This is a genomic window from Roseinatronobacter sp. NSM (assembly GCF_052379845.1).
Lineage (GTDB): Bacteria > Pseudomonadota > Alphaproteobacteria > Rhodobacterales > Rhodobacteraceae > Roseinatronobacter.
Genome location: NZ_JBQTCF010000003.1, coordinates 57,406 through 112,227 on the forward strand (window position 1 = coordinate 57,406; position 54,822 = coordinate 112,227).

Genomic DNA, 54,822 nt, shown 5'->3' on the forward strand with positions numbered 1-54,822 from the left:
ACCTTGTTGTTGATCTGCTGCAAACCGCAGTTGACCCGCGCATCAAACGCACCTGAGAGGGAGTTTTCACATGACGGACACGAACATATCGCTTGGGACCGCAGATGCCGTGATTTCCGAACCGCAACAGGACCGGGTGCGCACCTATTGGCAACTGGTCCGGCTGCGCCTGCGCCATGACAAGGTAACGCTGTTTTTTGGCGCGATCATTCTGACCATCGTTTTACTGGCCGTTCTTGCCCCGGTCCTGCCACTGCGCGACCCGCTGGAAACCGGCATGATCAACCGGCTGAAACCTGTGGGCTATCAGGGGTTCATTCTGGGAACCGATGAATTGGGCCGTGATATGCTGTCGCGAATTATCTGGGGCGGGCGCAGTTCCTTGCTGATGGGGTTGTTGCCTGTAGCCCTTGCGCTGCTGATCGGGGGCGGGCTGGGGGTGATTGCCGGGTTCATGGGCGGCACCGTGAACATGATGATCATGCGCGTGATGGATGTGTTCTATGCCTTCCCGTCAATCCTGTTGGCAGTGGCCATTTCCGGTGCCATGGGCGGCGGCATGATGAATGGCCTGATTTCGCTGACCGTTGTGTTCATCCCCCCCTTATGTCGCGTGGCCGAAACCGCAACGACGCAAGTGCGCGGGCTGGATTTTGTGGAAGCCGCACGCGCGTCTGGTGCGGGGCCTGCGTCCATTATCGGAACCCATATTCTGGGCAATGTTCTGGCGCCGGTGTTTGTTTATGCATCTGGCATGGTGTCGGTGTCCATCCTCGTGGCTTCGGGGCTGTCATTCCTTGGGCTGGGGGTGGCCCCACCGACGCCGGATTGGGGGCTGATGCTGTCGACCTTGCGGCAGGCCATCTATGTAAACCCGGTTGTTTGCGCCATTCCGGGCATCGCCATTCTTATCACCTCGTTGTCGTTCAACATGGTCAGCGACGGTTTGCGTCAGGCAATGGACGTCAAGATGTGACCGGCCCGGCCCGCGCAGACCAGTTCCCCGTCACGCAGTGCAAGGAGTTGCAACAGTGAACAAGACAGACATCCCCCCCCTGACAGGACAACCCGCCCCGCCCGTAATTGACGTAGTGTCCAACAAGGACCCGCGCGACAAAGGCGGCCCCGCCCAACCGCTTTTTCTGGTGAAGGATCTTGTCAAGAATTTTCCGGTGCGCGGCGGTCTGCTGAACCGGACCACAGCGCAGGTGCAAGCGGTAAGCAACGTAAGCTTTCAGGTCCTGAAAGGCGAAACGCTTGGCGTTGTTGGTGAAAGTGGTTGCGGAAAATCGACGCTTGCGCGTTTGCTGATGCATCTTCTTGACCGCACATCGGGAGAGTTGATTTTCGACGGCGAGGCCGTGGGCGTCAATGGCGGAATGCCCATGCGCAAATTCCGCGAAGCAGCGCAAATGGTGTTTCAGGACAGCTATTCGTCACTGAACCCCCGCTTGCCCGTCGAAGATTCCGTCAGCTATGGCCCGAAAGTGCATGGCATGAATGGCAAGGCCGCGCGGGAATTGTCGCGCGACATTCTGCGCAAGGTCGGGCTGCGCCCCGAGATTTTTGGGCCGCGCTACCCGCATGAACTGTCCGGCGGTCAGAAGCAGCGCGTCAACATCGCCCGCGCGCTTGCCCTCTCGCCGCGTCTGGTCATTCTGGATGAAGCGGTGTCCGCGCTGGACAAGTCGGTAGAAGCGCAGGTTCTGAACCTGCTGCGGTTCCTGAAGCGGCATTTCAACCTGACATATGTCTTCATCAGCCATGACCTGAATGTGGTGCAGTATATTTCTGACCGGGTTCTGGTCATGTATCTGGGCGAGGTGGTCGAACTTGGCCCCGTGGATGAAATATACAACCGGCCGCGCCATCCCTATACGCGCGCGCTGCTGCGCTCGCGGCTGTCGATGGACCCTGACGACAGGATGGATGACGCCCCGATCGCGGGGGACCCGCCAAACCCCATCAACCCGCCATCGGGATGTCGGTTCAGAACCCGCTGCCCCTATGCCGAACCCATCTGCGCCAGCACCCCGCCCGCCATTTCAAAATGGACCGGCCCGGAAAGTCACACTGTCGCGTGTCACATGTATAACCCCGTCGAAGGCCACAGCCTGAGCAGCAGGCCGCCTGCACCAGACGCGGCACCCGGCACGGTCCTCAAGACCCATCCAACCCGCGTTCACGCCTGAAAAGAAGGAGGCACGACCATGCCAAACGACCAGGTCGCCACGTCAAGCGCCCCCGATACAGCCGTTCCCATTGTCGATGTGCAGGGGATGTCCGTCAAGTTCGTCTCCAGAGAAGCGACGGTTTATGCCGTCAATGGCGTGGATTTCCGCCTGATGCCCGGCGAAGTGCTGTGTGTGATCGGGGAATCCGGTTCCGGGAAATCGGTGTCCATGCGCGCGCTGATGCGCCTGTTGCCCGACAAGGCACAGATCGCGGGCAAGGTGCAGGTGTCGGGCCGCGATGTGCTGTCCATGACGCAATCTGAACTGACCGCGATGCGCGGGCGCGATGTCTCGATGATTTTTCAGGAACCCATGACCGCGCTTGACCCGGTTTATACGATCGGGGACCAGATATCTGAAACCATCCTGCGCCATGAACCTGTCGGGCGCGACGTGGCCATGAAACGGGCATTGGATTTGCTGGAATTCGTGCGTGTGCCGTCCGCGGCGCGGCGTCTGAAATCCTATCCGTTCGAATTGTCCGGCGGGCTGCGACAACGCGCGATGATTGCGATGGCCTTGTCGTGCAGCCCCAAGCTGCTGCTGGCGGATGAGCCGACGACCGCGCTGGATGCCACAGTACAGATTCAGGTGCTGATCTTGCTGCGCAAACTGCAAAAGGAAATGGGAATGGGCATGATCTTTGTCACCCATGACCTGTCTGTGGCCGCGCAGGTCGCGGACAAGGTTGCGGTCATGTATGCGGGCCAGATTGTCGAGATGGGGCATGTCCGCGATGTGTTGCGCAACCCCCAACACCCCTACACACAGGGAATGCTGGCCTCAACCGTGCATGGGCAGGACCGCAACAAGGACATTCCCGCCATTCCCGGCAGCCCGCCCGATATGCGCTTGCGCGTGGCCGGCTGCAGTTTCGCGCCGCGCTGTCCGCATGTGTCCGAAAGCTGTCATACATCCGAACCGCCACAGGTGGTTCTGGGAACGGACCGCTACGCCCGATGCATTTTGCCCGACCCGTCGCGCGGGCCGAATATTTTGCCACAAAAGGTCAGCGCCTGACCATGAAAGGGTTTCGACATGCATAAAACACATATTCCCCAACACATCATAGACCGCGTGATTGACCGGCGCGGCAGCGCCCATCCCTTCAGCGATCTGGACCCGGCGCGCACGGCATTGGTTGTCATCGACCTGCAAAACGGGTTCATGGTGCCCGGTGTGGCCCATGCCCTTTGCGAAACCGCCGTGCAGATTGTGCCAAATGTCAACCGTCTGGCGCGGGCCGTCAGGGCAGCGGGTGGCAAGGTGTTCTGGGTGCAGAACACCCATGACGACAGCTGCCTTACCGAATGGTCCGTTCTTCATGACTATACAGTGCGTGAAAAGCAGTTGCACCGGGTCAGGTCCATGTCCGAAGGCAGCGAAGGGCACGCACTTTATCCAACGCTTGATGTGCAACCCGGCGATGAAACCGTGCAGAAAACAAGGTTTTCTGCATTCATCAGCGGGTCATCCGATCTGCCGCAGCGGTTGAAAGCGGCCGATTGCGACACAGTGCTGATTGTGGGGACAGTCACCAATGTGTGTTGCGACAGTTCCGCGCGCGACGCCATGATGCTGAATTTCAAGACAATCATGGTCAGCGATGCGAATGCGGCCCTGACCGATGACGAACATAACGCGGCCCTGACGGCGTTTTACGCAACATTCGGCGACGTGATGGACACCGATCACCTGATCGCCTGCCTGTCACGCAATACCCAGCCGGACCAGCGCAAGGCCAGCTGACTTGCCCGCCCGAATGCCCGGAACGGCTGTGGTGGCCCGCAGCTGAAAACAGAAAGGTATAAGACAGATGACTTCCAACATATCCGACAGCCCCGCGCGGCAACCGGCTTTGCGCGCAGAATTGGCGCGCGTGCAGGGTGTTTTTGTGTCCGCCGCCGATGAAGAGCGTATCGCGCGCATCACAGATGGTATTTCGGCCGCGCTGCTGAAAAGCCCGTTGCCAAGCCTGTTTGACACCGAACCGGCGCATTTTGACCGCGCGCTGATATCGGGCGCTGCGGCGGGCGCCACCAGAACGCGGGGCGCATCATCATGAAAGACCACGCAAAACTGGGGTCAGATCCCGCGGATTGGTCCATTGTGGACACGGTGGATGCGGTCTGCGCGGGCCATGCATCCGCGCAGGAGGTGACGCAGGCGGTTCTGGACCGGATCGCGCGGCGTCAGCCGGTGCTGAACTGCTTTATCCGCATTGATGCCGAACGCGCCTTGGAAACTGCGGCGGGTCTGGATTGCGCGCGGGCCACGGGGGCGGTGCCGGGGCCGCTGCACGGGGCCGTGCTTGCCCATAAGGACATGTATTACCGCGCCGGGTTGGTCAGCACCTGCGGCTCGGAAATCCGGCGCGATTTTGTTGCGCAGACCACAGCGACGGTATTGCAAAAGCTGGACATTGCGGGCGCGGTGGATGTGGGAACGCTGAACATGTCCGAATTCGCATCGGGACCGACCGGGCATAACCTGCACTATGGGGATTGTCATAACCCGTGGAACCCTGACCATATCACGGGCGGGTCTTCAACCGGGTCGGGGTCGGCGGTTGGCGGCAGGCTTGTCGCGGGATCGCTGGGGTCTGATACTGGCGGTTCGGTGCGGTTGCCTGCAGGAATTTGCGGGGCATATGGCATAAAGCCGACACAGGGCCGTGTGTCGCGCCACGGCGTCATGGGCCTTTCGTTTTCGCTTGATAATGTTGGCCCTATTGCACGCACTGCGCGCGATTGCGCACGTTTGCTGTCGGTCATTTCCGGGCCGGACCCGTTGGATACAACAGCCCTGCCGGTTCCTGTGGATGATTACGAAGCTGATCTTGATGCCGGGGTCGCAGGGCTGCGTATCGCGGTGCCGAAGACCTATTATTTTGACGATATGTCGCCCGAAATCTCGAATTTTCTGGACAGCGCACTGGCGGTTTTCACATCGCTGGGGGCCAAAATCGTGCATGTTGATCTGCCACATCACGACATTATCGGCGCCTTGGGAAATGCTGTCGGCAGTTCGGAGCAATGCACGCTGCATGATTTCTGGCACCAGACCTGTCCTGAAAAATACGCGCCACTTATCCGCGCGCGTATGCAGGCGGGGTTTGGGGTCACCGCAGTGGAGTATCTGAAAGCCTTGCACCTGCGCAGCAGCATTGCGCGCGCAGTGTCGGACGCGGCATTTGGCGATGCGGATGTGATGTTCCTGCCTGTCTTGCGGTTTCCCGTTCCAACATTGGCGGAAACCAATGTTGGTGACGGCGCGGGGCTGCACGAAATCCTTGGCAGCATCAACCACTGCACACGCCCGATCAACTACCTTGGGTTCCCGGCGCTAACGGTGCCTTGTGGCTTTAGCGCATCTGGCCTGCCTGTCGCGTTCCAACTGGCCGGCCCCGCATTTTCCGAGCGGCTTTTGTTCCGCTTTGCCGGTGCGTTTGAAGCGGCACATGGCCTGCCCGACCGCGTTCCTGATCTGCCCTGACCCCAATTTCCCCTTAACCGGCTAATCTAAAAGGAAAATCTGACATGAAACCCAAGGTCGCCGTCATCGGGACGGGGGGAACCATTGCCTCTATTGGCACCGGCCCGTTTGATATTGTGGATTATGGTGCCAATCAAAAGATGCTTCAGATCGAGGGCATTCTGGAATTGTTCCCGCAGGTGCATGACTGCGCTGATGTTATTGCAGTGCCCTACAAGGCAATCCCAAGCCCTGATGTGGGGTTTGCGGATTGGAAGGCGCTTGTTCTGAAGATGGATGAACTTGCGGCCACGCACCCCGATCTTGCGGGGTTTGTGATCACGCACGGCACTGCATCGATGGAAGAAACGGCCTATATGCTGTCGCTGGTGGCCAAAACCCCCTTGCCAATTGTCGTCACCGGCGCGCAAAGACCGGCGTCGGCCTTATCCACCGATGCAGGCATGAATCTGGCCAACGCCATTCGCACCGCGGCCAGCCCCGAGGCCCGCGGCAAGGGGGTGTTGCTGCTGCTGAATGATGAAATCCATGCCGCGCGGGACGTGGCCAAAACATCGACATTCCGCATGCAAACCTTTCGTTCCCCCGATTTCGGTGTGCTTGGCCATGCTGACGGGGACCGGGTGGTGTTTTACCGCAACCCGGTGCGTTGCACATATCCGGATACGGAATTTGACATTCGCAGCCTTGATGAATTGCCGCGTGTGGACATTGTGTATTCCTATGCAGGCTGTGACGGAACCGCGTCGCGCGCTTTCATTGCGGCAGGGGCGCAGGGCATCATCTCGGCAGGGTTTGCGCCCGGCTTTCCCGGAACTGCCGAACACGAGGTGCTGACACAGGCGGTAAAAGAAAAGGGTGTCGTGGTCATGCAATCAACCCGCGCAGGCAGTGGCCGGGTGTTTCGCGGCAAGCGGATGTGCGACAGCGGAGTCCTGTCTGCCGATAACCTGACGCCCCCCAAAGCGCGTATTCTTCTGGCGCTTGCGCTGACCATCACCAAGGACCCGTCGCAGATAGAGCGGATTTTCCTGAAATATTGAAAGAATCTGTCCAATGGCCGTGCGTGAAGGTATTTTCCCGACCCAAGAAAACCGCGATCCCCGCAAGGGACTGCTGTTGATGCTGGTGGGGATAGGGCTGTTTTCAATCCTGAACGGGGTTGTAAAGGCCCAGATGGAAGTGTTTCCGCCCAATCAGGTTATCTTGTTTCGCAATGCGTTTGCGCTGGTCCCGCTGTGGTTCATGCTTTTGCCGCTGGGCGGGCTTGCTGCGCTGCGCAGCGCGCGGATCAAGGAACATGTGGTGTTGTCTGTGCTGTTTACCGGGACGCTGCTGTGCATTTTCTTTGCCTATTCCATCATGCCGTTGGTTGATGTGACGGCAATTTCCTTCACGCAGCCGCTGCTTGTCAGCGTGTTTGCCTTCGCGCTTGGGTTGGAAAAAACGACGCGCCTGCAATGGCTTGCGGTTGGTATCGGGTTGGGGGGCGTGCTGGTTATGGTCCAGCCTACGGGCGGCGGTCCGGTGATTGGGGGGCTGATCGCCTTGGTCGGCAGTGCGATGGGGGCTGCGTCCATGCTGATACAGCGGCGCCTGTCGACAAGTGACAGCACGCAATCCATCGCATTCTATACGCTGGGTATTTCTGCGCTGCTTATGGTGCCGTTGATGTTCTATTCCTATGTCACGCCAACCCCGTGGCAATTGGCGGGGCTTATTGGTATGGGGGTGGCGTCCGGGCTTTGCCAATATGTGATTGTTCGCGCCTTCTACCACGCAACTGCGTCTGAAATAGCCCCGATGACCTATACAAAAATAATCTGGGCGGTCATCATCGGGTATCTGTGGTTTTCAGAGGTTCCGACATTGCCAGTCATGCTTGGGTCGATTGCGGTGATGGGGGCCACCTATCTGGCATTCCGCAGTGCTGCAGCGGCACGGATGACAATATGATCCCTGTCCTTCGCCAGAAAGACCGCGCACGGGTGCTGCAGGCTAACCCAGGATTGCCGCAGTGGCGCTTATGGGGGAAATTTGCGGCCACGCTGGCCTTGGCAGTTGCGGGGGCCGTTCTGTTTGACTGGCTGTCGCTGCCCTTGCCGTGGATGCTGGGGTCAATGACATTCGTTACGCTGGGGGCGGTGTTGCGCTTGCGGCTGTTTGCCCCTGCAGGAATACGCCCCCCCATGACCGCTGTGATTGGGGTGTTGCTGGGGGCGTCATTCTCGCCTTCGGTGCTGGACAATTTGCTTGTCTGGATGCCCACGCTTGTTGGATTAACGGTGTTTTCGGCGCTGTCGGGGCTGTGCTGCGCGATCTACCTGCACAAAGTGGCCGGGTTCGACCGGGTGACGGCGTTTTTCGGGGGCATGCCGGGCGGGCTGGTGGAAATGATTGAACTGGGCGCGGAACGTGGCGCGGATGAACGCGCCGTGGCATTGATGCATTCGGCGCGTATATTGCTGGTTGTGTTTTCCCTGCCCTTTATCCTGCAATGGACCGAAGGCGTCCCAATCAATGGCTATGACGAAGGCAGCGCGGGCATATTGGATGCACCGCTGTCAACCTTCGCGTTGTTGCTGCTTTGCGCGGTGGTCGGCACGCGCATGGGCCGCGTGTTGCGCCTGCCTGCAAAAGACCTGATGGGGCCGATGCTGGTTTCGGCCGTTTTGCATGTCAGTGGTCTGACTGACTTTTCGCCACCTGATGAAATTGTGAAATTCGCGCAGCTTATAATTGGCACGGTCCTTGGCGTTCGGTTCGTGGGGGTTGCCCCGCGCCTGATCGGGCGGATGATGGCCATTGCCATGGGGATGACGGTCATTCTTATTGCGCTTGTCTTTGCAACGGCAGCGGTGGTGGCAACGCTTGCGGATATACCGCTTGCCACGCTGGTTCTGGCCTATGCGCCCGGCGGCCTTGCCGAGATGAGCCTTGTTGCGCTGGCGCTGAACGCGGATGTTGCTTTTGTGGCCACACATCACCTTGCGCGTATCTTGCTGGTCATGCTGGGGGCCGCGCCCATTTATGCGCTTCTGGCGCGCCTGACCCTGCCGCGCGGACATCCTCAGACGGATCAGGATCGCACCGCTTCACCCGCTCAACGGTCCGTTGATGAATGAACACTTGGTTCAATTGTGTCCATTCGGGGTGGATGAACCAAAAATGTATGCTAAAGAAGTCGCGGGATGGAGGCAGAAGATAGGGCAGGATTACATGGCCACACGCGGTCTGGAAGTGACGCGTTCAATTCGGGAAGGTATTGCCAGCGGTGATTACAGCCCCGGCAGCCGCATGAACGAAAGTGAACTGGCCGCGCGGTTGGGGGTGTCCCGAACCCCTGTGCGCGGCGCGCTTTCTGTGCTGGCTGTAGAAGGGTTGTTGGAATACACCCCCAATAGCGGCTACCGGGTGCGCAGCTTCGGGTCCGGCGATATCCAGAATGTCTACGCTGTGCGCGCCAATCTCGAAGGACTGGTGGCGCGTCAGGCGGCTATGAACGGCCTGTCCGATCATGCCCGCGGCACGGCACATCGCATCATCGATGAAACCGCGGCGCTTGTCAGTATGCAATCCTGGAGCGACGCGGTGCGCGCCTCTTGGGAAAAGCTGAACCATGAATTTCACGAAGTGTTGCGGGATGCGGCGCAGAATGAATATCTGGTGCAGATGATCCGGCGCACGGATGAAATACCGTTTTTCGGCCTGATCCGGTTTCAATGGTATGATGCGCAATACATGCGCGGCGCGCATGAAGAACATATTGAAATTCTGGATGCCATCATCAACCGGCAGGCGGGCCGCGCCGAAGCGCTTGAAACCGAGCATGTCTACCGCTCTGGTCGCCGCTTGGCGCGCCAGTGGCAAATGATTGAGGAACGCAAGAAACCCCAATCCGGTGCAACCGCCATAGGTATGTGACCTGTCTGCCCCAAGGTCGCGGGTTTCCAGACCCGCAGAAACAACAGCTTGCGCGCGCGCGGGGCGCAGGACAGCGGACTGCATGCGCGCGATGTGTTGCCGTCCTGCCAGTGGCCAGGGGGGGCTACGCCAAGACCAGCGCAGCATGTCGCTGCGCCGAAACACCCCGTCACACCAGCCGGATACCCAGCATGGAGCCATGGATCACCCTGTCAATCGCCGCTGCCGCGTTTCAGACGCTGCGCTTCATGCTGCAAAAACACCTGAGCATGGGGGCGCTTAGCGCGGGCGGGGCAACGCTTGCGCGGTTTTTCTATTCCGCGCCATTTATCGTTGTGCTTGCGTTTGGGTATCTGAATGGCAGCGGGGCAGGGGTGCCGGGGCATGCGCCGATGTTCTGGATATATGCTGTCATCGGGGGGCTTGCGCAGATACTGGCGACATGGTGCGTGGTGGCGCTGTTTGCGGCGCGTAATTTCGCGGTCGGGATTACCTTCAAGAAGACCGAAGTGGTGCAAACGGCGATTGTGGGGTTTGTCATTCTGGGGGACCGTATAACCCTGCTTGGAACAGGGGCCATCGTGCTGGGGTTTGTGGGGGTGCTGCTGCTGTCAGACACGCCCGGTCTGGGCGGGGCTTGGTGGCGGCGGCTTGGCAGTCGGGCAACATTGCTGGGGCTGGCGTCCGGGGCGTTCTTTGCTATTTCGGCCATCGGGTATCGCGGGGCGACACTGGAAATCGCCAGCGCTGATCCGGTGTTGCGCGCGGCGCTGGCGTTGTGCGTGGTCACCTTGTTGCAGGCGGTGGGCCTGTCTTTCTGGCTTATGTGGCGCGAACCCGGTCAGGTCGGGCGGGTTATTGCGGCACGGCGCACAGCGGTCTGGATGGGCCTGACCGGCATGGCCGGTAGCCTGTGCTGGTTCACGGCCTTCACATTGCAAAACGCAGCCCTTGTGTTCGCCGTTGGTCAGGTCGAGGTGATCTTTTCCTTGTTCGCCGCAGTGTTGTTCTTCGGCGAAAGGATCACACTGCGCGAAGGCATGGGGATCGCGCTGATAACCCTGTCTGTGGTCGCGGTCGTGGCGTTCCGTTGACGGGGCGCGGCCGTGTTTTGTGGTTTAACACCACAAGCACCAGGCCTGTGGGGGCGTCACATGTTGAGAGTATGTCGCGCAAAAGTGGGACCTGATTTTGCACAAAAAGACATGCGATACCATAAGGTTAAAGTGGGTCGCGTGACTGCGAATGACCGCGACACGCGCTAGGCCGCTTTGGTTGGCTGGCGCAGGTCAGTCAGCACTTGTGCGGCAATTTCGAATGATCGCACGCGCGCTGCGTGGTCGTGTATCATTCCGGTCACCATCAATTCATCGGGCAAGAAGGTGGTTATGATGCTGCGCAGTTGTTTTTGCACGTCATGGGCGGTGCCTGTGGCGGAACACGACAAGGCATGTGTGACTTGCGCCATGACCGGCGCGGGAATTTCCGTGTCCAGATCATGCGTCGGGCGGGGCAATTTTCCGGGTGCTCCGGTCCGAAGGCGCGCGAAGGCAAGCACCTGAGAGCTGCGCAGAAACCTTGCCTCGGCCAGTGTGTCGGCGGCGCAGACATTGGCGGTCATCATAACATAGGGGCGTTTCAACTGCGCTGACGGCTGAAAGCTGCTGCGATAGACCGACAGCGCCTGTTCCAGCATCGCGGGCGCAAAATGCGACGCAAAGGCATAGGGCAGTCCCAGATAAGCGGCCAGTTGCGCCCCATACAGGCTGGACCCCAGCACCCAGACAGGAACATGCGTGCCCGTTCCGGGGATGGCGCGCACGGCGTCGGATTCGGACCTGTCGCTGAAATAATGGATAAGTTCCTGCACATCTTCGGGGAAGCTGTCTTGCGCGGCCAAATGGCGGCGCAAGGCCCGCGCGGTGGCCATATCGGTGCCGGGCGCGCGCCCCAGCCCCAGATCAATCCGCCCCGGATGCAGCGTGGCAAGTGTGCCAAACTGTTCGGCAATAACAAGCGGCGCGTGGTTGGGCAGCATGATCCCGCCAGCGCCTACGCGTATGGTGTGTGTGGCCGCCGCGACATGGCCAATCACCACAGCCGTTGCAGCACTGGCAATGCCGGGCATGTTATGATGTTCGGCCAGCCAGTAGCGATGATACCCGAAGGCTTCGGCAGCGCGCGCCAGATCGGCCGTCGCGCCAAGGGCGTCTGCGGTGGTTTTCCCTTCCGGGATGGGGGACAGGTCAAGAAGTGAATAATGTTGCATCGCAGCCTCCGTTGCAGGGCAGGTAAGCATCCTGCAGCGGCGCGCCAAGGGCATAGGTGCAAATCCCGCGCGATGATTTGCCCCGCCATGGTCCCATGGGGCACCCCATCACGCCCGGGCCGATACGCTGATCGTCCCGCCTGCCACCATGCCGCGCGCAGCCAAGGGTTTGTATCCCCCGCCCCCCCCCAAGGATGCCGTCGCGTGTCAGTCAAACGCCAGCGGAACGCCCAGCGGCTGGATTGCCCCATCGCTGAAATCAGGCCATTGCGCGGTCAGGGCCTCAGTCGTCCAGCCCCCCGATTGCGTGGCAATCCGTAGTTCCGCAGGGTGGGTCCACAGGGACAGGCGGTCCCCGCCAATGCCGATGCACTGCCCCGTTATACCCCGCGCCCTGTCCGAGGCCAGAAAAACAACCAGCGGTGCAATATCCTGCGCTGTGCCAATCCCGTGTCTGGCGCGCAGGTTGTCGGGCAGCGGTTCGCCGCGCTCCAATGCCGCGACATGGGGGGCAAGGGCGGGAATGGTGGCGGTCATGCGGGTTAATGCTGTGGGGATAATGGCGTTGACTGTCACCTTGTCGCGCGCCAGTTCCAGCGCGTGACTGCGCATCATGCCGACAATGCCGGCCTTGGCCGCTGCATAGGCCCCTTGACCGAAATTGCCCGACTGCCCTGCCGGTGACGCGGCATAGATCAGACTGCCGCCCCCCCCCTGCGCGCGAAACTGCCGCACTGCGGCGCGCGCGCATTGGAATGTGCCGCGCAGATGGGTGGCAATGACCAGATCGAAAGCGTCATCTTCGGTCTTCCATAAAACACTGTCGCGCAGCACACCGGCATTGGCAAACAGCCCGTCCAGCCGCCCGAAATGGTCTGCCGCCGCGCTGACACAGGTTTCTGCCGCCCCGTCGGTGCCGATGGCGGCCATCACCGCGACCGCTTGCCCGCCGTCCGCGCGTATGCTGTGGGCAACCGCGTGGGCAGCGTCCTTGTCCATGTCATTGACCACAACCGCCGCACCCGCCTGCGCAAGTGCCAGTGCTGTGGCGCGGCCAATGCCTTGCCCTGCGCCAGTCACGACAACCACTTTGCCATCCAGCCTGCAGTTGTCGGATTTACCGCCCATGATACACCGCCTTGCGTTTTTCGATGAAGGCGCGCGGCCCTTCGCGCGCGTCATCCGTGGCCATGACAACATCCTTGGCGCGGTCTTCCAGATCGAAGCCGTCATTTAACGTCAGCCCGCTGGCGGCGGTGACAGTGCGCTTGATTTCCCGCACCGCAATGGGCGCGTTTTCGGCAATGCGCTGGGCAATTTCCATCGCTGCGGGCATCAGGTCGTCACTGGGGACAATCCGGCTGACAAGCCCCGCCTGCAGCGCGGTTTCGGCGTCGATGGCCGCGCCGGTCAGCAACATTTCCATGGCCAGCGCATAGGGGATCTGGCGCGGCAGGCGCACCAGCGCGCCCGCAAAGGGAATGACCCCGCGCGCCGCTTCGGGCAGGGCAAAACGCGCATGGGGAACGGCCAGCCGAATATCGGTGCCCAGCAACATTTCCATCCCCCCCGCCATGCAGGGGCCATTGATGGCGGCAATCACGGGTTTGTTCATCTCAAACCCGCGAAAGGCAATGCGCGCATCCAGCCCGTCTTCATTCAGCAAACGGTGGTCCCAGTCGGTTTGGGGCGCGCGCGCGCCCGACAGCAGCGGCAAGGACAGCGCCAGATCACCACCCGAGCAAAACGCCTGTTCCCCGGCCCCTGTCAGAATAAGGCAGCGGATGGCGGGGTCTTCGGCGGCGTCGGCCAGCGTGTCGGCCAGACGGCAGATCAGTTCGGGGCTAAGGGCGTTGCGCGCTTCGGGGCGGTTCAGGGTCAGGACCAGCACCGCGCCATCGCGTCGTGTCAGCAAGGGGGAATGTGTCATCTGCGCACCGCCTGTATTGTGCCATCTGCAATGGCCGCCGCCGCCATGTCGCGCAGGGCGAATTTCTGGATTTTGCCATTTGCCGTCATGGGCATCTGGTCCACAAGGGAAATATATTTCGGCATCTTGTGGCGGGCCATGCGGCTTTTGCAAAACGCCTGCAGGTCGGTTTGCGTGGCCGTGCTGCCCTGTATGCCCACGACAAAGGCGAAGATCTCCTCGCCCAGTTCGGGGTCGGGGACACCCACGACCTGCGCCTGACTGACCATCGGGTGATCCAGCAGGCAGGTTTCTATTTCCACGGGATACACGTTTTCACCCCCGCGAATGATCATGTCCTTCAGCCGCCCGACAATGCGCAAATGGCCGCTGCCCTCCAGCACCGCCAGATCGCCGCTATGCAGCCAGCCGTCAGTGTCAATGGTTTCGGCGGTCTTGTCGGGCATGTCGAAATAGCCCGCCATGGTCAGATACCCGCGAATGCACAATTCGCCCGCTGTTCCGAAGGGCACAACTTCCCCTGTGTCGGGATCGAGGATGCGAATTTCCGTGTGCGGCAGGGGGGTTCCAGCCGTTTGCAGGCGCGTTTCAAGGGCGTCATCCGGCCATGTCTGGGTAATGACGGGGCTGCATTCGGTCATGCCCATGATGATCAGCGGCTCGCCGCCCGTCTGGTCGCGCATGCGGTGCATCAGGCTGGGGGGAATGCTGGTGCCGCCGGAAATGACGCGGCGCAGCGTGCGCAGGTCGGTGCGGGCGGCGTCAGGGTGTTCCAACATGCGCGTCATCATGGTGGGCACGGCGTTCAACAAGCTGGGGCGGTGGCGTTGCCACAGCGCCAGCATGCGCGCAGGGTCGAACGCATCCATTGTGACCAGACACCCGCCACAGGCCAGCATGGCCATCACATTGCACACGCACCCCGCCGTATGAAACAGCGGCATGGCCGACAGCATGACGTCATCATGGGTATATCCGCCGCGATCTGCCATCAGGCGGGCATTGTTCAGGGTGGAATAATGCGTCAGCATGGCGCCCTTGGGTTTGCCGGTGGTGCCGCTGGTATATTGAATTTGCGCCACATCGCGGGCCTGAACTGCGGCCTGACGGGTCTGGCGTGCGCTGTCGGGCACTGTGTCGCCCAAATTCAGCATATCCGCGAAGGGGCGCGCAAAACCGCCGCCGCCATGGCCAAGGCACACCAGATTGCGCAGCACCGGAAATTCCGCCTGCGCGGTGCGGTGCCCGTCTGTGACATTGGCCAGATCAGGCATCAGCGCCAGCAGATCTGCGCCAATATCCCCGCCGCGAAACTGCGGCGCGAAGATCAGCGCGCTGACACGGCCCTGCGCCAGCACATAGGCCAGCTCATCGCGCTTCAGCGCGGGGTTTACCGTCACCAGCACCGCGCCCACCTTCGCCAGCGCGTATTCCAGCATGACCCATTGCGCACAATTCGGGGCCATCAGCGCCACACGGTCCCCCGCCTGCACCCCCAGCGCCATCAGCCCGCGCGCGGCGCGGTCGGCATGGTCACGCAGCTGCGCATAGGTCCAATGGGTGGTCTGCGCCTGTGTCGCATCCTCCACGCACAGGGCCGGGCGTGGCCCGAACTGCGCCGCCTGCCGGTCCAGCATGTCGCCCAGCGTGATATCCAGCAGGGCAGGGCCGTCGGTCGTCGCGGGCCATATGGCGGGGTCGGGGGTCGGGATGGCGGGGGTCAGGGTCATTCTACGATGCTCCAGCTTGCGCCGAAAGAACGGCTGGACAAAAGATATATGTGATGTTATCGAATAGTTCGACATCAATCAATATGGTGCAGAACAATGCTGGCAAAATCTGTTTTGGTTCAACCTGATGGGGATGACGCGTCAGATGATGCGCTTGACCTGCAGCCGGAACTGGCCAGCAGCATCAACTTTCGTCTGCGCATGGCGCAAATTCTGGCCTACAAATCCTTTGAAGCCTGCACGCCTGACCATGGCGGCGCGGCGCGCTATCTGGGGCTTTTGTCCATTATCTGCGCAAATCCCGGCCAGCCGCAGCACCGCGTTGCGGAAGCTGTGGGTTTGCAGCGCTCCAGCCTTGTTCCCATTCTGGACCGGCTGGAAGCCAACGGAATTGTGGAACGCCGCCCGGTCGAAGGGGACCGGCGCAGCAATGCCGTATGGGCAACCAAACACGGCGAGGATGTGACCGCAGAACTGACCCGCAAGGCGCAGGCGGTGGAAGACCAGACCCTTGCAGGCTTCTCCGAGGATGAGGTGACGGCCCTTCTAAGTGCGCTGGACCGCGTTATTGCCAATCTGAAGCGGCTGTAACCCGTTCGGCCCGACATATGACCGGCGGGTATGCAACATGCCGCGCCGCTGACCAATTCATGCACCATCAGGGAGGATACAGCATGACTGCAAAATTATTGACAACAGGGGCTGCGCTTGGTCTGGCCATGGGCAGCGCCGTGACAGCGCAAGAAGTCACCCTGGCGCTGTCGCATTGGTTGCCGCCGGTGCATGAAGTGCACACTGACGGCATGACCGAATGGGCGGAATCGATCGCGGCCGCATCGGACGGGCGTATTCAGGTTGATCTGTATCCCGCCCAACAGCTTGGGTCTGCGCCGGACCATTACGACCTTGCGCGCGATGGCATTGTCGATATCGCTTTTGTCAATCCGGGCTATCAGGCGGGGCGTTTCCCGATTATTGCCGCGGGCGAGTTGCCGTTCCTTGTGTCCAATGGCACCACTGCCAACCGCGCCTTGCATGAATGGTATATGCAGCACGCCGCGCAGGAAATGCCGGATGTGCATGTCTGTCTGGTCAACCTGCATGATCCGGGCACGTTCCACGCCACACGCGGGCCCCTTGCAGAACCGGGGGATTATGCGGGCATGAATATTCGCCCCCCTCAGGGCACAATTGCGCGCATGATCAGCCTGATGGGCGCAAGCCCGGTGCAGGTGCCGGTCCCTGAAATGCGCGCGATCCTGTCATCAGGCGGCGCAGATGCGACTGTGTCGCCATGGCACAGCCTGTCGGTGTTCAACGTGGCCGATATTGTGACCCACCATCTGGACCTGCCGCTGTATTCGGTGACATTTGTTTACGCCATGAACCAGGGCGTCTATGACAGCCTGTCGCCCGAAAACCGCGACGTGATTGATGCGCATTGCACGCCGGAATGGTCCGAACGGATCAACGCGGCTTGGGCGGAACAGGAGTCGTCAGGCCGTGCGCGCCTTGTCGGTCAGGACGGGCATGTCTTCTACACCCCTGATGAGGGGCAGATGGCACAGTGGCAGGCATTGTCAGACCAGTTGCGCGAAGAATGGGCGCAAGCGGCGACGGCAGCCGGTCTTGCTGACCCACAGGCCGCGCTGGAGGATCTGACAGCACGCCTGCAGGCCGTGGGCGCGGCTTACGAATAAGCCATGATTGCGCGCGCCTGTGATACCGGCGCGCGCCAGCTTCTTTGCTGATAACACTGTTGGTGCCGGAATGATGCGTCTGCTTCATCTATACATGCGCGCTGTGGAACTTGTTGCGGCGGTCCTTCTGGGGGCTGTGACGTTGCTGGTCGTGGCGTCCACGCTGGGGCGGTATGTGTTCGCCCTGCCGGTGCCTGACAGTTTCGATTTTTCGCGCCTGCTGCTGGGGGCGTGTCTGGCATGGGGGTTTGCGGTGATCGGGTTGCGCGGCGGCCATGTGCAGGTGGACATTGTCGCCCAGACTGTCAGCCCCCGAATTCGTCAGGCGATTGATGCGCTGGCCTGGGCGTTTTTGCTGTGTTTTGCCATTCTTGTGGCGTGGAAAATGCTGGGGCGGGTGGACAGTGCGCGCCTGTCGGGGGAAACCACCTTTGACTTGCGCATCCCCATCTGGCCGTTTCTGGGCCTGATCTGGGCGGGAATCGCCGCCAGTGTGGTGACAATTTCCATCAAACTGGTGCGCATCATCACTGGCCATGAACAGGTGGACTCGTCCGAAGATATCGACTTCAAAGAGGTGACCCGTGGCCTACGCTGATATTATTGCCATCAGCGGGTTTGCCGCGCTGTTTGCCATGCTGTTGCTGCGCGTTCCTGTGGGCGTGGCGCTGGCATTGGTGGGCGTGGGCGGGTTTGCCGCCATTCGCGGCTGGACGCCCGCGTTGAACCTGCTGGCCACATCGCCCATTCGCGTGCTGACGGATTTTCACCTGAGCCTTGTGGTGTTTTTCATCCTGATGGGGGCACTTGCCACCAATTCCGGCCTAAGCCGCGAAGTGTTCCGCGCCGCCAGCGCGTGGTTTGGCCCGTTGCGCGGCGGCGTTGCCATGTCCACAGTGGTGGCCTGTGGTGGGTTTGCCGCCATATCGGGCAGTTCGGTGGCCACGGCAGCCACCATGACGCGCGTGGCCCTGCCCGAAATGCGCCGCTATGGCTACCGCGAGGATATGGCCACCGGTGTGATTGCGGCAGGCGGCACGCTGGGCATTATGATTCCGCCGTCGGTGGTGATGGTGATTTATGCGTTCATTACCGAAACTGATGTCAGCCAGTTGTTTATCGCGGGCATCATTCCCGGACTGATGGCGATTGTGCTGTATATGCTGACCATTCGCATTGCCTATGGGCGGGGCCTGCCGGATGGACAGCCCTTTGTGCTGCGCGAAGCGGTGGCGTCGCTTGCCGGGGTCTGGGCGGTCCTGCTGTTGTTTGCCGCCGTGATCGGGGCCATCTATCTGGGTGTCGCCACCCCCACCGAGGCATCGGCCCTGGGCGCCATCGCTACACTGGCCATCGGGGTTGCGCGCGGGCAGTTGAACACCGACAAGATTGTGCGGTCATTGGTGGAAACCCTGCGCATTTCAGTGTCCATTTTCACAGTGCTGATCGGGGCAGTGCTGTTTGGCTATTTTCTGGCCATCACACGATCGCCGCAAAAGCTGACAGCGTGGCTTGTCAGTCTGGACATGTCCGCGCATGGCACGCTGGCGCTGATCCTGATTGCGTTTGTCATCGCGGGGTGCATTCTGGACACGATGGCCATGATCCTTTTGTTGGTGCCCATCGTGTTTCCGGTGGTCATGCATCTGGGGTTTGATCCGATATGGTTTGGCGTCATCATTGTGATGGTTGCAGAGCTGGGCATGATTACCCCGCCCATGGGGATCAATGTTTTTGTCATCAATACGCTGGCCAAAGGGGTGCGGCTGACAACCATATTCCGCGGTGTATTCCCTTTTGTCGTGACTGACGTGATCCGGCTGATCCTGCTGATCCTGTTCCCGGCGCTGGTGCTGTTTTTGCCCAATACAATGTAGCGGGCGCCGCGGGGATTTATGGCGTGATCCGCCAGCCGGTGGCCGCCTGCAGTTCGTCCAGAAGATCGGTCTTGCGCAGTGGTTTTCCCAAAAACCCTTGATAGCCGCGCTCCATGTAATCGGCTTTGCGCCCGTCCATGACATTGGCGGTCAGGGCGATGACGGGCACCTGTGCCACCCGACCGGGCAGGTTGCGCAGCGCCTGCAGTGTTTCGGGGCCATTCAGAACCGGCATTTGCATGTCCAGAAAAACAAGGTCGACCGTTTCGCGGGACAGGATGTCCAGCCCCTCGCGGCCATTTTCGGCTTCCAGACAGGTCAGGCCCAGCGGGCGCAGCATGCCAAGAACCACACGCCGGTTGATGCGGCTGTCATCAATCACCAGAATGGTGCGATCCTTCAACAGGTCATGGACAGGCCCCGCTTCGGTCGGCCCCTGTTCGTCGGTGGTGGGGGGGGCGGCCTGCGCAGTGAAGGTCAGCACAAATCTGGACCCCTTGCCCGGGCAGGAGGTCAGCGTGATGTCGCCCCCCATCAATTGCGCCAGCTTGCGTGAAATGGCCAGCCCCAACCCCGTGCCGCCATAGGTGCGCGCGATGGTGGCGTCTGCCTGTTCAAAGGGTTTGAACAGGCGCTGTTGCACCTCGGGGGCGATGCCCAGCCCCGTATCCTCCACGCTAAGGGCGATGGTCCAGCCGGGCCCCGCCGCTACTGCCGACAGCGAAACTGTAACGCGCCCGGCGGGCGTGAATTTGATGGCGTTCGATACCAGATTGGCCAGACACTGCCGGACCCTGACAGAATCGAAAATGGCATGCTCGGGCACGCCTTCGTCCACCAAAAAGACCAGATCAAGCCCCGCTTCGGCGGCGCGCCCCCCAAACAGCTGCACCGTATCGCGCGACAGTTTCACCAGCGGCTGGCGCGTCGGATCAAGTGAGATTTCGCCAACTTCAATTTTTGACAGGTCCAGAACATCCGCGATGATGCCCATCAGCAACTCGCCCGACTCCCCGATCATGCGCAGGGCTTCGCGCTGTTCTGCCGTCAGGTCGGTGGATTCCAGCACTTGCGCCATTCCCAGCACGCCATTCAGCGGGGTGCGGATTTCATGGCTCATATTCGCCAGAAATTCGGTCTTGGCGCGGTTGGCCACATCCGCAGCCATCAAGGCGCGGCGCAATTCGGATTTGACGGCCAGTATCCGTTCAACAAGCGAATACCCGAACAGCACTGCAGGCGTGGCCACCGCAGCGGCAACAATGGCCGCCGCCGATACTGCTGCGCCAAACACACCCGGCTTCGTGGCTGCGGGCACAATGATTGAAAACACCTGCCATAACACCGCCATAAGCAGCGTACTTGCAAAAATGATCGCAAGGATCAGGCCAAGGTTAAACCGCCAAGGATTGCTGCGTTCTGCATGCTGCAGAAAATCCTCGAACAACAGGAACAAGCGCTTGCGAAGTCTTCTAAAGGCGCGCATGGCACACTGTCCCCCGGCACAGTCACACTCCACATATGCGGTTTTGGACAAAAAGGCCGCTAAAACAAGTAGCGTCCCGGAAAAACGCACGTCCTTAAGCAATTTCGCCTAATCCGGGGCGTTTATCAACCACTTCATGCGCATAATGGCGCTGCATTTAGATACATTCATACCTATTAATGCCGAATTAAGCTTGCGGGGCGACGGGCGCAGGTCCAACGCAGGCGGGGTGCTGCGCTGCGGCCCATAATAGTGTCGCCGAAGGCCAATAGCGTTGCAAAGGCAATTTACCCTGCCTGTCCGGTGCCATAGGGTGTGTATCGAACCCCATCCCTTGGGCCGTGTGCATGAAGGTTTCGCAATGTCATCATCTGCCGAACACCAAAAGAAGGAGCTTCCATGAAAGTCGCCGTTTACCTGCCCGCAGCAGATAAAATTCAATGGTGGGTCGACATGCTGTCAGGGCTTTTGCCCGGTTGGGATGTGGCGTCCCTTGAGGATGTGGTCGATCCGGGCAGCATTGACTATGCCGTTGTGTGGCGTCCGCGCAGTGGTGATCTGGCACGCTTTCCCAATTTGCGGGCGATTGTGTCAATCGGGGCGGGCATTGACCATGTGCTGGCCGACACGGGATTGCCCGCGCAGGTGCCCATTATCCGCACTGTGGGATCGGACCTGACGCAACGAATGCGGGAATATGTGGCCTTGCATGTTTTGCGCCATCACCGTGACATGCCGCGCCAGTTGCGCGCGCAGTCCGAACGCGACTGGCATGCCATTGTGGTGCCAGTGGCGCCGCACCGCACAATAGGCGTCATGGGGTTGGGAAATCTTGGGATGGCGGCGGCGCAAACACTGGCCGGGCTGGGGTTTGCAACCCGTGGCTGGGCCAGATCGCCCAAGGTCATTGAAGGGGTGGACTGCCATTCCGGGCCGGACGGGTTTGCACGGTTTCTGGACGGGTGCGAAATTCTGGTCAACCTGCTGCCGCTGACGGACGCCACGCGCGGCATCATGGACGCGGCCCTGTTTGAACGCCTGCCGCAGGGGGCGTGCGTGATCAATTGCGCGCGCGGGCCGCATCTGGTGGATGATGATCTGCTGGCCGCGCTGGACCGCGGGCATATCAAACAGGCCACGCTGGATGTCTTTCATCAAGAACCCTTGCCGCAGGATCATCCGTTCTGGACCCATCCGGCCATTACTGTGACCCCGCATGTGGCTTCGCAGATTGATGCGGCGACGGGCGGGCGGATCATTGCCGCCAACCTGCTTGAATTCGCCCAAAGCGGCACCTGCAAGGATGTCGCGGACGCGGCGCGGGGGTATTAGTGCATGTTGCTCAAAAGTGGGAACCGGTTTTGAGCTTCTCGAACATGCGCAGTCAATAACTTAGAATATGTCTCGTGAATGCGAATGAACGTGACATGTTCTAAGGCAGGGTGCGGAAAACCGGATAGCGGTTTTCCGTCCCCTGACCCCGTGGGGTCAGATATTGAACGCCACGCCCGCTTCGGCCTGTCCCCCGCCAAGCGCGGATACGGTCCCATCCGCGCGCCAGCAGGCGGCCCCCGTCATCACACCATCCGCCCCGAAGGCAATGGCGTTCATTCCCCCGCCGATATGGGGCACCACACGCACATCATGCCCCTTGGCGCGCAACGCCTCTGCATGGTGGGCATAGCCCGGCTCAAGCTCAAGATGTGCGCCTTCGGTCCACAGGCGCGGCGCCTCGACGGCTTGTTGCGGGGTCATGTTGTGGTCAATCAGGTTGACGATGGCCTGCATCGCGGATGGAAATATCCGCAGTGCGCCCGGCAAGCCCAGTGCGAAACGCGGCGCGTTGTCGCGCAGCACGATCATGGGTGCCATGGATGTGGGCACCCGTTTTCCCGGCGCGATCGACAGTGCCTTGCCGGGGTGCGGGTCGAAATTATACATGTAGTTGTTCGGGATGAACCCGGCATCGGGCACCATGACGCGCGCGCCAAACAGCCCGTTGATGGTGTGTGTGGCCGATACGATGGTGCCGGACGCATCGGCAACGGTAATATGTGTGGTGGACTGGCTTTCATACCCGCCAGCGGGCAGCGGTGTTGCCCCGCCAGTGTCGCGCAGGCGCGCAATGCACGCCCGGGCGTAGTCTTTGGAAATCAGCCGGTCCACCGGAATATCCACAAAATCCGGGTCGCCTGACGCTGCGCGCCGGTCTTCAAACCCCACACGGATGACTTCGGCCAGCAGGTGCAGGCGTTCGGTCGTGTCATAGCCCATGGCAGCCATGTCAAAGCGTTCCAGCATGTTCAGCATCTGCGCCACATGCACCCCTGATGATGCGGGCGGTGGCGGGCCTGCAATGTCAAACCCGCGATAGCGCCCGAAAATCGCGTCGCGTTCACGTACTGTGTAGCGCTGCAAATCGTCCAGCGACAGGTGCCCGTCATCGCCCAGCCGGTCAATCAGCGCCTGCCCCAGCGCACCGCCATGCAGCGCGCCCGCCCCCTCGCGGGCAATCAGGCGCAGGCTGTCGGCATATTCGGGTTGGACCAGCATTTGTCCGGCTTGCAGCGGCTGGCCATCTGGCAGGAACTTCGCTGCAATCACGGGGTCTTGCGCCAGATCATCCACATGAAGCGCGATGTTGCGGCTAAGATATCCGGTGGCGCGAAACCCGTTGGCCGCCAGCCGGATGGCAGGCGCAATCACATCGGAAAACGGCAAAACCCCATGTTTTTGGTGCATGCTGCACCACCCGGCCAGATTTCCGGGCACAGCCACTGACGACGGGCCGACAAGATTGCGCCGCCCTTCGGTTTCCATGTAATCGGGCAGGCGGTCGGACAGGGGGCGGAACATGTCGGGTTTGGCCGCAGCGCCCGCATGTGATATGCAGTCAAACACCACATGCGCGCCATTGGCCAGCCGCAGATGCGCAAGCCCCCCGCCCGCGATTCCCACCATCATGGGTTCGACCACTGTCAGCGCCAGCAGGGCCGCAACGGCGGCATCCACGGCATTACCGCCTGCGGCCAGCATTTCATGCCCGGCCACTGACCCAAGCGGATGGTTTGTCACCACAACCCCGCCCTGACCGCTTGCAGGCGCTTTGCGACACAGAAACGGCAGCGCGGGCGATGGCGTGGCTTGGGTCATGACGTGTGGTCCTTCTTGCGGGGGGCAATGCCCTTAGTCATCGGGGATAAGGGGTATATGAGTTTCAAGTTCAGCAACAAAGGCGCGCGCCGCTGCGGTCATGGGGCGGCGTGCCGGTTCCAGCAAATACAGGCTGCGCCACAAATCCAGCCCCGCCACCGGAACGAAGCAAATCTGCGGATCACGAAACAGCATCACGGCATTGCGCGGCAAAAGCGCGACCCCTAGCCCGGCGCGGATCATGCAAAGCTGCGCAATTGTGGAATGGGCCTGCAAGCGTGGTGTCAGAAAGTCATCTGGTATCGCTGCGCATCCTTTCAGCAGGTGCTGTGTGCCAGTGTTCGGGTCAAGCCCGATCAGCATACTGGCATCCAGATCGTCCAGTGTCACGGTGTCTTTGGCCGCCAGCGGGTGATCTGCACAACAGGCAAGCCCGACAGGGTCATGCAAGATGGCCCGTTGGCGCAGGTCGGGCGAATGCTGTGCCCGCCCCGCAACGGCCAGATCAAGCCTGCCATCCGACACCATATGCGCCAGCGTTTCTGCGATGTCGTCATGCAATCTGCAGCGCAGGCCCGGCCGGTTGTTCAGGAATTCCTGCAGAACCGGCACCAGAATATCGGAAATTGCGGACGGGGACGCGCCCAACAGCAGCGTGCCATCTTCCAGCCCGGCGCTTTGGCGCAACCGGCTTACGGCGCGGTCCATGCCGTTCAGCAGGGGGTGGGTGTCGCGCAGGAAATCCTGTCCAAGGGGCGTAATGGCGGGGGGGCGGGTGCGGCGGTCGAACAGGGGCGCGCCAATGCTTGCTTCAAGCTGCCGCACCAGTTCCGACAGGGCCGAAGGCACCACACTTAACCGCGCAGCGGCAGCGCTGAACGACCCTTCTTCTGCCACGGCATGAAGCGCGCGCAGATGGCGCAGATTTAAGTTTATATTTTCTGATTCAAGCTTCATTTATTTCAGATAATATGACAATATTGCCTGCATATCAATCGAATCTGCATTCGGGATGGTCCGGGTTTGGACCGCGCCTTTGGCCCCCGCCCGACGCATTTGCAACATACCTTTTGCACGATACCCGGACGCCCTGCGCGCCGTTTTCTTCGCGGTCCTGACCACGATATCCAAACCGGGCAGGGGCCAGATTGCTTTCAAACAAGGTGAAAGATGCGCTATGAACGATGAACGACCCATCATGTTGCTGACCGGGGCCAGCCGGGGAATTGGGCATGCCACAGTCAAACTGTTTCAGGAAAACGGCTGGCGCATTCTGACTGTGTCGCGCCAGCCCTTCTCGCCCGACTGCGCCTGGCCCGAGGCGCGTGAAAACCACATTCAGGCCGATCTGGCAGAGCTTGGCAGCATTGACGCGCTGGCGCAGGATGTGCGCGCGCGGTTGCCGCAGGGCAGGCTGCACGCCTTGGTCAACAATGCAGGTATCTCGCCCAAAGGGGCCGACAACGCACGCCTTGGGCTTGTGGACACGCAAGCCGATGTCTGGACGCAGGTGTTGAACGTCAATCTTGTGTCAACCGCACTACTGGCGCGTGCCCTGCTGCCCGAACTGGAACGCGCGGGCGGGTCCATTGTCAATGTCACCTCAATTGCGGGGTCGCGCGTGCATCCGTTTGCGGGTGTCGCCTATGCTGCATCCAAGGCCGCACTGGCCGCATTGACGCGCGAAATGGCGCATGAATTCGGGCGCAGGGGGGTGCGGGCGAATGCCATTGCACCGGGGGAAATCGAAACCTCCATGTTGTCGCCGGGCACCGAGGATTTGATCGCTGCCGAAGTGCCCATGGGCCGGCTGGGGGACGCATCGGAAGTGGCCTCAACAATTCACTTCCTTTGCACCGCCGCTTCATCTTACATCAACGGGGCTGAGATTCACATAAACGGGGGGCAGCACGTCTAAAGCAGGTTGCGCAAAAGTGGGAACCGGTTTTGCGCTTCTCGAACCTGCGCAATCAATAAGTTGGAGTATGTGGCGTGAATGCGAATGAACGCGACATACTCCAAAGGACTTCAGGTCACGCATTGCCCCCGCTTCGCGCCGGACGTTCGCTGGAAAGGCACATAAATGATACGATTGAGAGCGTTGCGCGCCTTCATACTTGTCGCCGAACTGGAAAGCTTTCGAAAAGCGGCGGCCCATCTGAACACCACACAACCCGCAATTTCAGCGCGCATACGCGGGTTGGAAGATGATTTTGGCCGCAAATTGCTGCACCGCGAAGCACGGCGCGTGCGCGTCACGCGCGACGGGCTGGAAGTGCTGCGCTATGCCAAGCCGATTGTGGAACTGACCGACCGCCTGCATTCGATATTCGAGGCAGAACCCCGCATCACTGGCACTGTGCGCATCGGGGCGATTGATACCATCATTTCCAGCTGGCTGGTGGATCTGTTTGAACGCCTGCAAACCGAACACCCCGGCGTCACATTCGAGGTGCGCGCCGACACGTCGCTGCGCCTGATTGATGACCTGAAAAACGGCGAAATCGACATCGCGCTTGTCATGGGCCCAGTGGATGAGGAAGGCATTGAAAATGTGGGTATCGGCACCTTTCCCATGGCATGGGTCGCCAATCCGCGCCGGTTTCGTTTTGACAGCGAAATTGATGTGACAGAACTGGCTGATTATCCGATCATCTCTTACCCGCGCGGGTCAAAACCCTACCGTATGATTGACCGCACCCTGGTGGGCACCAGCGCGCGCACCCTGCAGCTAAGCTGTTCAAATTCCTTGTCGACCCTGATCCGGCTTGCTGCGGACGGGTTCGGGGTTGCGGCCATTCCGCCTGTGATGATCGAACGGGAACTGGCGGAAGGAACGCTGAAGGTGATCCCGGTCCAACAGGAATTCCCCGCGCTTGAATGTCACGCTGTGTATTACACGGCATCGGGGTCCGCTGCGCCCGGTGTCATCGCCACAATGGCCCGAGAGGAGGCGGGCCGCTTCTGGGCCCGCCACGGGATGGCGCTGTAATCAGGCGGGTGCCAGATTGCCTTCGACCATCTTGCGCGCGCCCGAAAGGTCCGCAAGTTTTTCGCCTGCGTGAATTTTTGCCAGCAGGCCGATTTCACGTTCCTGCATGCCAAGCGCGCGTTCGGCCACCGCATCAACCTGATGGGGTTTCAGGACAATGACGCCACTTTCGTCACACAAAACCGCGTCGCCGGGTTCCACCGACTGCCCGCCTACCGACACGGGAATATTCATCCCCCCGCCCAGGCCCAGCAATTTGGTTGTGATGGGCGCGGGGCCACGGCACCACATGGGCATGTCCTGCGCGCGGATTTCTTCAAAATCTGTGGCGGGACCGTCAATGACTGCGGCCAGCACACCGGCCTGTTTGGCGGCATGCGTGACCACACCGCCCCAGCAGGCATGCTTGTCGTCGCCCGCGCGGTCAATGATCAGGATGTCACCGGGGCGCGCAATGCTGACAGCATAGTGCAGCAAGGCCGAATCCGGTCCTGCCAGCCGCAGGGTTACCGCCGTTCCCGCAATGCGCTTGCCCGGCAGCACGGCGCGGATTTCGCGGTCCAAAAAGACATCATGCAGAAAATGGCCGATAGTCGCGGTTTCGCATTTCGCAAGTTTTTCCGCCATTTCCGTGGAAATTTGCTGCGGCATATCCTTGACTGTATACATGGTTTGTTTTCCTTTATTGGGGTAATCAGGCCGGAACGGGCTGCGCGGTCGGGGTTTTGCCCAAACGGTGATGGCGCATGACCGGCATTTTGGCGCGCACGTCATCGGCATAGGACGGGTCAATGGTGGCAGTGATGAACCCCACCTTGTCGGGCGCTTTGGCCACAACAGTGCCCCAGGGGTCCACGACGATGGACCGCCCGTAGCAGACCTTGCTGCCGCCGTCGTGGTCGAACACCTGCCCGGTGGCCACCACCCAGGATTGTGTTTCAATCGCGCGCGCCTTGATCAGGGTTTCCCAATGGTCCTTGCCGGTCATCATTGTGAAGGCGGCGGGCAGAAAGATGACCTTTGCCCCTTGGTCGCGCAGCGCGCGGAACAATTCCGGGAACCGCATGTCATAGCAGATGGACAGCCCTGCTATGGTGTCCCCGATCTGGCAGGTCACCACATCCGATCCCGCCTTCATGGAATCCGATTCCCGGTAGGAAATGCCGCCGGGCACGTCCACGTCAAACAGGTGTATCTTGCGGTATTGCGCAATGATGTCGCCCTGTGGATTGAACACCAGTGTCGTATTGAAGCACTTCCCGTCCGCGCGTTCCGCAATACTGCCGCCATGAACATAGATGCCGTGTTTGCGCGCCAGTCCGGCCATCATCTGGCAGGCTTCGCCATCGGGGATTGTTTCGGAATTTCCGTATTGCACGTCGAAATTGCCAGTCATGGATGTCCAGGTTTCGGGCAAGCTGACAATATCGGGGCGGTCTTGCGCGACGGCGGCCTCAATCAGGTCGCGGGCCACGCGCAGGTTTTCGGCCTTGTCGTCGCGCGTGTTCATCTGGATCAGGGATACTTTCAAGATATTACTCCATAGTCGGTTGAGAAGGCAGGTGTGGCCCTAGCGCGCGCCAAGCACCGTATCGGGCAGCCACAGCGCGATCTGGGGCACTGCGGCCAGCAGCGTCAGAACGATCAGCAGCGGGATGAAGAAGGGCAGCACTGCGCGCACCACATGTTCCACCGGAATTTCGGCAATGCGGGCGACAATATACAGGCCAATGCCCATGGGCGGGGTCGCAAGGCCCAGGATCAGGCCCATCTGCATGACAATTCCGAAATGGATGCGGTCAATCCCGTAAGCATCCACCAATGGCAGCAGGATCGGCACCAGCAACAGCTTGGCGGTTACCCCGTCGATGAAACAGCCCACCACCAGCACAATCCCGACCACGGCCATCAGAAACAGGAAGGGCTGGTCAATCAGCCCCGGCACTGCGGCAGCAATATCTTGCGGGATGCGTTCCACCGCCAGCAGCCAGCCCATACCATTGGCAAACCCGATGATGATCATGATCATCGCGGTAATCAGCATGGTGTCACTTATGGCCGACCAGATCGCGGAAAAGCGGAAACTGCCATAGAACAGCGACAACAGCAGCGTATAGCCACAGGCCAGAATGCCTGCCTCGGCTGCGGTGGTGGTGCCGGTCAGAATACCCGCCATGATGATGCCGGGCGCGGCCAGCGGCGGCGTGCCTTTCAGGATGCAGGTCCAGATCTCGCGCCCGGTGGCCTTGGGTTGGGTGGGCAGGTCCACAACCGAGGCATAGATGCGGTTATAGATCATCAGCGCCACTGCAATCAGGATTGCAGGCCCGATACCGGCCAGAAACATGCGCGCCACCGACACATTGGCCAGAAACGCATACACAACCAGCGGAACAGATGGCGGAATGAACGGGGCCAGAATGGCCGATACTGTCGTAATCGCCGCCGAGAAGGACGCCGTGTAGCCCCGCTCGCGCATGGCGCGAATTTCCACCACGCCCAGCCCTGCGATATCGGCCACTGCGGCGCCTGTGCCGCCCGCCATCAAGACCGACGCCAGCACATTGACCTGTGCCAGACCGGCCTTGAAATGGCCAATCAGGGCGTTGGCCATGTTGAACAGGCGTTCTGTCAGGCCAACGGCATTCATCAGGTTGCCTGCCAGCACGAAAAACGGAATGGCCAGCAGCGAGGAATTGTTGACCCCTTCCTGAACGCGCATGGGAATAATCCACAAGGTGGTGTCATACCCCGCCGCAATCAGGGACCCCAACACCGAGATGCCTATGGCCATGGTAATGGGAACCCGAAGCGCCAGAAGCACAAGGAAACCCACAAACAACAAGATTGCGGTCATTGCACACCCCCCGGCACATTTGCAGACACCTGCGCGCCTTCATCCGGCGGGCCATTGATCAAACGCTCAAACGTGTCGCGCAGGAAATCCAGCAAAATCAGGCTACAAGACGCGTAGAACGGCACCGAAAGCCAGTAGCGCTGCAGGCCGACATAATCCATATTGCCCACCTGACGCGGCAGCAGCGTTTGCGCCTGCCACAAGATGATGCCCATCAGCGTCATGATGACAAGGTTGGTCAGGATGGTGACGGCGTTTTGCGCCCGCAACGGCAACAGCCGGTATACGATGTCCACCTTGATATCCCGGTTGCGGCGGTAAATCACATAAAACCCCAGAAATACCATCCAGACAAACAAAACAGTTGTCCAGGGGAACACCCAGATCAGCCCCCGTTCCCACAGGAAACGGGACCCGATATTTGCGATATTGATGAAAAGGATGACGATCAGGGCACCGTTGGCGCCGACGAAGAAAACCTTCTCCGTCAGCCCCAGAAAGCGGTCCAGCAGGTGCAACATGGTGCGGCTGCTATTCGCGTGTTTCGTTTACAGCATCCAAAAACCCTTCGGGCAGGGTTCCGGCCGCGTCCATTGCCGCATACATTTCGGCCATGCGGGCAACAAACGGCGCGGTGTCCAGTTCGCTGAATGTCGCGCCTTCGCCTTTCATGCGTTCAATCGCTTCGTCCGCGATTTCGCCCATAACGCGCGCGGATTCCTGCGCCACCGCGTCATATGCATCCAGCAAATGTGCTTGCATATCCTCGTCCAATTGGTTCCACGAAACGGCACTCATCATGAAGGCCATGCCCTGCTCATATTCGTCATGGCGCAGGATATGGGGCGCAACTTCGTGAAACCGCATGGATTCCACCAAGGCGATAGGGCTGTTCACGGCCTCGACAATGCCGCGCCCGATGGATTCATAGGTTTCGGTCCAGGCCAGTGTGCGCACCTCGGCGCCCAGATGGCGCCAGCTTTCGGCGGCCAGTTCATCAGGGTGCATGCGTAGCCGCATACCGTCCATTTCTTCCAGTGTCTCAAACGGGCGCGAGGCCAGCATCACGCGGTAGGGGCCGCGCACAAAGGCTGTGGAATCGCCCAGAACGACAATCCCGGCCTCATCCTCTACGCGGCCCAGCCAGCCCTGCACCATGTCCGACGCCATGAAGCGCGACCAGTGGTCGCGGTCATCAAACAAAAATGGCGCCGAGGTGAACTGCATCTCGGGGACCCATTTCTGAAGGTAGCTTATGCCTTCAGGGTAAATATGGATGGTGCCCAACTGGATTTGTTCCAGCACCGCATCATCCGATCCCAGTTGTTCGCTGGGATAAACTTCGACGTTCAGCGCGCCGCCGGTGCGTTCTGCCACCTCGTCAGCGAACATCTGGAACAAGCGCCCTTCGATAGATTCCGGCGGCATCTTATGCGACATCCGCCATGTCTGTGCGACCAGCGCGCTTGATGCGGTCAGGCCGATCGTCACTGCGGCAGCGCCGCTAACCCACTTCGAAACTGTTATTTTCATTGGAAGCCTCCACTGTAGGAACGTCCATCAAGCTAGGCAGGAAGTGGATTTGGAATCAAATCTTCATTTTTGTGCCTATCCGATAAGAATAATTTATCGTGCCGCGTTTGCCTGAAGTTTGCGCAATGGGGGGCGCGCGCGCATGCGCGCCACGGCAGGGGACGGCCCTTGACATGTTGCGGCAGGGCGCGTCATCTTTCAGCATATCCTTGTTGTTCTTCTTTGGCGGTCCCTCATCCCATGCATCCGTGCCAGACCTGCCCTTTGCGCAAGCATGACCTGTTCACGCCCTTCAGCCCTGAGGACCTGACATTCATGATGCAATTCCGCGACGCCGAGGTGACATTGGCCCCCGGTGCGGCGCTGTATCATGAAGGCGATGAAACAGATTATTTTTTCACCGCACGCGAAGGGCAGGGGGCACGGTTCAAACACCTGCCCAATGGCGAACGGCAATTGGTGAATTTCATCTTTCCCGGTGACATGGTGGGGTTTCAGGCCATGTTGGCAGACGGGGCCGCAACCTCCGCACTTGCGGCAAGCCCGATGGTGCTGTGCCGCTTTCACAAGCGCAAACTGCCTGATCTGTTTCGCAATAACCCCTCGCGCGCCTATGCCCTGACATGGATTGCCGCCGTTGAGGAGCATTTCCTCAATGAGATGATTGCAACCTTGGGACAGCGCAGCGCCCAACAGCGCATGGCATGGGCGCTGCTGAAAATTCACCGGCGGCTGGCCGCCGTTGGGCTTGCGCCGAACGGGCGGGCGCAATTCCCCTTCACGCAACGCGATCTGGCCGATGCGCTGGGGTTGTCACTTGTCCATACCAACAAAACGCTTGCGCGCCTGCGCCCATGGGTGAGCTGGGAAAACGGCCTGTTGCAGATCCTTGATGCAAAAGCCCTGTCCGCACTTGCGATGGCCGATACCCTGACGCCGCCGCAACGCCCGCTGCTATGACTTGCGCGCGAAATACGCCACAAGGTGTTGCAGATCCGTCGTAAAGAAGGGCAGGCCCAGCACCGGATAGCGCGACCTGTTCGCAGAGTGCGAACAAGGTGACCCATCCAGCAAGATGACGTGCGCCCTGTGCTGTTCAAGCACCCCGCGCAAAGGGCTTTGCGAAAAGGCATCCGGCGATAGTTGCACCACCGCAAGGCGCAACGCCGCCCCTTGCGCGTGTTCCGACATCAGGGCAAGCGCTTCTGCCTCGGTAGTGGCGATCAGGGGGGTGCCGAACCCCAGGTGTTGCAGGGTTGTGGAAACATCCTTCGCCACAATCGAAAAATTCACAAAGACAAGAAATGTCCCATCCATAGCGTCATGCACCTTGCTGTTCCAAAGGCAGCATTTGCACAGATATCGCAACCGCAGGCTATAAACTGTGACATAGCATGGCGGGCCTTGCATTTTTTCGCCATCGCGCCCATTCAGGGGCTGTGACCCAGTCCTTAGACCCCCCTTCCCATTCTGTGACGGCCCTTGGTTGGTCGGCGTTTTTTGACGACCAGCTGACACCCGATGATGCTGGCCTTGCGCGTATGCGCATTGCAACGGTCCATCGCGCCAGAATGACTGCGATTTCACCACAAGGGCCAGTGCGCCTGACACTGCCCCCCCGCGCCAACACGGCTGACTATGCCGTGGGCGACTGGGTTCTGGTCCAGCCCGATGCGCCGGTATTGGTGCGCAGGCTGGACCGCAAGGCCCTGCTGCAACGGCGCACCGAAGGCGGGCGCATGCCGCAATTGATTGCGGCCAATGTGGACACGCTTTTCATTGTGACATCGTGCAATGATGACCTGAACCCGGCCCGGCTGGAACGGTATCTGGCCCTTGCGAATGAGGCGGGCGCAACGCCTGTCATTGTCCTGACCAAGGCCGATCAGGTCGAAGATACCGCGCCTTACCGCGCGCAGGTGGCCAGTTTGCAGCGCGGCTTGGCAGTTGTGGCGCTGGACGCCACTGCACCAGATGCGGCCCTGACGCTGGCGCCGTGGTGCGGTGCCGGTCAGACCGTTGCCCTTGTCGGGTCGTCCGGTGTTGGCAAATCATCGCTTCTGAACACGCTGGCGGGAAAATCCCCCGAACAGGCGCAGGCGACCGGAAGCATTCGTGAAGCTGACGCCAAGGGCCGCCACACAACAACATCGCGGTCCCTGCACCGCGTTGTGGGCGGCGGTTGGGTGATTGACACCCCCGGCATGCGCACCCTTCATGTCAGTGACAGTGCCGCAGGGCTGGAACAGTTGTTTGCCGAAATCACCGAACTTGCGCCTATGTGCCGCTTTCGGGACTGCACCCATGCCCATGAACCGGGATGCGCCGTGCAAGCGGCGCTGGCCGAAGGGGGGCTTGACCCCGCGCGCGTGGACCGGTGGCGCAAGCTTCTGCAGGAAAATCAGGCCAACACCCCTGTGCAGTCCGGCCCGCGCGGCAACAGGATAACCAAACCCCCCGGCACCGGCCCCGGTGGCAAGCGCCGCTGACGGCGCGCGCGTTTCCCGCCCCGCGGGGCCTTATCGGCCAAACTGCCCCCGCGCTGCTTTGGTCTGGTGGGGGGGGCTGCAACACCCAAGGCCGGCTTACGGGTCTGTGTCATGCAAAACGGCAGGTTCCAGCCCCAGCGCGGCAAGCGCTGACAGGCCGCATGGCCCGGCCAGAACGGTGGTGAAGGTCGGGTTGGCGGGCGGCGGCGGGGCGGTCGGGTCCTGCTCCGAGGCAAGCCATGCCCCCGGCGGCACGTCCGCTTGCAGCCCCGATGCCACGCGATACAGATTGCCGTGACGATCCACCCATAACGGGGATTCGGCGCTGGTCAGTTCGGGGGGGTGGTTTGCCGGTTCTGCAACGGTCACTCTGAACATGTGGGCGGTCCTTTTGGGTTTGGGGTTGGGTCAGATGGTCAATGCAGCCTTGCTGGCCAGCCATGTCTGCAGGGTCATGCGTTCGGTCCCCGACAGCGCACGCGGAATCAGCGCCCCTGCATAGAACCGCCCGCTGGAATAGGCATTGCCCGCGCTGAAAACATGCGTCAGGCCGACAAGCGGCGAAAAGCTGCCCGCCGTTGTGTTGATCGTCGCAGCTTGCCCGTTGCGCCAGGCGTCCGGCGCTGCGGCCCCGTCGACGCGCACCATATCCACCTGCCGCCCCGCCACGGATGGCGTGGAAAAATCCACCTGATTGGCAGTGCTTTCGTTGCGCCAGCGCAGCCCGCTGGACACGGTTTTGGTAAAGCGCCCGATGCCGCCGAAAATGATCCCCTCATTCGGGGCGGCGGGCAGGAACGCGATGTCATGCGCTGCCGCGAGTGTGTAGGATGTCAAACCGCTGAACGCAGATGCCAGCACCAAGCGGTCATCCACCCCGTCAAAGCCCAGATAGGGTATATCGGCCTGTCCCTCCTCGGTCACGTCAAACCCGTTTGCGCCCGTGACCTGCACTGCGCTGGGGGCGCTGGCCTGTTCCAGTTGCGGCGCGGATATGTCCAGCGTGATGTCGATTGCGCCGCCCGCCGATGATAATTGCAACAAGATACGGGTGTTGGTAATGCCAGCGCCAGACAAGATGCCCGATGCCGCGCGGCGTATATCCTGCGCAATCGTCGAAGAAAAATCCCCGCCATTGGTTGCGCCCAGAAACCCGCTTGTGCTGAAATGTGTGTTGATCAGCGCCACACCAGAAATGTTTGCACTGCTGCCGCCAACCTGCTGCACCCATGCTGACCCCGTCCATGTTTGGCCCGTCGCGCTGGAAACCGACGCGGGGGGCGTGAAGTTGATCTGGATGTTTCCCGTGGGCGTGCCGTTCAGCCGGATGCGGATATTTGGCCTGCCGGCTTTGGGCGCGGTCGAGAGCACCTCGACCGCGGTGTTGGGAATGTTGGAAATGCCCCAGGTGGCAGGCAGCGCCCCGCCTGCGCCCAGCACCCCCAGCGCCGCACCATCCATGCGGGTATTGGGCAGGCGGTTGCGCAGCCCCGATGCGGGGTGGCGGCCAAATGTCGGGCGGCTGTTGGGCGCGCTTTGGGTCGCGTGCAGCCCCAGCCCCGACTGGTCGTTCAGCCGCGCCACGCTTTGGCCCGGCTGGGTGACAGGCAGGGTTCCTGCCACATCCTGAAACACCCCGGTATCGGCAGAAAACACCGCGCCTTGTGACTGGTTTGTGAACAACAGTTGCGGCCGCCACCGTCCCTTGCGGTGCCAGATTGGCAAGGTGTTCAAATTCACCGACAGCCCCAGTTTCATGCGACCACCAATGCGTGAATGCCGCCCGCCGTGGTGCCAGTGGCAAGCACGCCCCGCACGCCCACAGGCAGTAGCGCCAGATCGCCCACAACCACAGTGCGGGTTTCGTTGCGAATGGTGCGTATGACAAGTGTTCCGCCGGTTTCGACATATAACGCCGACGCCGGAAATGCCAGATCGGCGGTATCATGCGGGGTGACGGGCAGCATATCAGTGGCCGGGCCAGCAGCGGTCAGGGCGTGTGATTTGAAAATGTCCATGAGGGTGTCCTTTTCAGAATTATGTTGGGGCATCTCGCACGGTTGACCGGGCGCGAGGCTGGTGCAATCATGACAGTCAGGGTTTTGCATTCGCCTAAGGCAGCGCACGGCGGGCCTGCAACAGCCCGAATTTTGGCGCGTTTCCCGTGCCGTGTGTTGCGTGCCTTGCCCAGTCATTGACAAGCCGGGTTTGATTCGTGAATGAAAGCGGGAACAGGTCACGGCGTTGCGGGGTTATGGTTGCACCCCGACGCCCTTGCCGCAATTTGGAGCAAACATGCCCCCGCGCCCCCCTTCCGACTGGCCCATCATCCGCACCGTGGGTGTGGATGGCATGCTGGTCAGCTTCAGTGACCAGCTGGGCGAAGCGGCAAACCGGGCCGCGCTGGCCTTTCGGGCCGCGCTGGATGGCGCGCCCGTTCCGGGGCAGGAAGAAAGTTCAACTTCGCTGGCATCGGTCTATGTGCGGTTCGATTTGCGCAATGTGGACCATGCGGCGGTGCATGCTGCCCTGATGGACTTGTTGGCGCAGCGCAACTGGTATGATGCGGCCTTGCCCACAGGGCGCAAACGTTGGCGCGTGCCGGCAGTTTTCGGCACCGAGCTTGCGCCGCAATTGTCCGAAGCCGCCGCTTTGGCAGGGCGGTCGCCGGAGGCGGCGATCCGCAGCATCTGCGCCACCCCCTTGCGCGTGCAGACCATCGGCTTTGCCCCCGGCCAGCCCTATCTTGGTGAACTGCCCCCGCATTGGGACATTCCCCGCCAGACAGGGCTTACCCCGCGCGTGCCCGAAGGGGCGCTTGTGGTGGCCATTCGGCAAATGGTGGTGTTTTCAGTCAGCGCGCCTACAGGCTGGCGCCATGTCGGGCAGACCGCCTTGCGCCTGTTCCGGCCTGATGACCCCGACCCGTTTTTGCTGCGTCCGGGGGATGAGGTGCAGTTCGTGCCCGTCGCGCCCGAAACGCTGGACACTCTGCGCCGCACCGACCCGGCAGGCGGGGCGGTGGCTGTGGCCATTGCGCAGGGCGCTGCGTGATGGGGGGCGCGATGGGCCGCATGACGCTGGAACGGGCCGGACCGGGCATCAGCATTCAGGACCAGGGGCGCAAGGGCGCGCTGGCGCAGGGCCTGTCGCGTGGGGGCGCGGCCGATCTGCTGGCGCTGGCGGAAGGGGCGGCCCTTCTGGGGCAGGATACCGGCCTTGCCGCGCTGGAACTTGCGGGAAGTTTCCTGCGCGCAACACTGGACGCGCCTGCGCGCATTGCCCTGACAGGGGCACCCATGCGGGCAGTGTGTGACGGGGCCGCACTTGCGTGGAATGCCAGCCACGCGCTGGCCGCCGGGACCACGCTGGAGCTGTCGGGCAGTGCGGGGGGCTACAGTTACCTGCATATCGGCGGCGGGATTGTGGCGCGGGATATGCTGGGCGCGCGTTCGGCGCATCTGGCGGCGGGCATCGGGGCCATGCTGGTGGCGGGCGATACGGTGGCCTATGCCCCCGACACTGGCGGGCGTGTCGGGCTGTGCCTGCCCGCGCTGCCACGGTTTGACGGGGGCACCTTGCGGATGGTGCAAACCCCCCAGACCGCATTGTTCCCCCCCCAACAGCGCGTGCGGTTCACAACGACCGTGTTTCGCAAGGATGCGCGCGCCAATCGCATGGGCCAGCGGCTGGTTTGTGACGGGGCGGGGTTCGGGGCTGACACCGGCCTGAGCATCCTGTCTGAAGTCATCACGCCCGGCGACATCCAGATCACGGGCGACGGCGCGCCTTTTGTGCTGCTGTGCGAATGCCAGACAACGGGCGGCTATCCGCGCATTGGAACAGTGCTACCATGCGATATTGTGCGGCTGGTGCAGGCCCCGGCTGGGGCGGCGCTGCGTTTCAGCTTTGTGTCGCTGGAAGAAGCCGTCAGGCTTGAACGGCACGAAGCCGCCCGCCGCGCCGCGTTGCGCCGCACGCTGCGCCCGCTTGTGCGCGATGTGCATGCCATTGCGGACCTGCTGGCCTATCAGTTGATAAGCGGGGTAACCTGCGGGGATGAACTGGAACGCGGGGGGGAAATGCCATGATCACACGGATTGATCTGAATGCCGATATGGGCGAAGGGTTCGGGCCCTGGCCGATGGGGGCAGATGATGCGCTGTTACAGGTGATCACATCTGCCAATATCGCCTGCGGGTTCCATGCGGGCGACCCCGATGTGATGGCCACTGCCATGGCGCAGGCGGTGGAAAACAACGTGGGTATCGGGGCGCATCCGGGGTTGCCGGATTTGCAGGGCTTCGGGCGGCGGCGCATGCAGATATCCCTGCGCGAAGCGCGCAATCTGGTGGCTTATCAACTGGGCGCGGCGCAGGCCATGGCGCGGTCGGTGGGCGGGCAGGTGCGGCATTTGAAACTGCATGGCGCGCTGGCCAATATGGCCGCACAGGACGACGCGCTGGCGCGCGCCTGTTTTGAAGGGGCGCTGGCGGTTGACCCTGACATAATCCTGATGGTCATTTCCGGCACGGCACAATTGCGCGCGGCCCATGCCCTTGGCGCGCGTGTGGCCTGTGAAATCTTCGCTGACCGTGCCTATACCGAAGATGGGCTATTGATGGACCGTCAGCTGCCCGGCGCGGTGATCCATGACGCCGACCAGATTTGCGCGCGCATTCTGGCCATGCTGCGCGCCGGGGCGATCATCACGGCCAAAGCCACGCATCTGCCTGCGCAGATTGACACCATCTGCCTGCATGGGGACACGCAGGGCGCTGTTGCCATTGCCCACACCTTGCGCAGCGCGTTGCTGGCGGCGGGCGTGGCGCTGCGCCGTTTTGACGGGGCGCGGCGCGGCGCACAATAGAGCGTGCCCGCGTGCATTCGTATTCACGCGACCCACCCTAACCTTATGGTGTCGCATGTCTTTTTGCGCAAAACCGGTTCCCACCTTTGCGCGACGCACAATAAGCCAGGGTCACGGCGCATGCGGGGCCAGGGACAGGGGGCCCGCATGTGGATTGAAACATAAGTTTCACATAACTCTCATATGCGCGTTACACTTCGCTGCGATCAGGTCGGCACTCCCGAATGCGGGACCAAAGCTGCCAACCTGATCCGGAGATCACACATATGACCAACAAGGCCCTTGCCTGTCTGCTTGCTGCGACAACCGCGCTAAGCACCCTTCCCGTGACCGCCAGCGCCGATTGGCGCGCTGATATGCCGGTGTTCCGAATCGGCCTGTTGGGTGGCGAAAATGAAGCCGACCGCCTGCGCAACAATGACTGTCTGCGCGTCGCGCTGGAAGATCGTCTGGGCGTGCAGGTCGAAATGTTCCCCGCGCCGGACTATGCCGGTGTGATGCAGGGCCTGCTGGCGGGCCAGCTGGAATATGCAGCGCTGGGCGCATCCGCTTATGCCGGTATCTACCTTCAAGGCCCCGACGCGGTTGAGCCGATCTTTGTGTCGGCGGAATCCGATGGGTCCACAGGCTACATCGCGGTGATGTATACCCGCGCCGACAGCGGCATCACGACGCTGGAAGAACTGGAAGGCAAATCACTGGCCTATGCCGACCCGAATTCCACCTCGGGGTATCTGGTGCCACGGTTCGAACTGAAGCGCGCGGGCATTGATGATGACGCATATTTCAGCCGCACCGGCTTTGGTGGCGGGCATGAACAAGCGGTTATCGCTGTGCTGCAAGGCCAGTATGACGCAGGCGTAACATGGGCGTCCGGTCAGGGCGAAGCTGCTGACGGGTATACCCGTGGCAACCTGCGCCGCATGATCGACAATGGCCTGCTGGACATGGCCGACCTGAACATCATCTGGGAAAGCCCGATCATCCCCAATGGCCCTGTCGTCATCCGTCAGGACATCCCGCAGGAAGCCAAGGATATCGTCAGCGATTATCTGGCCAACCAGTTGGAACAAGACCCGCAATGTTACTATGATGTGTCCTTCGGCGAAGGTCAGGGTTGGGTCGCGGTTGATCACAGCTTCTTCGAGGGCGTGGTCGAAATGCGCCGCGAGGAACTGGCCGGTTCGCGCTGACGCAATGTGAAGGGTGGCCCATCAGGGGCCGCCCTTTTTCATGGCCCGCGCGGGGGAAACATGCGGGGGCATTTTGATCATCCACCAAAAGGACCACCATCATGACCAAAACAATCACTGGCCTTGCCGCCACATGTGCCGTTCTGATGTCCAGCGTTGCCCCTGCCGCCGCTGACTGGCGCGCGGATTTCGGCACCTACAATATTGGCCTGCTGGGCGGCGAGAATGAAGCCGACCGCCTGCGCCGCTATGATTGCTTTGCCGACCTGATGTCTGATGCGCTGGGTGTGCCTGTCGAATTGTTCCCCGCGTCGGATTATGCCGGTGTCATGCAGGGCCTGCTGGCGGGGCAACTGCATCAGGCGGGTGTGGGCGCATCGGCCTATGCGGGTGTGTATCTGCAAGACCCCGAAGCGGTTTCGCCACTGCTGACCACCAAGAATGTCGATGACAGCCTTGGGTATTATGCTGTCATTTATGTAAGCGCTGACAGTGATGCCCATACGCTGGAAGACCTTGAAGGCATGTCGCTGGCCTATGCTGACCCGAATTCCACCTCGGGGTATCTGGTGCCGCGCGCCGAACTGGCCGCTGCCGGGATTGATGACACGACCTTTTTCAGCAGCACCGGCTTCGGGGGCGGGCATGAACAGGCGGTTATTGCTGTGCTGAACGGTCAATATGATGCAGGGGTCACCTGGACCTCGCTGATGGGCGAGGAATCCGAGGGCTACACCCGTGGCAATCTGCGCCGCATGGTTGATAACGGCCTGCTGGACATGAGTGACATTCGCATTGTCTGGGAATCGAACCTGATCCCGAACGGGCCGACCATTTTCCGCAACGACCTTCCTGAAGAAGCCCGCGAACTGGCTGTCAACACGATGCTGAACCTGAAGGAGCAAGACCCCGCCTGTTACGCCGATACCGTGGGCGGCGACGGGAACGGGTATGCCGAAATCGACCATTCCTTCTATCAGGGTATCGTTTCCATGCGCGAAGCCGAACTGGCGGGCTCGCGCTGAACGCTATCCCCGAACCTGCGCAGGCTCTTGCAGTTGCAAGGGCCTGCCCCTTTTTCGCGGCCCCCGCCGCTGACAGGAGAGATTTCATGCTGGAATTCAAGGGACTGACCAAACAGTTCAACAGCACCATCGCCGTCAAACCCGCGACACTTGCCATTCCTGACGGGCAGATGGTGGGCATTATCGGCCGCTCTGGCGCGGGGAAATCCACGCTTTTGCGCATGATCAACCGCCTGAACGAACCATCAGGTGGGCAGATGCTGTTTCAGGGGCGCGACATCACCGCCCTGAAGGGGCGCGAGTTGCGCCAGTGGCGCAATGAATGCGCGATGGTGTTTCAGCAATTCAACCTTGTGGGCCGGCTGAACGTGATTACCAATGTCATGTCAGGGCGGTTGTTCCATCATGGGTTCGCCTCCTCGATGCTGGGGATATTCACTGCAAAAGAACGCGCCTTCGCCATTCGCGCGCTGGACAGGCTGGGCATGGCGCATGTCGCGCTGCAACAGACCGACACATTGTCTGGCGGCCAGATGCAGCGCGTGGCGATTGCGCGCGCGCTGGTGCAGGAACCGCGCATCATGCTGGCGGATGAACCCATCGCCAGCCTTGACCCGCTGAACGCCAAGGTGGTGATGGACGCGCTGCGCGCCATCAACCGCGAAGACGGGCTGACGGTCATTTGCAACCTGCACACGCTGGACACTGCGCGCCAGTATTGCGACCGCATCATCGGCATGCAGGATGGGGTCATCGTTTTTGACGGCACACCCGGCGAGTTGACGGATAAAGCGGCGCGCGAAATTTACGGCGCTGAAGCCGAAGAGGCCTTCTCCGAGGCGATGACATCAACCGCGCTGCGCCCCAAACCCGCCGCGCAGCCCGAAGCGCGCGTGGTGAACTGACATGGCCAGCCTTACGACAAACGGGCCACAAAACGGCGCGGACCGCGACCCGGTTTCCCTGTTCGAAGGGCACCGCGCGCAGATGATCCGCGACCGCATGGTGGTCAATATCACGCTGGCGGTGCTGTTTCTGGCCTTTCTGGCGTGGTCGGTCTGGATTTCGCGCTTCACGCCGGACCGTCTGGCAACAGGTATCCCGCGCATATTTGAATATTTCGGCACGGTCATTCCGGCGCTGCAATGGGATGTCCTGTTCGACGCCCGTAACGAGGCGGGCCGCTTTCCTGCAGGGTCACTGGGCTATTGGTATAATGATTTCTGGAAATACCTGCGCCTGATCTGGGAAACCATCCTGATGGCGCTGACGGCCACATTGCTGGGCACAGGGCTGGCGGTGGTGCTGTCGTTTCTGGCGGCGCGCAATTGCACGCCCTACCCATGGATGGGCGCAGCCGCGCGGCGGTTTCTGGAATTCTGCCGCGGGGTTCCCGAAATCCTGTTCGCGCTGATTTTGGTGTTCGCCGTGGGTATTGGCCCGCTGGCCGGGGTGCTGGCCATCACAATTCACGCCACGGGCGCGCTGGGCAAGCTGTTCTCGGAGGTGAATGAAAATGCCTCCATGCGGCCAGTGGATGGCATCAAGGCCGTGGGCGGGTCATGGTTTGAACAGATGCGCTATGGCATCCTGCCGCAAGTGCTGCCCAATTTCACATCCTACGCGCTTTGGCGGTTTGAAATCAATGTGCGCGCATCGGCGGTGGTGGGGTTTGTGGGGGCAGGCGGCATTGGCGCCGAACTGAGCCACACAATCAGCTTCTATTCTGATGACCGGGTTACGGCTGTGTTGATCCTGATTGTTCTGACAGTCACCATGATTGACCTGCTGTCCGAACGCCTGCGCCATGCATTGATCGGCAAGGAGAACATGAAATGAGCACGCTTGCCTTCGCAGCAGTAACCCAGGCCGATATTGCGGCCCTGCGCAAACGCAATCCGCAAGCCTTCAGCGACCCGTTTGCAACAACCCTCAAAGTGCTGAGTTGGGCGGGGATCATCCTGTATCTGGCATGGTCGTTGCATTTCTTCGAAATCGGCAAATTGCTAAGCGCATCGGACAGGGTATGGATGCTGCTGCGCCGTATGGTCATTTGGCAGGACATGGCCAGTTGGCAATATGGCAATATCTACAAAGGGATCGCGCAAACTGTTGCAATGGCCTTCCTTGGCACGCTGCTGGGCACCATCTTTGCGCTGGGGATTGCGTTTTTCGCGGCGCGAAACACCATGCCGGTGGGGATCATCCGCCATGCGGTGCGCCGGGTGCTGGATGTGTTCCGTGGCATCGATTCCGTGGTCTGGGGCCTTGTTTTTGTGCGGGCGGTGGGCCTTGGGCCATTGGCGGGTGTGCTGGCAATCTGGATTTCGGATATGGGAAATCTGGCCAAACTGTATTCCGAAGCCATTGAGAATATCGACCGCAAACAGGTTGAAGGGGTGCGCGCCACAGGCGCTGATACCGGGCGCATCATCCGCTACGGATACCTGCCGCAAATCTTGCCGGTATTCATTTCACTGTCGCTGTATTCCTTCGAATCCTCGACCCGGTCAGCGACCATTCTGGGGCTTGTTGGCGCTGGCGGAATCGGGATGATCATCATTGAGCGCTTTCGCGCAGGGTTGTTTGACCAGGTGGCGTTTGTGGTGCTGAATGTGCTGGTGGTGATTGCGGTGATCGATTGGGCGTCGGGGCTGATCCGCAAGCGGTTCATCGGCGAGCGCGGCCACTGAGCCGCGCGCGCTGTGCCGGATTGTTCCCGCCGGTGCCTCCGGCGGGGATATTTTTGCCAGAATGAAAGCAGGGGCATGCATATTGTGATTACAGGGGTGGCGCGCGGGATTGGCCGTGAACTGGCTGTGCAGGCGGTGGCGCGCGGCTGGCAGGTGACGGGCACTGTGCGGCGCGCAGGCGACGCGCCAGAGGGTGTGCGCGAGATCCTTGCGGATATGTCGTATCCCGGCGACCTGCACGCGATTGGCCCGCAGCTTGGTGCAGTGGATGTGCTTATCAACAATGCGGGCGTGATCGGGCCTGAGCGGCAATCAACGCTGGAGATGGATTTTGAGGGGTTTGCACAGGCCTTCATGGTTAATACCATGGCGCCGCTGGCTGTTGCCCAAGCCGTGCTGTCGCAGATGAAAGCGGGCGGGCGTATTCTGACAATATCAAGTCAGATGGCGTGGATGGGGTATGCCAAATCGGACCGCATTGCCTATCGCGCGTCCAAGGTGGCGGTCAACAAGGTGATGCAGGGGCTGGCCACGGACCTGCGTGCGCGCAGTATTGCCGTGGCGCTGATTGACCCGGGATGGGTGCGCACTGACATGGGCGGGCCGGAGGCCGAGGAGGACCCCGCCTGTGTGGCGCGCGGGATACTGGATATTGCAAATACGCTGGATATGGCCCGCACTGGCCGTTTTCTGCATTGGAGCGGCAAGGAGCGCGATTTCTGATGACACGGCAGCTTTCGCCTGATGGGGCGCTGATCCATCCTGATTGCAAGATGACCGACAGTTACCTGGGGGCCTATACCGAGATTGGGGCGGGCACGGTTTTATCAAATACCCGCATGGGCGATTACAGCTATTGTGCGCGGGGCTGTGACATTGCCAATGCCGATATTGGCAAATTCGTCAATATTGCCGCCAATGTGCGCATTGGTCCCACTGACCACCCGATGGACCGCGCAAGCCTGCATCATTTCCTGTACAGGTCCAACCTGTATTGGGAAGAAGAAGCGCAGGATGGGGTGTTTTTCGAGGCACGTGCGGCGCGGCGGGTGCGGATCGGGCATGATGTCTGGATCGGGCATGGTGCGATCATCCGCCCTGATGTCACCATTGGCAACGGCGCTGTGGTCGGGGCGGGCGCGGTTGTGACGCGCGATGTGGCGCCCTATACCATTGTGGTGGGGGTCCCCGCCGAGAAGCTGCGCCGCCGCTTTCCCAAGCAGGTTTCGCGCCGGCTGGAAGCGCTGGCGTGGTGGGATTGGGACCATGAGCGGTTGCGCATGGCCCTAAGCGATTTCCGCCATCTGGAGGTCGAGGCCTTTGTGGCGAAATATGAGGAGGTGACGCTGCATTGAGGGGCAGGTGTCATGCCGCCAGCGCGTGTTCGGTCAGTTTGGCAAGGAACCGTTCCAGATGAGGGTCGCTGTCATCAAGGGGCGCGTCGTCGAACTGGAACCAGCGCATATTGCGGTATTCGCGGGGGTCATAGGCGGGGATCTGGCCTGCATGCCCCTGCAGCGGATACCACAGCGCCACATCTTCATGCGGGTTTGCGCCGATGGTTTCAGCGATGGTCAGGAACACTGGCCCATCGCGCAGGAAACAGGCATGCATGCGCAATTCTTCAAGGCATTCGCGGCGCACTGTGTCACGCGGGTGTTCACCCGGTTCCACATGCCCGCCCGGCGGCAGCCACAAACCCGAACTGATATGGTCACCCAGCAGGATATGTCCTTGATCCACCACGGGAAAGTAACTGACCAGATGCATGGGCGGGGTCGCTGGAGGGTGGGTGCGGCACAAAACGGCCCCCGAGCGCGCCCAGTCGCGCGCGCGGGCCAGATGGTCGATTTCCAACAGGTCGACAGGGCGGATCAGCCGCAATTCGGCGTCTATGATGCTGGCATAGGTCATGGGCAGGATCATTGCGCGGCAAGCGCAAGGCAGGGGCGCGCCGTGACGAACCGTCGTGCCGCTTCGGCGCTGGCATAGGTGATCTTGCCATTGGCGATCGTGGCCTCGATCCGGCGGGTGTTGGGGTTCATGACCACCAGATCGGCGCGCTGGCCGGGGCACAGCCTGCCGCGGTCACCCAGACCCATGATAGCCGCCGGGCGGGTTGAGATCATTTCCCAGGCATGCGCGAAACTGAGTGCGCGGGCATCGGCAATGGTCCAGGCGGCCTGTGCCAGGGCGGGGATGTAGTAATCCGAGATCAGCGCATCGCACAGCCCGTCTTCGACCAGGTCCATGGCCGCGATATTGCCCGATTGAGAGCCGCCGCGCACGATATTGGGCGCACCCATCAAGACAGGTTCGCCCGCAGCGCGCGCGGCCTGTGCGGCGTCCACGCTGGTGGGAAATTCACATACCCGCGCCCCGATCCCGCGAAAGAAGGCGCGCGTGGCCGCGTCCGGGTCGTCATGGGAGCCAAGTGTAACACCATGGGCGCGCAAGTCTGCGGCCAGCGCGCGCAAGAAGGCCGGAATTTCGGGATCGGCCTTTTTGGCGGCATGCACGATGGCAAGCAGCGCTTCGGGGTCATGGCCGTTCTGGGCGGCCCAGTTGGCAAAGCGCGCGGGCGCTTTTTGCGCCAGTTCCACCGCTTCGGGCAGGTGATTGTTGAAGATGATGTAATCAAGGTGGAAATCGCGCACCACGCCCATCAGGGCTGCATGATCATCCGGCATGTGGGTTTCAAACCGCAGCTGGATGCGGATGTCTGCGCCAAGCCGGTGGGCGATCTGGCGGCGCGCGTCCAGCAGGGCCACGGCCTCGTCAGGGCTGCGAGAGCCGCCTTCCCATGACCAGCTTTGGGCAAACCACGCAGTTGTCACGCCGTTCGTGGCCAGTTCCGCATCAGCGGCCTGCAAGGCGTGGCGCTTGTCAAACGGGGCTGTGGGGCGGGGGCGGATATGGCGTTCAAACCCGTCGCCATGCAGGTCAACGATGCCCGGCAGCAGCCAGTAGCCCGACATGTCAACATCATGACTGGCACTGCCCGTGGCCCCGAAGGTTGCGCCGTCCAGTGTCAGGTCGCCATCATCAAGGGTGGAGTCGATCAACGACAGCGCGCCGGTCAGGCGCAGATTGGGATGTGGCATGGCAAGCTTCCTTTGCATTTTGGCCGCCGGATACCGCAGCTATATGGCAGTTGCATGACAGCCCGCACAGCTTGGTTATTCAAGCACCAATTCGACGCGTGCGCCCACGAAAAAGGTGCGCCCGTATTCCACGGGCGTGCCGCTTGGGTCAATATTGATCGATTCAGACAGGATCAGGGCATCGCCTGTGGCAATTTGCAAATGGCGCGCCTGCACTGCGTCGGCATTATGGCCGGTCAGGCGGGTGGATTTGCGCGTATAGTCGCGGACGCCCACCTGCGCCAGCGCAGCGGTGACTGACCCATGGTCGCGCAGCGCGCTGGCAAGGGCGGGGAATTGCGTGGCGCAAAAGCACGCGCGCGACAGTGATACGGGCAGATCATCGGCAAAACTGACAGACTCGGCCACATGAACCGGTGCACCGGGCGACAGCCCAAGCGCCTGTGCTTCAGTTGTGCTGGCGCTTTGCACCCCCAGATGCAGCAACCGCCGCGACGGGGTGCGCCCTGCCGACAACAGGTTCTGACGAAACCGTGTGCGTGTGCCAATCTGGTAGGGAACTGGTGTTGCGCGCACGAACACACCCGCGCCACGGCGGGGTTGCACCAGTCCTTCGCTGGCCAGTTGGGACAGGGCGCGCCGGATGGTGTGGCGGTTCACGTCAAAACGCTGCGCCAGTTCGGCTTCGGTGGGCAGGCGGGCCCCTGCGCGAAAGGCCCCTTGCGCAATTTCTGTGCGCACGGTGTCATATATGCTTTGCCACAGGGCGGCAGGTTTGAGGGCGGCAGGTTTGGTCATGTCGTGAAACTTTCATAAAAATCCTTTTGAATATAGCGTGTAAAACCTGTATTTGTCTAGTTGTATAGAACAGTTGAAAGCCCAGACCATGACTTCTGAACCTTTTGCCCGCCGTGACTGGATGGGCCTGATTGCGCGCGCGCCGCTGGCGCTGCTGGATGCGCATTGGCCTGATGATCCGCCCGCCTTTGTATGGCTGCGCGCGCCCGAAATGGGCGCGATGATGGTGCAGGGCCGCGCCGGTGCAGTGGGTGCTGCGTTCAATCTGGGCGAGGTGACGGTGACCCGCGCTTCGGTGCGGCTGGAATGCGGCACTGTGGGCCATGCGCTTGTGCAGGGGCGCAGCCCGCGCAAGGCAGAACGCGCAGCCCTTCTGGATGCGCTGTTGCAGACAGGGGCAGGGGCGGGGCTTCAGGCGCGCGTGCTGGCCCCCTTGCAAAATGCCGAAACCCAACAGGCCGAGGGTCGCGCCCGCCGCGCGGCCGCGACCAAGGTTGATTTCTTCACATTGGTTCGGGGGGAAGCATGAGTGTGCATCTGACAGCCGGTTTCAACGACCCCGCCCGCGATGGCGCGCGCGCCTTCCGGCAGGTGCTGGACGCCATGGCCCATCCGGGCCGGATTGTGGCGCTGGACGGGGTGGTGGCGCCTGTGCCCTGTTCGCCCGCCGCCGCTGTGGTCTTGCTGACGCTGGCCGACGCCACGACACCGCTGCATCTGGCGGGGGCGCATGATTGCGCTGGCTTGCGCGAGTGGGTGGCGTTCCATCTGGGCGCGCCGCTTGTCGGGCCTGCGGATGCGGCTTTCGCGTTGGGCACATGGGACGCGCTGGGCCCGCTTGCGGCCTATCCCCAAGGCAGCGCCGAATACCCCGACCGTTCGGCCACCTTGATTGTCGAAATGGACGCGTTGCAAAATGACGGTGCGCGCCTGACAGGGCCGGGAATTGAAACACAGGCGTTCTTGTCGCTGCCCGATGTGCCCGCGCTGGCGGAAAATGCCGCGCGCTTTCCCTTGGGGCTGGATGTCTTGTTCACAAGCGGGGCGCGCCTTGCCGCGCTGCCGCGTTCCACCAAGATAGGGGGCTGCTGATGTATGTCGCAGTAAAAGGCGGCGAGCGCGCGATTGAAAATGCGCATGACTGGCTGGCACAGGCCCGGCGGGGTGATGTGTCGGTGCCCGATCTGGCGGTGGCGCAGATCCGCGAACAACTGGCGCTGGCGGTGGACCGCGTGATGGCGGAAGGGTCGCTTCATGATCCCGATCTGGCGGCGCTGGCGCTGAAACAGGCGCGTGGTGACGTGATTGAAGCGGTGTTTCTGATCCGCGCGTTTCGGACCACCCTGCCGCGTTTTGGCGCAAGCGTGCCGGTGGATACGGGCGCTATGCAGATCATCCGCCGGATTTCCGCCACCTACAAGGATGCGCCCGGCGGGCAGGTTCTGGGGCCGACCTTTGATTATACGCACCGTCTGCTGGATTTCGATCTGGCTGAGGATGCACCACCCCCACCCGCGCCGGAAGCTGCCGCCAGCCCTGACCCTGTGCCGCATATCCTGTCGCATCTGGACGCAGAAGGGCTGATGCAGGGCGAAGCCCAAAGCACGGACGCGGTGCCGGACCTGACGCGCGCGCCGCTGGAATTTCCCGCCGCCCGCCCCTTGCGGTTGCAGGCGCTGACGCGCGCGGATGAAGGGTTCTTGCTGTCGCTGGCCTATTCCACGCAGCGCGGCTACGGGCGCAACCATGCGTTTGTGGGGGAATTGCGCATCGGGCATGTGCGCGTCTGCGCCCATGTGCCCGAACTGGGCTTCGAGATTGAGTTTGCGGAAATCCTGCTGACGGAATGTGAAACGGTGAACCAGTTTCAGGGGTCAAAAACGCAGCCTGCGCAATTCACGCGCGGATATGGGCTGGTATTCGGGCAGTCGGAACGCAAGGCCATTTCCATGGCGTTGGTGGACCGTGCGCTGCGCGCGCGGGAATTGGGCGAGGATACGGGCAATGCGCCCGCGCAGGATGAGGAATTCGTGCTGTCGCATTGCGACAATATCCAGTCCAGCGGTTTTCTGGAGCATATCAAACTGCCCCATTATGTGGATTTTCAGGCCGAGCTGGAACTGATCCGCAAATTGCGCCGCGATGCGAGCACCCGGCAGGAGGCCGCAGAATGACCGCTGGTGTTGTCCATGGCGCGCCCTCGCGTCGCCCACCCACCCACCCGCTCCGCGAGGGCGCGCAGGAGACCCGCATGAGTGCCTATAATTTTGCCTATCTGGATGAAGCCACCAAGCGCATGTTGCGCCGCGCCATTTTGAAAGCTGTCGCCATTCCCGGCTATCAGGTGCCGTTTTCAAGCCGCGAAATGCCCATGCCCTATGGTTGGGGCACAGGCGGTGTGCAGGTCACAGCCGCCTGTCTGGTGCCCGAGGACACGCTGAAAGTCATTGACCAAGGCGCCGATGACACCACCAATGCCGTGTCCATCCGAAAGTTTTTCCAGCGTGTCGCCGATGTGGCCGTGACCGAACGCACAGCGCAGGCCAGCATCATACAAACCCGCCACCGGATACCTGAAACGCCGCTGCAAGAGGGACAGATTCTGGTCTTTCAGGTGCCCATCCCCGAACCGTTGCGGTTTCTGGAACCGCGAGAGGTGGAGACGCGCACCATGCATGCGCTGGAAGATTACGGGTTGATGCAGGTGCGGCTGTATGAAGACATTGCCCGCCATGGCGAGATTGCGCGCGCCTATGCCTATCCGGTGCGGGTTGAGGGGCGCTATATCATGGACCCGTCGCCCATTCCGAAATTTGACAACCCGAAACTGGACAACTCGCCTGCGCTGCAGCTGTTCGGGGCGGGCCGGGAATGCCGCATCTATGCCTTGCCGCCGTTTACGCGGGTCGAGAGTCTGGATTTCGAGGATTACCCTTTCACTGCGAGCAAGGCTGCGGGGCAGTGTTGCGCAATTTGCGCGTCTGCAGTGTCCTATCTGGATGAGGTGATTACCGATGACAGCGGCGGGCGCATGTTTGTGTGTTCGGACACGGATTATTGCGCGGGCCGTGTGGCCGCGAAACAGGGAGATGCCGCATGACACCGCTTTTGCAGGTTGAAGGGGTAAGCAAGCAGTACGGCGCGCATCTGGGCTGTGGGGATGTGAGCTTCACGCTATGGCCCGGAGAGGTGATGGGGATTGTCGGCGAAAGCGGGTCGGGCAAATCGACGCTGCTGAACTGCATGGCCGGGCATCTGGCCCCCGATGCTGGCCGCGTTGTGTTTGACACGCGCACGCAAGGACCGCGCGACACTGTCACCATGACCGAGGCGGAACGCCGCTGGCTGGCGCGTACGGATTGGGCATTTGTGCATCAGAACCCCCGCGACGGGCTGCGCATGGGGGTCAGTGCGGGCGGCAATGTGGGTGAGCGGCTGATGGCGGTGGGCGCGCGCCATTACGGCGATATTCGCGCACAGGCACAGGACTGGCTGGGCCGCGTGGAAATTGACGCAGGCCGTATGGACGAGCGCCCGCGTGCGTTTTCGGGCGGCATGCAGCAACGCCTGCAGATTGCGCGCAATCTGGTGACGGGGCCGCGGCTGGTGTTCATGGATGAACCCACGGGCGGGCTTGATGTCAGTGTGCAGGCGCGGCTTCTGGACCTGCTGCGCGGGCTGGTGCGCAAACTGGGCCTGTCGGCGGTGATTGTCACCCATGATCTGGCCGTGGTGCGCTTGCTGGCCGACCGGGTGATGGTGATGAAGGACGGGCGCGTGGTGGAACAGGGCCTGACCGATCAGGTGCTTGATGACCCGCAGCATGCCTATACGCAATTGCTGGTCAGTTCGGTGCTTCAGGTCTGATGCGGTGTTGGGCGTGGCGCTGGTTTTGAGTATTTTTGACAAGATGAAGGGTGAGGGCATGATCGAGATTTCAGGGGTTGGCAAGCGTTTTGTGCTGCACAATCAGGGTGGGGTGGTGTTGCCGGTCATGGCGGGGGCGTCCTTGCAGGTGGGGCCGGGCGAATGTGTGGCGCTGACAGGGGCTTCCGGGGCGGGCAAGTCGACCCTGATGCGGATGATCTGGGGCAATTATCGTTGCGATGAAGGGTCGATCCGGGTTGCGGGGCTGGAGTTATGCGGCGCGCAGGCGCGCGACATTCTGGCGTTGCGGCGCGGCACATTGGGGTATGTCAGCCAGTTCCTGCGCGTGATCCCGCGTGTGCCGGCGCTGCAGATTGTGGCCGAGCCGTTGCTGGCGCAGGGGGTTGAGGAGGATGTGGCGCTGATGCGTGCGCGCGGTTTGCTGGCGCGGCTGAACATCCCGCAGCGCCTGTGGTCGATTTCACCCACCACGTTTTCGGGGGGCGAGCAGCAGCGCGTCAATATTGCGCGCGGCTTCATTCAGGACTGGCCGGTGATGTTGCTGGATGAACCCACGGCCAGCCTTGATGCGGCCAACCGGGGTGTTGTGCTGGATTTGATTCTGGAAGCCAAGGCGCGCGGCGCGGCGATTTTGGGCATTTTCCATGATACGGGCGCGCGCGACGCGGTGTGCGACCGCGAGGTGGATATGGGGGCCTTTGTGCCCGGCAGGGTTGCGGCGTGAGTGTGCATCAGGGGCGGGGCAGTCTGGTGGCGGTTGTTGGCCCCTCGGGGGTTGGCAAGGATACGCTGATTGCCGCACTGGGACAGGCGCGCCCGGATTTCGCCATTGTGCAGCGCATTATCACGCGGGGCGCTGATGCGGGCGGTGAGGATCATTGCGCTGTGTCTGATGCGCAGTTTGACGCACATCTGGCGGGGGGGAAGTTTGCCTTTTTCTGGGGGGCGCATGGCGTGCGCTATGCCATTCCTGCCAGCATTGATGCGCAGCTTGCACAGGGGCGCGTGGTGGTGTTCAACGGATCGCGCAAGGCGCTGTGTACGATTGCGCGGGACTATCCGCAGCTTGTGGTCCTGATGGTGACTGCCCCGCCTGCAGTGCTGGCCCAACGCCTGCATGCGCGGGGCCGCGAAACTGCGGTCCAGATTGCCCAACGCCTGAAGCGCGCCGATCTGGCAGCACCGGACACCGCGCAGGTCATTGTGAATGACAGCACTGTGGAGGCGGCTGTAGCGCAGATGCTTGACGCCATCAGCCGCGCAACGCAAAGCGCCTGATCAGATGGAAGCGTCCCGCCATATCCTGCGCGAAGACGGCCAGATCGGTCATGACATGCGCCGCATCAAGCGCGGGGCCGAACCAAGCATGCGCCGCGCGCAACACATCGGGCATGGTGGCGGGCGATACCCTGCCGCTGAGGGTGATGTGGAAGCGGAATTCGTCCATGACATAGGGATAGCCCCAGTCTTGCAACAAGGTTTCCTGTCGCGCCGACAAGGGGGTTGCGCGGCGGCGGGCCAGGTCCTGCGCCGACAGGGGCGCGCGGAACGGGTCAAGGTCCTGCACGATGCGTGCGGCGGCATCACTGAGGGCCGGTGGCTGGGGGGGCTGGGGCATGATGGCCACAAACCCGTCCAGCGCGCGCAGCGTCAGGCGGCCCAGTTCGACCGGGGCGAGGGTTTGCGCCACTGTCTCGACGCCGTCCAGAAAGCTGGCCACCGGGCAAGACAGGCGCATGGGCGCTTTCAGCGTGCCATGCAGCCCGTATTTGCGCGGCGTCGCGGTCAGTTGGGCCAGATCCAGCCCCAGATCGGGATGCGCGACTGCCTGACCGGCGTCAGCGTCCCATCCCAGCCACCCGGCACCGGCGCGCGCCAGCTCGCTGCCCGGTGGTGGCGCGTAATAAACAGCAAAGCGGGTGAAATCGCCCGTCATGGAACCCTCCTTCAGCGTTTTTCACTGACTGGCATATCGCTGTGACAGCGATGTGACGGATACCCCAAGGACCAATGATATGACAGAGCTTGTTCTCGCCAATGCCCGCCTTGTGTTGCCGTCCGAAGTTCGGCACGGTGCCGTTGTCATTCGGGATGGCGTGATTGCCGCCATTGAGGCGGGCACCGCCGTTCCCCGCGGCGCTGTGGATTGCGCGGGCGATTTGATTGCGCCGGGGCTGATTGAACTGCACACAGACAATCTGGAACGCCATCTGGCCCCGCGCCCCGGTGTGGACTGGCCCCATGCGGCGGCTGTCATCGCGCATGACCGCGAATTGGCGGGCACGGGGATAACGACAGTCTATGACGCGCTGCGCGTGGGGTCGTTGGTGGACACCACCATCAAGGGGCGGGGACGCTATGCGCGCGCGCTGGCGTCGGAAATTCTGGAAATGCGGGCGCTGGGTGCGCTGAAGATCAGCCATTTCCTGCATCTGCGCGCCGAGATATGTTCCCAGACATTGCTGGATGAACTGGACGAATTCGGGCCTGATGACCGTATCGGCATTGTCAGCCTGATGGACCATACGCCCGGCCAGCGCCAGTTTGCCGACCTTGCGCAATTGCGCGTCTATATGCGCGGTAAACATGGCATGAGCGATGATGATTTCGACGCGCATGTTGCGCGTCAGCAGGCCCTGGGCGCGCAGGTCCGCAGCCCCCATGAAGCCGCCGTGGTGGCGGCGGCGCAGCGGTTTGGCGCAACGCTGGCCAGCCATGACGACACAACCGACCAGCAGGTGGCCATATCGGCGCGCCACGGGGTCAGGCTGGCGGAATTTCCCACAACGCTGGCGGCGGCGCATGCCTGCCATGCCCACGGAATTGCCGTGATGATGGGGGCGCCGAACCTGATACGGGGCGGGTCGCATTCGGGGAATGTGGCCGCGGCTGATCTGGCCGCTTCCGGACGGCTGGACATTTTGTCATCGGATTATGTGCCTGCGGCGCTGTTGCAAGGCGCTGTGCAGTTGGGGCAACGGCTGGGCAACATGGCATTGGGGTTCGGGGCGGTCACGCATGCCCCGGCGCGCGCTGCGGGCCTGACAGATCGGGGGCAAATCCGCGAAGGGTTGCGCGCGGACCTGATCCGCGTGGCACTGCCCGGATCGGTGCCCATGCTGCAGGCGGTCTGGGTGCGGGGCGCGCGCGTGGGCTAACGGCGCGCGCGTCGCATCAGCGCGGGGCGGCTGGTGGCTGCAACAAGCCCTGCATGGTCCGGGCCAGCAGGCGTGCCGGTTCGATCTGGCCAAGCGGGCGCGCGGAAATGGCCAGCACGTCAAATGACACTTCGGGGTTCAGCGGGATCAGGCGCATGGTAGCGTCGCTTACAGCGCTGGCCGAAAAGCTGTCAATCACGACTGTCCGGCGCAAGTGCTGCGCCAGCGGCACCATAACCTGAAGCGAATAGGCAACGATCCGCCCCCCGCTGTCGTGCAGCCCCCTGTTGTCCAGCCAGCTATGGAACAGCTTACCCAAGGGACGGTCAAAGGGCACATCGATGGCCGCGCCGAACTGGGCAATATTGTCGGGGGTAACATGCATCATGTCGGGCGGCGCGGCCTCGTCCGGGGTCATCATGAC

At 61.5% G+C, this 54,822-nt stretch carries 60 protein-coding genes (2 of these 60 cut by a window edge); 39 read left to right on the forward strand and 21 right to left on the reverse strand.

What is annotated here, in order from left to right; genetic code table 11:
* From ACTZWY_RS02475 to ACTZWY_RS02530, 12 genes are all read left to right on the forward strand, one after another.
* Positions 1-56: the end of an ABC transporter permease gene (locus ACTZWY_RS02475; protein ID WP_444789094.1), read on the forward strand. The gene continues 901 nt to the left of window position 1, outside the view; only the last 56 of its 957 coding nucleotides appear in the window; its start codon lies beyond the left edge, outside the window; it ends in the stop codon at positions 54-56.
* Positions 57-70: 14 nt separating this feature from the next.
* A complete protein-coding gene (locus tag ACTZWY_RS02480; protein WP_444789095.1) occupies positions 71-976 on the forward strand; it encodes an ABC transporter permease in 906 nt (301 codons plus the stop codon).
* A 55-nt stretch (positions 977-1,031) separates the two neighbouring features.
* Positions 1,032-2,192 (forward strand): ABC transporter ATP-binding protein, encoded by a 1,161-nt coding sequence (locus ACTZWY_RS02485; RefSeq protein ID WP_444789096.1) that lies wholly within the window; start codon positions 1,032-1,034, stop codon positions 2,190-2,192.
* Positions 2,193-2,210: 18 nt separating this feature from the next.
* Entirely contained in the window at positions 2,211-3,254 is a 1,044-nt protein-coding gene (locus ACTZWY_RS02490; RefSeq protein ID WP_444789097.1) for an ABC transporter ATP-binding protein, read from the forward strand.
* Between the two features lie 18 nt (positions 3,255-3,272).
* Positions 3,273-3,983, forward strand: a complete 711-nt coding sequence (locus ACTZWY_RS02495) for an isochorismatase family protein (protein WP_444789098.1) — start codon at positions 3,273-3,275, stop codon at positions 3,981-3,983.
* Between the two features lie 67 nt (positions 3,984-4,050).
* Complete coding sequence (locus ACTZWY_RS02500) at positions 4,051-4,299, forward strand: hypothetical protein (RefSeq protein ID WP_444789099.1); 249 nt, start codon at positions 4,051-4,053, stop codon at positions 4,297-4,299.
* On the forward strand, positions 4,296-5,729 hold the full coding sequence (locus tag ACTZWY_RS02505; RefSeq protein WP_444789100.1) for an amidase: 1,434 nt from the start codon (positions 4,296-4,298) through the stop codon (positions 5,727-5,729). The genes ACTZWY_RS02500 and ACTZWY_RS02505 overlap by 4 nt, the downstream gene beginning before the upstream one ends.
* A 44-nt stretch (positions 5,730-5,773) precedes the next feature.
* On the forward strand, positions 5,774-6,772 hold the full coding sequence (locus tag ACTZWY_RS02510; protein WP_444789101.1) for an asparaginase: 999 nt from the start codon (positions 5,774-5,776) through the stop codon (positions 6,770-6,772).
* Positions 6,773-6,785: 13 nt separating this feature from the next.
* Positions 6,786-7,685 (forward strand): DMT family transporter, encoded by a 900-nt coding sequence (locus ACTZWY_RS02515; protein WP_444789102.1) that lies wholly within the window; start codon positions 6,786-6,788, stop codon positions 7,683-7,685.
* Positions 7,682-8,854, forward strand: a complete 1,173-nt coding sequence (locus tag ACTZWY_RS02520) for an AbrB family transcriptional regulator (RefSeq protein ID WP_444789103.1) — start codon at positions 7,682-7,684, stop codon at positions 8,852-8,854. The genes ACTZWY_RS02515 and ACTZWY_RS02520 overlap by 4 nt, the downstream gene beginning before the upstream one ends.
* 94 nt (positions 8,855-8,948) lie before the next feature.
* Complete coding sequence (locus ACTZWY_RS02525; RefSeq protein ID WP_444789104.1) at positions 8,949-9,653, forward strand: GntR family transcriptional regulator; 705 nt, start codon at positions 8,949-8,951, stop codon at positions 9,651-9,653.
* Between the two features lie 191 nt (positions 9,654-9,844).
* Positions 9,845-10,747 (forward strand): EamA family transporter, encoded by a 903-nt coding sequence (locus tag ACTZWY_RS02530; RefSeq protein WP_444789105.1) that lies wholly within the window; start codon positions 9,845-9,847, stop codon positions 10,745-10,747.
* A 167-nt stretch (positions 10,748-10,914) separates the two neighbouring features.
* On the opposite strand, the gene ACTZWY_RS02535 is transcribed toward ACTZWY_RS02530, so the two are convergent.
* The 4 genes from ACTZWY_RS02535 to ACTZWY_RS02550 form a co-directional block, all read right to left on the reverse strand.
* Complete coding sequence (locus tag ACTZWY_RS02535; protein ID WP_444789106.1) at positions 10,915-11,922, reverse strand: LLM class flavin-dependent oxidoreductase; 1,008 nt, start codon at positions 11,920-11,922, stop codon at positions 10,915-10,917.
* Between the two features lie 207 nt (positions 11,923-12,129).
* Entirely contained in the window at positions 12,130-13,050 is a 921-nt protein-coding gene (locus ACTZWY_RS02540; protein WP_444789107.1) for an SDR family NAD(P)-dependent oxidoreductase, read from the reverse strand.
* On the reverse strand, positions 13,040-13,852 hold the full coding sequence (locus ACTZWY_RS02545; protein ID WP_444789108.1) for an enoyl-CoA hydratase/isomerase family protein: 813 nt from the start codon (positions 13,850-13,852) through the stop codon (positions 13,040-13,042). Before ACTZWY_RS02545 ends, ACTZWY_RS02540 begins: the two co-directional genes overlap by 11 nt.
* A complete protein-coding gene (locus tag ACTZWY_RS02550; protein ID WP_444789109.1) occupies positions 13,849-15,582 on the reverse strand; it encodes an AMP-binding protein in 1,734 nt (577 codons plus the stop codon). Before ACTZWY_RS02550 ends, ACTZWY_RS02545 begins: the two co-directional genes overlap by 4 nt.
* Positions 15,583-15,678: 96 nt before the next feature.
* On the opposite strand from ACTZWY_RS02550, the gene ACTZWY_RS02555 reads away from it, so the two are divergent.
* From ACTZWY_RS02555 to ACTZWY_RS02570, 4 genes are all read left to right on the forward strand, one after another.
* Positions 15,679-16,173: a MarR family winged helix-turn-helix transcriptional regulator gene (locus tag ACTZWY_RS02555; protein WP_444789110.1), complete on the forward strand. Its 495-nt coding sequence runs from the start codon at positions 15,679-15,681 to the stop codon at positions 16,171-16,173.
* An 83-nt stretch (positions 16,174-16,256) separates the two neighbouring features.
* Positions 16,257-17,282 (forward strand): TRAP transporter substrate-binding protein, encoded by a 1,026-nt coding sequence (locus tag ACTZWY_RS02560; protein WP_444789111.1) that lies wholly within the window; start codon positions 16,257-16,259, stop codon positions 17,280-17,282.
* A 70-nt stretch (positions 17,283-17,352) separates the two neighbouring features.
* On the forward strand, positions 17,353-17,880 hold the full coding sequence (locus ACTZWY_RS02565; protein ID WP_444789112.1) for a TRAP transporter small permease: 528 nt from the start codon (positions 17,353-17,355) through the stop codon (positions 17,878-17,880).
* Positions 17,867-19,159 carry a TRAP transporter large permease gene (locus ACTZWY_RS02570; RefSeq protein ID WP_444789113.1) on the forward strand — a complete coding sequence of 431 codons (1,293 nt, stop codon included), beginning with the start codon at positions 17,867-17,869 and terminating at the stop codon, positions 19,157-19,159. The genes ACTZWY_RS02565 and ACTZWY_RS02570 overlap by 14 nt, the downstream gene beginning before the upstream one ends.
* A gap of 16 nt (positions 19,160-19,175) precedes the next feature.
* Here the strand turns inward: ACTZWY_RS02570 and ACTZWY_RS02575 are convergent, their stop codons facing one another.
* The gene (locus ACTZWY_RS02575) at positions 19,176-20,645 is read right to left on the reverse strand and encodes an ATP-binding protein (RefSeq protein ID WP_444789114.1); all 1,470 of its coding nucleotides are present in this window, start codon (positions 20,643-20,645) and stop codon (positions 19,176-19,178) included.
* A gap of 399 nt (positions 20,646-21,044) precedes the next feature.
* Here ACTZWY_RS02575 and ACTZWY_RS02580 point away from each other — a divergent pair, with 399 nt between their 5' ends.
* A complete protein-coding gene (locus tag ACTZWY_RS02580; RefSeq protein WP_444789115.1) occupies positions 21,045-21,977 on the forward strand; it encodes a 2-hydroxyacid dehydrogenase in 933 nt (310 codons plus the stop codon).
* 156 nt (positions 21,978-22,133) lie between these two features.
* Here the strand turns inward: ACTZWY_RS02580 and ggt are convergent, their stop codons facing one another.
* Together ggt and ACTZWY_RS02590 are read right to left on the reverse strand one after the other, a co-directional pair.
* Positions 22,134-23,798: a gamma-glutamyltransferase gene (ggt, locus tag ACTZWY_RS02585; protein WP_444789116.1), complete on the reverse strand. Its 1,665-nt coding sequence runs from the start codon at positions 23,796-23,798 to the stop codon at positions 22,134-22,136.
* Positions 23,799-23,831: 33 nt separating this feature from the next.
* Positions 23,832-24,755 carry a LysR family transcriptional regulator gene (locus tag ACTZWY_RS02590; RefSeq protein ID WP_444789117.1) on the reverse strand — a complete coding sequence of 308 codons (924 nt, stop codon included), beginning with the start codon at positions 24,753-24,755 and terminating at the stop codon, positions 23,832-23,834.
* A gap of 220 nt (positions 24,756-24,975) precedes the next feature.
* Between ACTZWY_RS02590 and ACTZWY_RS02595 the strand changes: the two genes are divergently transcribed.
* Positions 24,976-25,716, forward strand: a complete 741-nt coding sequence (locus ACTZWY_RS02595; RefSeq protein ID WP_444789118.1) for an SDR family NAD(P)-dependent oxidoreductase — start codon at positions 24,976-24,978, stop codon at positions 25,714-25,716.
* A gap of 165 nt (positions 25,717-25,881) precedes the next feature.
* Positions 25,882-26,790: a LysR family transcriptional regulator gene (locus ACTZWY_RS02600; protein WP_444789119.1), complete on the forward strand. Its 909-nt coding sequence runs from the start codon at positions 25,882-25,884 to the stop codon at positions 26,788-26,790.
* On the opposite strand, the gene ACTZWY_RS02605 is transcribed toward ACTZWY_RS02600, so the two are convergent.
* Genes ACTZWY_RS02605 through ACTZWY_RS02625 form a run of 5 tightly spaced genes read right to left on the reverse strand, consistent with a single transcriptional unit; the run spans position 26,791 to position 31,180 of the window.
* A complete protein-coding gene (locus ACTZWY_RS02605; protein WP_444789120.1) occupies positions 26,791-27,459 on the reverse strand; it encodes an RraA family protein in 669 nt (222 codons plus the stop codon).
* Between the two features lie 25 nt (positions 27,460-27,484).
* On the reverse strand, positions 27,485-28,321 hold the full coding sequence (locus tag ACTZWY_RS02610; RefSeq protein WP_444789121.1) for a carbon-nitrogen hydrolase family protein: 837 nt from the start codon (positions 28,319-28,321) through the stop codon (positions 27,485-27,487).
* A gap of 39 nt (positions 28,322-28,360) precedes the next feature.
* A complete protein-coding gene (locus ACTZWY_RS02615; RefSeq protein WP_444789122.1) occupies positions 28,361-29,647 on the reverse strand; it encodes a TRAP transporter large permease in 1,287 nt (428 codons plus the stop codon).
* The gene (locus ACTZWY_RS02620; RefSeq protein ID WP_444789123.1) at positions 29,644-30,168 is read right to left on the reverse strand and encodes a TRAP transporter small permease; all 525 of its coding nucleotides are present in this window, start codon (positions 30,166-30,168) and stop codon (positions 29,644-29,646) included. Before ACTZWY_RS02620 ends, ACTZWY_RS02615 begins: the two co-directional genes overlap by 4 nt.
* 10 nt (positions 30,169-30,178) lie before the next feature.
* Complete coding sequence (locus tag ACTZWY_RS02625; protein ID WP_444789124.1) at positions 30,179-31,180, reverse strand: TRAP transporter substrate-binding protein; 1,002 nt, start codon at positions 31,178-31,180, stop codon at positions 30,179-30,181.
* Positions 31,181-31,495: 315 nt separating this feature from the next.
* Between ACTZWY_RS02625 and ACTZWY_RS02630 the strand changes: the two genes are divergently transcribed.
* Positions 31,496-32,140 (forward strand): Crp/Fnr family transcriptional regulator, encoded by a 645-nt coding sequence (locus ACTZWY_RS02630; protein WP_444789125.1) that lies wholly within the window; start codon positions 31,496-31,498, stop codon positions 32,138-32,140.
* Here the strand turns inward: ACTZWY_RS02630 and ACTZWY_RS02635 are convergent.
* On the reverse strand, positions 32,135-32,497 hold the full coding sequence (locus tag ACTZWY_RS02635; RefSeq protein ID WP_444789126.1) for a hypothetical protein: 363 nt from the start codon (positions 32,495-32,497) through the stop codon (positions 32,135-32,137). The genes ACTZWY_RS02630 and ACTZWY_RS02635 overlap by 6 nt on opposite strands.
* 122 nt (positions 32,498-32,619) lie before the next feature.
* On the opposite strand from ACTZWY_RS02635, the gene rsgA reads away from it, so the two are divergent.
* Positions 32,620-33,669 (forward strand): ribosome small subunit-dependent GTPase A, encoded by a 1,050-nt coding sequence (rsgA, locus tag ACTZWY_RS02640; protein WP_444789127.1) that lies wholly within the window; start codon positions 32,620-32,622, stop codon positions 33,667-33,669.
* Positions 33,670-33,765: 96 nt separating this feature from the next.
* On the opposite strand, the gene ACTZWY_RS02645 is transcribed toward rsgA, so the two are convergent.
* From ACTZWY_RS02645 to ACTZWY_RS02655, 3 genes are read right to left on the reverse strand one after another with little or no spacing between them, the layout of a single operon-like run.
* Positions 33,766-34,047, reverse strand: a complete 282-nt coding sequence (locus tag ACTZWY_RS02645) for a hypothetical protein (RefSeq protein ID WP_444789128.1) — start codon at positions 34,045-34,047, stop codon at positions 33,766-33,768.
* A gap of 30 nt (positions 34,048-34,077) precedes the next feature.
* Entirely contained in the window at positions 34,078-35,427 is a 1,350-nt protein-coding gene (locus ACTZWY_RS02650; RefSeq protein WP_444789129.1) for a hypothetical protein, read from the reverse strand.
* Positions 35,424-35,687 (reverse strand): spike base protein, RCAP_Rcc01079 family, encoded by a 264-nt coding sequence (locus ACTZWY_RS02655; protein WP_444789130.1) that lies wholly within the window; start codon positions 35,685-35,687, stop codon positions 35,424-35,426. Before ACTZWY_RS02655 ends, ACTZWY_RS02650 begins: the two co-directional genes overlap by 4 nt.
* Before the next feature lie 277 nt (positions 35,688-35,964).
* On the opposite strand from ACTZWY_RS02655, the gene ACTZWY_RS02660 reads away from it, so the two are divergent.
* The 10 genes from ACTZWY_RS02660 to ACTZWY_RS02705 all read left to right on the forward strand — a co-directional run bounded on the left by ACTZWY_RS02660 (position 35,965) and on the right by ACTZWY_RS02705 (position 44,805).
* The gene (locus ACTZWY_RS02660; RefSeq protein ID WP_444789131.1) at positions 35,965-36,723 is read left to right on the forward strand and encodes a 5-oxoprolinase subunit B family protein; all 759 of its coding nucleotides are present in this window, start codon (positions 35,965-35,967) and stop codon (positions 36,721-36,723) included.
* A complete protein-coding gene (locus tag ACTZWY_RS02665) occupies positions 36,723-37,760 on the forward strand; it encodes a biotin-dependent carboxyltransferase family protein (RefSeq protein WP_444789132.1) in 1,038 nt (345 codons plus the stop codon). Before ACTZWY_RS02660 ends, ACTZWY_RS02665 begins: the two co-directional genes overlap by 1 nt.
* The gene (locus tag ACTZWY_RS02670; protein WP_444789133.1) at positions 37,757-38,539 is read left to right on the forward strand and encodes a LamB/YcsF family protein; all 783 of its coding nucleotides are present in this window, start codon (positions 37,757-37,759) and stop codon (positions 38,537-38,539) included. The genes ACTZWY_RS02665 and ACTZWY_RS02670 overlap by 4 nt, the downstream gene beginning before the upstream one ends.
* Before the next feature lie 266 nt (positions 38,540-38,805).
* Positions 38,806-39,732 (forward strand): phosphonate ABC transporter substrate-binding protein, encoded by a 927-nt coding sequence (gene phnD / locus ACTZWY_RS02675; protein ID WP_444789134.1) that lies wholly within the window; start codon positions 38,806-38,808, stop codon positions 39,730-39,732.
* A gap of 101 nt (positions 39,733-39,833) precedes the next feature.
* Positions 39,834-40,757: a phosphonate ABC transporter substrate-binding protein gene (phnD, locus tag ACTZWY_RS02680; RefSeq protein ID WP_444789135.1), complete on the forward strand. Its 924-nt coding sequence runs from the start codon at positions 39,834-39,836 to the stop codon at positions 40,755-40,757.
* Between the two features lie 86 nt (positions 40,758-40,843).
* Positions 40,844-41,662 (forward strand): phosphonate ABC transporter ATP-binding protein, encoded by an 819-nt coding sequence (gene phnC, locus ACTZWY_RS02685; RefSeq protein WP_444789136.1) that lies wholly within the window; start codon positions 40,844-40,846, stop codon positions 41,660-41,662.
* A 1-nt stretch (position 41,663) separates the two neighbouring features.
* Positions 41,664-42,596, forward strand: a complete 933-nt coding sequence (gene phnE, locus ACTZWY_RS02690; protein WP_444789137.1) for a phosphonate ABC transporter, permease protein PhnE — start codon at positions 41,664-41,666, stop codon at positions 42,594-42,596.
* Positions 42,593-43,450, forward strand: a complete 858-nt coding sequence (gene phnE, locus ACTZWY_RS02695) for a phosphonate ABC transporter, permease protein PhnE (protein ID WP_444789138.1) — start codon at positions 42,593-42,595, stop codon at positions 43,448-43,450. The genes phnE (ACTZWY_RS02690) and phnE (ACTZWY_RS02695) overlap by 4 nt, the downstream gene beginning before the upstream one ends.
* 75 nt (positions 43,451-43,525) lie before the next feature.
* Positions 43,526-44,173, forward strand: a complete 648-nt coding sequence (locus tag ACTZWY_RS02700) for an SDR family NAD(P)-dependent oxidoreductase (RefSeq protein WP_444789139.1) — start codon at positions 43,526-43,528, stop codon at positions 44,171-44,173.
* Positions 44,173-44,805, forward strand: coding sequence for a DapH/DapD/GlmU-related protein (locus tag ACTZWY_RS02705; RefSeq protein ID WP_444789140.1), 633 nt, complete (start codon positions 44,173-44,175; stop codon positions 44,803-44,805). The genes ACTZWY_RS02700 and ACTZWY_RS02705 overlap by 1 nt, the downstream gene beginning before the upstream one ends.
* 10 nt (positions 44,806-44,815) lie before the next feature.
* Here ACTZWY_RS02705 and ACTZWY_RS02710 read toward each other — a convergent pair whose 3' ends face one another.
* From ACTZWY_RS02710 to phnF, 3 genes are all read right to left on the reverse strand, one after another.
* Positions 44,816-45,364 carry an NUDIX domain-containing protein gene (locus tag ACTZWY_RS02710; RefSeq protein WP_444789141.1) on the reverse strand — a complete coding sequence of 183 codons (549 nt, stop codon included), beginning with the start codon at positions 45,362-45,364 and terminating at the stop codon, positions 44,816-44,818.
* A gap of 8 nt (positions 45,365-45,372) precedes the next feature.
* Positions 45,373-46,554, reverse strand: a complete 1,182-nt coding sequence (locus ACTZWY_RS02715) for an alpha-D-ribose 1-methylphosphonate 5-triphosphate diphosphatase (RefSeq protein WP_444789142.1) — start codon at positions 46,552-46,554, stop codon at positions 45,373-45,375.
* A gap of 75 nt (positions 46,555-46,629) precedes the next feature.
* Positions 46,630-47,352: a phosphonate metabolism transcriptional regulator PhnF gene (gene phnF, locus ACTZWY_RS02720; RefSeq protein ID WP_444789143.1), complete on the reverse strand. Its 723-nt coding sequence runs from the start codon at positions 47,350-47,352 to the stop codon at positions 46,630-46,632.
* 88 nt (positions 47,353-47,440) lie between these two features.
* Between phnF and phnG the strand changes: the two genes are divergently transcribed.
* From phnG to phnN, 7 genes are all read left to right on the forward strand, one after another.
* Complete coding sequence (phnG, locus tag ACTZWY_RS02725; RefSeq protein ID WP_444789144.1) at positions 47,441-47,881, forward strand: phosphonate C-P lyase system protein PhnG; 441 nt, start codon at positions 47,441-47,443, stop codon at positions 47,879-47,881.
* Complete coding sequence (gene phnH / locus ACTZWY_RS02730) at positions 47,878-48,444, forward strand: phosphonate C-P lyase system protein PhnH (RefSeq protein ID WP_444789145.1); 567 nt, start codon at positions 47,878-47,880, stop codon at positions 48,442-48,444. Before phnG ends, phnH begins: the two co-directional genes overlap by 4 nt.
* On the forward strand, positions 48,444-49,526 hold the full coding sequence (locus tag ACTZWY_RS02735) for a carbon-phosphorus lyase complex subunit PhnI (RefSeq protein WP_444789146.1): 1,083 nt from the start codon (positions 48,444-48,446) through the stop codon (positions 49,524-49,526). The genes phnH and ACTZWY_RS02735 overlap by 1 nt, the downstream gene beginning before the upstream one ends.
* A gap of 77 nt (positions 49,527-49,603) precedes the next feature.
* On the forward strand, positions 49,604-50,452 hold the full coding sequence (locus ACTZWY_RS02740; RefSeq protein WP_444789147.1) for an alpha-D-ribose 1-methylphosphonate 5-phosphate C-P-lyase PhnJ: 849 nt from the start codon (positions 49,604-49,606) through the stop codon (positions 50,450-50,452).
* A complete protein-coding gene (gene phnK / locus ACTZWY_RS02745) occupies positions 50,449-51,219 on the forward strand; it encodes a phosphonate C-P lyase system protein PhnK (protein WP_444789148.1) in 771 nt (256 codons plus the stop codon). Before ACTZWY_RS02740 ends, phnK begins: the two co-directional genes overlap by 4 nt.
* 58 nt (positions 51,220-51,277) lie before the next feature.
* Complete coding sequence (gene phnL / locus ACTZWY_RS02750) at positions 51,278-51,964, forward strand: phosphonate C-P lyase system protein PhnL (protein WP_444789149.1); 687 nt, start codon at positions 51,278-51,280, stop codon at positions 51,962-51,964.
* Complete coding sequence (phnN, locus tag ACTZWY_RS02755; RefSeq protein ID WP_444789150.1) at positions 51,961-52,518, forward strand: phosphonate metabolism protein/1,5-bisphosphokinase (PRPP-forming) PhnN; 558 nt, start codon at positions 51,961-51,963, stop codon at positions 52,516-52,518. The genes phnL and phnN overlap by 4 nt, the downstream gene beginning before the upstream one ends.
* Here phnN and ACTZWY_RS02760 read toward each other — a convergent pair.
* Complete coding sequence (locus tag ACTZWY_RS02760; RefSeq protein WP_444789151.1) at positions 52,493-53,176, reverse strand: DUF1045 domain-containing protein; 684 nt, start codon at positions 53,174-53,176, stop codon at positions 52,493-52,495. The genes phnN and ACTZWY_RS02760 overlap by 26 nt on opposite strands.
* Before the next feature lie 79 nt (positions 53,177-53,255).
* Between ACTZWY_RS02760 and ACTZWY_RS02765 the strand changes: the two genes are divergently transcribed.
* Complete coding sequence (locus ACTZWY_RS02765) at positions 53,256-54,398, forward strand: alpha-D-ribose 1-methylphosphonate 5-triphosphate diphosphatase (RefSeq protein WP_444789152.1); 1,143 nt, start codon at positions 53,256-53,258, stop codon at positions 54,396-54,398.
* Positions 54,399-54,414: 16 nt separating this feature from the next.
* Here ACTZWY_RS02765 and ACTZWY_RS02770 read toward each other — a convergent pair whose 3' ends face one another.
* Positions 54,415-54,822 carry the 3' end of a LysR family transcriptional regulator gene (locus ACTZWY_RS02770; protein ID WP_444789153.1) on the reverse strand. 510 nt of this gene lie beyond the right edge of the window, so 408 of the gene's 918 nt are visible here — the last part of the coding sequence; its start codon lies off the right edge, out of view — the gene reads right to left on this strand; it ends in the stop codon at positions 54,415-54,417.

Coding starts and splice junctions, on each gene's coding strand:
- ACTZWY_RS02480 (WP_444789095.1), top strand. CDS start 71: ATGACGGACACGAACATATCGCTTGGGACCGCAGATGCCGTGATTTCC.
- ACTZWY_RS02490 (WP_444789097.1), top strand. CDS start 2,211: ATGCCAAACGACCAGGTCGCCACGTCAAGCGCCCCCGATACAGCCGTT.
- ACTZWY_RS02495 (WP_444789098.1), top strand. CDS start 3,273: ATGCATAAAACACATATTCCCCAACACATCATAGACCGCGTGATTGAC.
- ACTZWY_RS02500 (WP_444789099.1), top strand. CDS start 4,051: ATGACTTCCAACATATCCGACAGCCCCGCGCGGCAACCGGCTTTGCGC.
- ACTZWY_RS02505 (WP_444789100.1), top strand. CDS start 4,296: ATGAAAGACCACGCAAAACTGGGGTCAGATCCCGCGGATTGGTCCATT.
- ACTZWY_RS02510 (WP_444789101.1), top strand. CDS start 5,774: ATGAAACCCAAGGTCGCCGTCATCGGGACGGGGGGAACCATTGCCTCT.
- ACTZWY_RS02515 (WP_444789102.1), top strand. CDS start 6,786: ATGGCCGTGCGTGAAGGTATTTTCCCGACCCAAGAAAACCGCGATCCC.
- ACTZWY_RS02520 (WP_444789103.1), top strand. CDS start 7,682: ATGATCCCTGTCCTTCGCCAGAAAGACCGCGCACGGGTGCTGCAGGCT.
- ACTZWY_RS02525 (WP_444789104.1), top strand. CDS start 8,949: ATGGCCACACGCGGTCTGGAAGTGACGCGTTCAATTCGGGAAGGTATT.
- ACTZWY_RS02530 (WP_444789105.1), top strand. CDS start 9,845: ATGGAGCCATGGATCACCCTGTCAATCGCCGCTGCCGCGTTTCAGACG.
- ACTZWY_RS02535 (WP_444789106.1), bottom strand. CDS start 11,922: ATGCAACATTATTCACTTCTTGACCTGTCCCCCATCCCGGAAGGGAAA.
- ACTZWY_RS02540 (WP_444789107.1), bottom strand. CDS start 13,050: ATGGGCGGTAAATCCGACAACTGCAGGCTGGATGGCAAAGTGGTTGTC.
- ACTZWY_RS02545 (WP_444789108.1), bottom strand. CDS start 13,852: ATGACACATTCCCCCTTGCTGACACGACGCGATGGCGCGGTGCTGGTC.
- ACTZWY_RS02550 (WP_444789109.1), bottom strand. CDS start 15,582: ATGACCCTGACCCCCGCCATCCCGACCCCCGACCCCGCCATATGGCCC.
- ACTZWY_RS02555 (WP_444789110.1), top strand. CDS start 15,679: ATGCTGGCAAAATCTGTTTTGGTTCAACCTGATGGGGATGACGCGTCA.
- ACTZWY_RS02560 (WP_444789111.1), top strand. CDS start 16,257: ATGACTGCAAAATTATTGACAACAGGGGCTGCGCTTGGTCTGGCCATG.
- ACTZWY_RS02565 (WP_444789112.1), top strand. CDS start 17,353: ATGATGCGTCTGCTTCATCTATACATGCGCGCTGTGGAACTTGTTGCG.
- ACTZWY_RS02575 (WP_444789114.1), bottom strand. CDS start 20,645: ATGCGCGCCTTTAGAAGACTTCGCAAGCGCTTGTTCCTGTTGTTCGAG.
- ACTZWY_RS02580 (WP_444789115.1), top strand. CDS start 21,045: ATGAAAGTCGCCGTTTACCTGCCCGCAGCAGATAAAATTCAATGGTGG.
- ggt (WP_444789116.1), bottom strand. CDS start 23,798: ATGACCCAAGCCACGCCATCGCCCGCGCTGCCGTTTCTGTGTCGCAAA.
- ACTZWY_RS02590 (WP_444789117.1), bottom strand. CDS start 24,755: ATGAAGCTTGAATCAGAAAATATAAACTTAAATCTGCGCCATCTGCGC.
- ACTZWY_RS02595 (WP_444789118.1), top strand. CDS start 24,976: ATGAACGATGAACGACCCATCATGTTGCTGACCGGGGCCAGCCGGGGA.
- ACTZWY_RS02600 (WP_444789119.1), top strand. CDS start 25,882: ATGATACGATTGAGAGCGTTGCGCGCCTTCATACTTGTCGCCGAACTG.
- ACTZWY_RS02605 (WP_444789120.1), bottom strand. CDS start 27,459: ATGTATACAGTCAAGGATATGCCGCAGCAAATTTCCACGGAAATGGCG.
- ACTZWY_RS02615 (WP_444789122.1), bottom strand. CDS start 29,647: ATGACCGCAATCTTGTTGTTTGTGGGTTTCCTTGTGCTTCTGGCGCTT.
- ACTZWY_RS02620 (WP_444789123.1), bottom strand. CDS start 30,168: ATGTTGCACCTGCTGGACCGCTTTCTGGGGCTGACGGAGAAGGTTTTC.
- ACTZWY_RS02625 (WP_444789124.1), bottom strand. CDS start 31,180: ATGAAAATAACAGTTTCGAAGTGGGTTAGCGGCGCTGCCGCAGTGACG.
- ACTZWY_RS02630 (WP_444789125.1), top strand. CDS start 31,496: ATGATGCAATTCCGCGACGCCGAGGTGACATTGGCCCCCGGTGCGGCG.
- ACTZWY_RS02635 (WP_444789126.1), bottom strand. CDS start 32,497: ATGGATGGGACATTTCTTGTCTTTGTGAATTTTTCGATTGTGGCGAAG.
- ACTZWY_RS02645 (WP_444789128.1), bottom strand. CDS start 34,047: ATGTTCAGAGTGACCGTTGCAGAACCGGCAAACCACCCCCCCGAACTG.
- ACTZWY_RS02650 (WP_444789129.1), bottom strand. CDS start 35,427: ATGAAACTGGGGCTGTCGGTGAATTTGAACACCTTGCCAATCTGGCAC.
- ACTZWY_RS02655 (WP_444789130.1), bottom strand. CDS start 35,687: ATGGACATTTTCAAATCACACGCCCTGACCGCTGCTGGCCCGGCCACT.
- ACTZWY_RS02660 (WP_444789131.1), top strand. CDS start 35,965: ATGCCCCCGCGCCCCCCTTCCGACTGGCCCATCATCCGCACCGTGGGT.
- ACTZWY_RS02665 (WP_444789132.1), top strand. CDS start 36,723: ATGGGGGGCGCGATGGGCCGCATGACGCTGGAACGGGCCGGACCGGGC.
- ACTZWY_RS02670 (WP_444789133.1), top strand. CDS start 37,757: ATGATCACACGGATTGATCTGAATGCCGATATGGGCGAAGGGTTCGGG.
- phnD (WP_444789134.1), top strand. CDS start 38,806: ATGACCAACAAGGCCCTTGCCTGTCTGCTTGCTGCGACAACCGCGCTA.
- phnD (WP_444789135.1), top strand. CDS start 39,834: ATGACCAAAACAATCACTGGCCTTGCCGCCACATGTGCCGTTCTGATG.
- phnC (WP_444789136.1), top strand. CDS start 40,844: ATGCTGGAATTCAAGGGACTGACCAAACAGTTCAACAGCACCATCGCC.
- phnE (WP_444789137.1), top strand. CDS start 41,664: ATGGCCAGCCTTACGACAAACGGGCCACAAAACGGCGCGGACCGCGAC.
- phnE (WP_444789138.1), top strand. CDS start 42,593: ATGAGCACGCTTGCCTTCGCAGCAGTAACCCAGGCCGATATTGCGGCC.
- ACTZWY_RS02700 (WP_444789139.1), top strand. CDS start 43,526: ATGCATATTGTGATTACAGGGGTGGCGCGCGGGATTGGCCGTGAACTG.
- ACTZWY_RS02705 (WP_444789140.1), top strand. CDS start 44,173: ATGACACGGCAGCTTTCGCCTGATGGGGCGCTGATCCATCCTGATTGC.
- ACTZWY_RS02710 (WP_444789141.1), bottom strand. CDS start 45,364: ATGACCTATGCCAGCATCATAGACGCCGAATTGCGGCTGATCCGCCCT.
- ACTZWY_RS02715 (WP_444789142.1), bottom strand. CDS start 46,554: ATGCCACATCCCAATCTGCGCCTGACCGGCGCGCTGTCGTTGATCGAC.
- phnF (WP_444789143.1), bottom strand. CDS start 47,352: ATGACCAAACCTGCCGCCCTCAAACCTGCCGCCCTGTGGCAAAGCATA.
- phnG (WP_444789144.1), top strand. CDS start 47,441: ATGACTTCTGAACCTTTTGCCCGCCGTGACTGGATGGGCCTGATTGCG.
- phnH (WP_444789145.1), top strand. CDS start 47,878: ATGAGTGTGCATCTGACAGCCGGTTTCAACGACCCCGCCCGCGATGGC.
- ACTZWY_RS02735 (WP_444789146.1), top strand. CDS start 48,444: ATGTATGTCGCAGTAAAAGGCGGCGAGCGCGCGATTGAAAATGCGCAT.
- ACTZWY_RS02740 (WP_444789147.1), top strand. CDS start 49,604: ATGAGTGCCTATAATTTTGCCTATCTGGATGAAGCCACCAAGCGCATG.
- phnK (WP_444789148.1), top strand. CDS start 50,449: ATGACACCGCTTTTGCAGGTTGAAGGGGTAAGCAAGCAGTACGGCGCG.
- phnL (WP_444789149.1), top strand. CDS start 51,278: ATGATCGAGATTTCAGGGGTTGGCAAGCGTTTTGTGCTGCACAATCAG.
- ACTZWY_RS02760 (WP_444789151.1), bottom strand. CDS start 53,176: ATGACGGGCGATTTCACCCGCTTTGCTGTTTATTACGCGCCACCACCG.
- ACTZWY_RS02765 (WP_444789152.1), top strand. CDS start 53,256: ATGACAGAGCTTGTTCTCGCCAATGCCCGCCTTGTGTTGCCGTCCGAA.